The organism is Asticcacaulis aquaticus (genome assembly GCF_028550415.1).
Taxonomy (GTDB): domain Bacteria; phylum Pseudomonadota; class Alphaproteobacteria; order Caulobacterales; family Caulobacteraceae; genus Asticcacaulis; species Asticcacaulis aquaticus.
Genome location: NZ_JAQQKX010000004.1, coordinates 1 through 57,671, shown reverse-complemented (window position 1 = coordinate 57,671; position 57,671 = coordinate 1). Strand labels below are relative to the sequence as shown.

Sequence of the window (57,671 nt, the reverse complement as noted above, 5' to 3'; positions counted from 1 at the left end):
CTGTTGAAAGGCGGAGGTCTGGTCGCCACGGTCATGTCGAACCTCGGCCTTGAGCGTCTGATGACGTCGAAGGGGCTGCGGCTTGAGCGCGCCAAGGTCGGCGACCGCTACGTGATGGAAAAGATGCGCGACGGCGGTTTCAATATTGGCGGTGAGCAGTCGGGCCACGTCATTCTGCTCGATCACGCCACGACCGGCGACGGCCTGATGGCGGCCTTGCAGGTGCTGGCGGTACTGGTGGAATCCGAACGCCCGATGAGCGAGCTGGCGCGTCAGTTCGAGCCGGTGCCGCAACTGCTTAAAAACGTGCGTTTTACGGGTGACAGCCCGCTGAACCGCGCCGACGTCAAGCAGGCCATCGCCGACGGCGAGGCTGCGCTGAAAGGCTCGGGCCGGGTATTGGTGCGGCCTTCCGGCACTGAGCCGCTGATCCGCGTCATGGCCGAAGGTGACGATGCGGCTCAGGTCAAGGCGGTGGTCGAGCAGATCGCCGGGGCAATGACGGCCTAGGCTGAAAGGGCCGCGGCTCTGGCTTCAAAGGCGCCGATCAGGCGAAAGATCAGGCGTTCCTGATTGGCCTGATAAAGCCCACGCAGGATCGGATTTTTAAAATCGATCTCGACATCGGCGGTGATGATCGTCTGACCGTCGCCCTGTGGTATAAATTGCCAGTCGGCGCTCAAGGCGCGGCAAGGGCCCTTAACCTGCGCCATGCGGATCGTTTGCGCCTCAGGATCGCGCGTCAACCGCAGTTGTACGCGCTCGGTCAGCATCCGCCAGCCGACTTTCACATCGACATCGAAGCTATCGGCGTCCCCGGCGAGCGGAGTCACATCAAGGGCGGCGATGCCGGGCAGGAAGGCCGGGTACTGTTCCATATCGCCGACCAGCCGATAGACTGTATCGATCGGGTAGGGCAGGGTGCGTTCGATACGAAAGCTGGCCATTACAGAATCGATTGCCCCGTCTTGGCCCAGTCGGCGAGGAAGGTCTCTAAGCCCTTGTCGGTCAGGTCGTGCTGGAACATGGCCTGAATGACAGCGGGCGGCAGGGTGGCGCAGTCCGAACCGGCGATGGCGGCCTGCGCGACGTGGGTGGTGTTACGAAGCGATGCCGCCAGAATGGCCGTTTCGAAGTCGTAGTTGTTGAACACCTGACGGATATCGCGGATCAACTGCATCCCATCCTCGCCGCGGTCGTCGAGACGCCCGACGAACGGCGAGACGAAGGTCGCTCCGGCCTTGGCCGCCAGAAGCGCCTGCGTCACCGAGAAACACAGGGTGACATTGGTCATCAGGCCCTGTTCGGAAAAGACCTTGGTGGCCTTGAGGCCGTCGACGGTCAGCGGCACCTTGATGACCACATTGTCGGCGATCTGAGCCAGCTTTTCACCCTCGGCGACCATCTGACGGAATTCGGTGGCGGCGACCTCGGCGGAGATCGGGCCGTCGACGATATCGCAGATTTCCCTGATCACCTCGGCCATGTTGCGCCCCGATTTGGCGATGATGGTCGGGTTGGTCGTCACCCCGTCGATCAGGCCCGTCTCATTGAGTTCGGCCAGCAACTGGGTGTCGGCGGTGTCGGCAAAAATAAGCATGGAAATCTCCGGAATGTCCTTGCGTCTATATCGGTCAGTAAGGTCTTTTCCAAGTTTTTTGTCTATTTGGCTTGTCCAATGCCGGTCCAAACGCATAGATAGGGCGCGTTGGTTCAAATATTTCAAGGCACATTCAAAGTGGCCAGCACCGGCCATGGCGCAGGTGACAAGAAATCCCGGGAAGCCGCTTTTCAAATGTCGGGACAGGAGACCTTTATGACCGCTAAACTCGATCCTGTCACTGGCCTTGTCGTTACCCTGTTTGGATCGCCGGGGGTTGCCCTCGTCATGGCGGGTGGTATCCTTTTATTCGGCATTGGGTTGATCGTCTATTCGGGGTTTACCGAATACCGGCCTCTGCTGACGGAGATTCGCGATCGGTGGAATCTCCTGGCGGGGTTTCAGGGTAGCCAGGCTCGCAAAGCTTTTCACGACCAGTTTGCCAAACTGGATATTCGCTTTTCCGGTACCGCCTACAATGGCAAGGCGCCGGCGGCGCTCGTGTTAGGTTGGGCTAATTATCGCAGTTTACTGGTCGACAACGAGGGCACAGGATTCCTGACCTCGATTCGCGCAGCCGAGGCGTTTGATCGTCTTGATGAACCTGCCCGCGCATTGGAATGGTGGGCCAATATTCTGGTTGCTGTAGGCCTTGTGGTCACGTTTCTCGGTATTGTTGCGGCCCTATCGGAAGCCACGGCCGCCATGGCTTCGGGTAAGGGTGGAGGTGATGCCATGCAGTCGGCCCTGATGGGGCTTCTGGCTATCGCCGCAACCAAGTTCTGGACCTCGATTGCCGGGGTTCTGGCATCCATCATCCTGCGTGTAGTCGCGCGCTTCCGCCGTAAGTCCATCGAGTCAGTCGAAGCCAGCCTGTTCGTAACACTGGATGGCTGCGTCACCTTCATGCCGCCGGAAAAGGTTTCGCTTGAGCAACTCAAAAGCCTGAAGCGCCTCGAAATCGCGCTTGCCTCCTCGAAGGCGGCCTGATCATGCGTTTCAGGCACCGTCGCGCTGACGAACTGGAAGAGGGCGAAAGCTATTATGTGTCGATGACCGACTTGATGGTTGGTGTTCTATTCATCTTTATCATCATGCTGGCCTATTTCGCTCTGCATTTTCAGGCGACCACGACTGAACTGACGTCGGCGAAGGATGCGCAGACGACGGCGCTTCTGCGCACGGCGACGGCGCTTCAGTCTAAGACGGTCATGCTGGAGGTCGACTATAAGAATCGTGTTGTCTGCGTACCCGGGCAGGCCCTGACCGAGGACGGAAGCGGCGCTGACAAGCGGTGCTTCGCTTATTCCGCAACCGAACCGGTCGATCCGGCCGATGAAAAGCAACAGAAGATCGCCGCAACGCAGGCCAGATTCAGTGCTGGATTTAGCGGCGACCTGCAATCAAAACAGGTCGAGGCGACCGTCAGCCTGAGCGATGGCAGCACGGCGTTCGACGCCGACAAGCTTTTCACGCCGGGTACAGCTAATTTGAGCCCCGTTGGTCAGACTATGATCGCGCAGACCGCTAAGGCTCTGGCGGCACGACTACCGTGTTTCGCCTATGGTGCCCCGGCCAATAATTGCGAGAGTGATCAGAAAATGTCGGGGGTCATTATTGTGGCCACTGCAAACATCAACGCCTTCACCGCCGAAGGTCGTGCGGCGCAGGCCCTATCGCTGGAAAGATCGGTCGCGCTGCACCGGGCCCTGACGACAGCGCAACCGGTACTGGGGCAGTTGCGTAATGCGCCGAACGGTGGCGAGCCTTTGTTGCGAGTCGCCTCAATCGGCAATTCGCGTGATAACGCTCCGGCGTCGGGTACAGACAAGATGCTCGTCATTCAGTTCAATATGGCGCAGTAGGGCTGGTTTTTCTGGTCAAGCTGGGGATTTGCGTGTATGACGCCGCGCTTCTCCCCCACCCGGCTGTAAACGAGTTCCGTCTTGTCTCAATCTTCCGCTACGTCCGATGCCCCCAAGGTCGGCTTTGTCTCGCTCGGCTGCCCCAAGGCGCTGGTCGATTCCGAGCGCATCCTGACCAAGCTCAAGGGCGAAGGCTATGCGACGGCGGCGGAATATGCCGGGGCCGATGTGGTGGTGGTCAATACCTGCGGCTTTCTCGACTCCGCCCGTGACGAGAGCCTGAACGCCATCGGCGAGGCGCTGGCCGAAAACGGCAAGGTGGTGGTCACCGGCTGTCTGGGGGCTGAGGCCGATCTGATCCGCGAACGCTTCCCCAATGTCGCGGCGGTCACCGGCGCGCATCAGTACGACGAGGTCATGGACGCCGTGCGTCGCATCGTCCCGGCCAAGCCCGATCCGTTCCGGCCTTTAGTACCCGAAAACGATCCGGGCGTAAGGTTGACGCCGAAACACTACGCCTATCTGAAGATTTCCGAAGGCTGCGATCACCGCTGCTCCTTCTGCATCATTCCGTCCCTGCGCGGCGATCTGGCCTCGCGTCCGGTGGCCGACGTCCTGCGCGAAGCCGAGATTCTGGCCGCGAACGGCGTCAAGGAGCTGTTGGTCGTGTCGCAGGATACCTCGGCCTACGGGCTCGATATCCGCTATGCCGAAGGGCAGTGGCGTGGTGACTATTACAAGGCCTCATTCGAGGACCTGTCACGGGGTTTGGGTGAACTCGGCATCTGGGTGCGGATGCACTATGTCTATCCCTATCCGCACGTGAACAGCGTCATTCCGCTGATGGCAGAAGGCAAGATTCTGCCCTATCTCGACATCCCGTTCCAGCACGCCTCGCCCAAGGTGCTCAAGGCCATGCGCCGTCCCGGCAATCAGGACAAGACGCTGGACCGTATTCTGAGCTGGCGCGAAATCTGCCCGGACCTGACCCTGCGATCGACCTTCGTGGTGGGCTTCCCGGGCGAGACCGAAGCCGATTTCAACCTGCTGCTTGACTGGCTGGAAGTGGCGCAGATCGACCGCGTCGGGGCCTTTGCCTACGAGAACGTCGAGGGCGCTGCGGCGCGTGATCTGCCTGACCACGTGCCGGAAGAGGTCAAGCAGGATCGCCTGGCCCGCTTCATGGCGGTGGCCTCGCGTATCTCGGCGCAAAAGCTGCAGGCCAAGGTGGGCAAGACGGTGGATGTGCTGGTCGACGATATCCGCGCCGACGGCGTGGCTGTGGCGCGTACCAAGGGTGATGCGCCCGAAATCGACGGCCACATCTACCTCAAGGGCTTTAGCGGCCTGAAAAGCGGTGATTTCGCTAAGGCCCGCGTGACGCGCGCCGACGCCTACGACCTGTGGGGCGAGCCGGAAGGGCTGATGAAGCTCAACCGTGTCCCGACCGCGCGTCCGGCAGGCCGCACGCACCGGATCATTTCGCGGTTTTAATTAAGCTCCGGCCGCCTTTTCACCGCGGATCACCGCCGAAATGGCATTGACGGTGGCGGCGATGCGCAGAGCGGCCTGCACCTGAACATTGGTCACGTCGTGGGCGCGCAGGACCTTTTCATGGCTGTCGAGGCACAGGCCACAGCCGTTCACCGCCGACACCGCCAGCGACCACAGCTCGAAATCGACCTTAGGAGCGCCCGGATTGGCGAGGATGTTCATGCGCAGCTTGGCCGGCAGGGTGGCGTATTCCTGATTGTGCATCAGGTGCAGCGCCCGGTAATAGACATTGTTCATGCCCATGATGGCGGCGGCGGCCTTGGCGGCATTGAGCGCTTCCGGCGTCAGGCTGGCGGACGCGGCGGCTTCGAGGTTTTGCACCACTTCCGGCACACCGACGGCGTAGGCGGTGGCGACGAAGGTGCCCCACTTCTGCTGATCGGTCAGGACGGTCTCGGAAGCGAGCGAGGACAGGTTCAGCGACAGGTCCTTGGCATAGGCCGGAATCAGGTCGCGCAGGGCGTCGATAGACATTGGGGTATCCTTGTAGCAAAGCGCATCCCAAAAAGTGTGCAGCGGTTTTTGGAGTCAGATGCGCGACTAAAAACTAGACGCAAAAAGGGCGGCATACGCCGAAACACACGCCGCCCCATTCACAATCGGAACCGAAGTTCTTTACTTAGAGCGTAGCGCCGCCAACCGCACGGTTGCACGGGCACAGTTCGTCGGTTTGCAGACCGTCGAGGACGCGCAGGGTTTCTTCCGGCGAACGGCCGACGTTCAGGCCGTTGACGGTGACGTGCTGAACCGTGTTGTCCGGATCGACGACGAAGGTGGCGCGCAGGGCGACGTGGGCGTTCTTATCGAGGACACCCAGCGCCGAGGCGAAGACGCCGCCGTTGTCGGCGAACTGATAGATCGGCAGCTTGTTGAGGTCGGCGTGGTCACGACGCCAGGCCAGCTTGCAGAACTCGTTGTCGGTCGAACCGCCGAGGACGACGGTGTCGCGGTCTTCGAATTCACGGGCCAGACGGGCGAAGGCGGCGATTTCGGTCGGGCAGACGAAGGTGAAGTCCTTCGGGTAGAAGAAGATCACTTTCCACTTGCCGGGGAACGATTCCTTGGTGACCTCTTCGAAGGCCGAGGCACCGTTTTCTTCGTGGTTGTTGAAGCCGGGCTTTACGCCGACGATCTTGAAGTCAGGCAGGGTTTCGCCAACACCGATCATATGAAATTCTCCGTTTTGAAAAAGGGTTTCGGTCATCTCGAAAGCGCCGATGGCAAGCTCATAGCCGGGACTGGAGAAGAAATCTAATTAATTGTTTTTGAATTTTATATAAATTTAGATTATATGACTGTCATGCTCCCGACCCTCCGTCAGTTACAGTATCTGAAGCTTTTGAATGAACACAAAAGTTTCGTCGCCGCCGCCGAAGCCGCCTTCGTCTCGCAACCCGCCCTGTCGTCGGGCATCAGCGAACTGGAAAAGGTTCTGGGGGTGCGGCTGATCGACCGGGCGCGTGGTCAGGTGATTCTGACTGCCATCGGTGAAGAGACGCTCAAACGCGCCGAGGATATTCTGGCGCGCGCCGAAGACCTCGTCGAAGCCGCACAAGGGGCGACGCGGCCCCTGAGCGGGCGGTTCCGGCTGGGGGTCATCCCGACCGTCGCACCGTTCCTGCTGCCCAAGGCGCTGCTGAAACTGCGCGAGGCGTTTCCGCAACTGCGCCTGTTCCTGCGCGAGGACCAGACGGCCCGCCTGATCGCCAGCCTGAAAAGCGGCGCGCTCGACGCCGCCGTCATCGCCCTGCCCTACGATCTGACCGGCCTCGATCACGTTTTCATCTGCAAGGACGAGATTCTGGCGGCGACGCCTGCCGGTCATCCGCTGGCGCAACAGGCCACCATCACACCCGAAGCGTTGAAATCCGAGGAACTGATCCTGCTCGAAGACGGGCATTGTCTGCGCGAACACGCGCTGGCGGCCTGTCAGTGGAACGCGCCTGGCGCGTCGGACGTCAATCAGTCGCTCAGTGGCGGCTTCGCGGCGACCTCGCTCAATACGCTGGTCCAGATGGTGGGGTCCGGCCTCGGCGTCTCCTTGCTTCCGGCCATGGCGGCGCAATCGGGCCTGCTCAGCGACAATACGGTGATCGTGCGCCCGCTGACGGGGGATCAGGCCTATCGCGACATCGTGGTCATCTGGCGCGCCGGTTCGTCGCGCGCCCCAGAGGCAAAGCTACTGGCAGAAACGCTAAAGGCTTAAACTTCTGCCGCTATGGTCGAAGCGGTTTTTTGGAATAAAACGCGTAATAAAACTAAAGATCATGATCCAATAGGATTATGGTCTTAAGGCACGATCCAGCAACCGAAGCGCACCACCGGATTGGTAATGTCCTTGAGCGGCCAGCCATAGGTTTCGGCATGCGCCCTGAGGACGCGTCGGGGGCTCAGGACCCAGCAGCGCTGCGACAGATGCCAGCCTTCATGGGTGTGGGACTTTGGAATGAAGTAGATGTCGCGGGCGTCCATCTCGATGGTGTCGATCTGATCCAGCGGCAGGGTCTGGTTGTCCGGCGCGATAAACAGGCGTTTGTCCGGATCGTAGCGGAACAGGGGTTTGGCGACCAGCGACAGACCGATCATGCCCGCCAGCAACACCACCAGGACCAGAAGAGTCAGGCCCTGACCATCCAGCAGCATGAACGCGCCCCAGAACGGGCTGATCAGCAGCAGGCCAATAGTATGGATATTGAGTATCGTACCGCTCCACTGCACATCGATCAGTGAGGCTTCGGTCGTGTCGTTCAGGTTCATGCGGCGAACCTAGCTTTTTATGACGAGGCGATCCACTGCCAATTTACGGGATATCTCTTGAACCGTGCCGTTGCAGACCGCATATCCACGACAGGTGCGGTGCGGATGGTCCATATGTCCCGGTTTGTAGTGTTCGACAGTCCGTTTCTGCTCGGGTTCGACGAGACCCGGGTGCTGATCGAGCGCGTGAGCCGCACGGCGGACAACTATCCGCCCTATAATGTCGAGGCCCTTGGTCCGTCGCATCTGCGTCTGTCGATCGCGGTGGCCGGCTTTACGCGCGATCAACTGCAATTGTCATTGCAGGGCTCGCATCTGACCCTGCAGGTGATGAAAGACAAGGACGACGGTGCGCCCCGCGACTTCATTCATCGCGGCATAGCCCAGCGCGGTTTTTCGCGCAGTTTTGTGGTGGCGCAGGGATTCGAAGTGTCGGGCGCACGGCTTGAGCATGGTCTGCTGCATATCGACCTGAACCGGCCGGAGCCGTCGGACGAGGTGCGCATCATTCCGATTAGTCATTAAGCCGCGCTGGTGCTTTGCGCGTGATCCTGATTGAGCAACGCATAGAGGGCGTCGGCATTGTCGACCTGACGCAGAGCGTCGCGCAGGGATTTCTGACGCAGGACGCGTGAGACCTTGGCCAGGGCGCGCAGGTGCTCGGACCCGGCGTCTTCGGGGGCGAATAGCGCGAAGATCAGGTCCACCGGCACGTCGTCGATGGATTCGAAATCGACCGGGGTATCCAGACGCACGAAGACTCCGTGCATCCGCGTCAGGCCCTTGAGCGCCGCGTGCGGCACGGCTACACCCAAACCGACGCCGGTCGAGCTGAGCTTCTCGCGGTCCATAAGGCCTTGAAAAATGATATCGGAATCTATCCCGAGGCCCCGTTCGGCCAGTTCGGCAACGGTTTGCAGGGCGTGGCGCTTGGAGTTGGCGCTGACCGGTCCGGCGACGCCGTTCCGTTCCAGCACGTCAGTAAGGAACATTACACATCCATAGGTTACAAGCGGACGCAGACGCGCTGCGCGGTCAGTGGCCGACGGGCGCACCCGTACCGGCGATACGCGACCGCGCAAGCCCTTACAGGCACGGTTAACCCAAGTCAACCGTGCCCGAAGTCCGCTTTCATCGGTTTCTTATCTTATATAGGCGCGCACTAAGCGCTTTTCGCCAGCTTGGCGCTGGTCCGCTCGGGGTCGATCCAGCCGATATTACCGTCGGGGCGGCGATAGATGACCGACAGGCCGCCATGCTTGGCATTGCGGAACATGATCACGGGATAGTTGGACAGATCCAGTTCCGCCACCGCCTGAGACACGCTTAAGGTGCGGATCGGGGCTTCGGTTTCGGCGATGACCATCGGTTGCGGGTCGCTGGCGTGATCCATGCCGTCGTCGATATCGTCTTCGTCCTCGACATCGTAACCCTGAATGACCGTCAGGGGTGCCATTTCGTGTTTGGTCGGCAGGTTGGTGGGGTGATGGTCCTTGAGGCGGCGCTTATAGCGGCGGATGCGCTTTTCCATATTGTCGAGCGTGCCGTCGAAGGCCGCGTGGGCATCGCCGCCGAAGGCGTGCGAGACCAGGGTCTGACCCGAGGCCAGCCGCACCCAGCAGTCGGCCTTGAACAGATGGCCCTGCTTGGAGATGGTCACCTCGGCATTGCCGCCTTCGCGGTCGAAATACTTGGTGACGCCGGCATTGAGTTCCGTTTCGATGCGCTCCTTGAGGGCAGCACCGACTTCGACCTGTTTTCCGTTGACTTGGATTTGCATAGCGATATGTCGCTCCGTTCTTACCAAAAAAGAACCAGGCCGCCGATCTGGAGGGGTCGGCGGCAACGGCACCCGTCGATCCGGCATTGGACCGGATACGGCGGGGACACCTGACTGTACGCCTATGAGCCCAGATGCCCAATCAAGATATTGTGTAGGGACTGCGCCTAAAAAGCGCACCATTCACCTTGATTATTATAGGAAAAATCACGCATCGCGATGCAATCGATATTTGATGTGGTATGAGCTCGGATTAACGGCTCTGGCGCTTGCGTTCGACCGATGAGGGGATGCGCAGGGCTTCGCGATACTTGGCAACCGTGCGGCGGGCGATATCGACCCCGGCCTCGTTGAGGATTTCGACAATCCGGTCGTCGGACAGGATTTCGCCGGAGACCTTTTCGCCGTCGATCAGTGACTTGATCTTGTGACGGACGGACTCGGCCGAATGGGCCGAAGTGCCGTCCGAGGAATTGATCGACGAGGTGAAGAAGAATTTCAACTCGAACACGCCGCGTGGGGTGGCGATATATTTATTGGTCGTGACGCGCGAAATGGTCGATTCGTGCATGCCGACGGCCTCGGCGACCGTCTTGAGGTTCAGGGGGCGCAGATATTCGACGCCATAGACGAAGAAGCCGTCCTGTTGACGCACGATTTCCGACGACACCTTGAGGATGGTCCGGGCGCGCTGATCGAGGCTCTTGATCAGCCAGTTGGCCTGGTTCAGGCATTCGGTCAGATAGGTCTTTTCGTCGGCGGAACGGGCCGAACCCGACACCTTGGCGTGGTATTTCTGATCGATCAGGACGCGGGGCAGGGTGTCGCTGTTGAGGTCGACGCGCCAGCCGCCGGACGGGTCCTGACGCACGAAGACGTCGGGTACGACGCCTGACGACGGTTCGGCCCCGAAGGCGGCGCCGGGGCGCGGCGTCAGGGCTTTCAGTTCACGGATCATCTCCGTCAGGTCTTCGTCGTCGACACCGCACACCTTGCGCAGCGCGCTGAGGTCGCGACGGGCCAGAAGCTCCAGATTCTCGATCAGGGCTTCCATCGCCGGATCGAAGCGGTTGCGTTCGATCAGTTGCAGTTTCAGGCATTCCGGCACCGACCGGGCCATGACGCCGGTCGGTTCGAACCCCTGACAGACGCCGAGCACACGCTCGATCAGGGCCATGTCGCAGCCGAGGCGCTCGGCGATCTCGCTGAGGTCGGCGCGCAGATAACCGCCTTCGTCGACGCCATCGATCAGGATCTGCGCCACGGCCATTTCCGGTGGCGTGAAGCCGGCGATCAGGGCCTGATCGGTCAGGTGTTCACCGAGGGATTTTTCGCGTTTCAGGGCGCGCTCAAGCGTCTCATCGTCGCCGTCGAAGCCGCCGCTCTTGCCGGCGCGGCTCCAGTCGACCATCGGGCCATCGCCCATATCGGCGCTCGAAGGCTCGCGTTCGCGCACGGTGGGTTCGTCGTCGCCATAGATGTCGCCGGACGAGGCGTCCATGTCGGAATTGGCCTGCGCCGTATCGCGGTCGGTCAGTTCCAGCTCACCCCTATCTTCGCGAGGGGTTTCCGGGGCGTCGGCCTCGTGCGAATCGCCGACCGGATCACCGTCTTCACGCTGGAGCAGAGGGTTGCGCTCAAGCTCGGCCTCGACGACCGCTTCCAGCTCAAGGTTCGACAATTGCAGAAGCTTGATCGCCTGCTGCAACTGGGGCGTGATGACCAGCCCCTGCCCCTGTCTGATTTCTAAGCGTTGCCCTAATGACATGGAAGCGACGCTAAACGTTAACACCTTAAATAAGGTTAACCGCTGAAAGAACGATATTATTCGTCGCGCATCTGGCCCAAAAACCGCTGAACACTTTTTGGGATGCGCTTAGGCGAAGCTTTCGCCCAGATAGACCCGACGGACTTCGGGGTTATGGCGGATTTCGTCCGGCGTACCTTCGAACAGCACTTCGCCCGAATGGATGATCGAAGCGCGGTCGATGATATCGAGGGTTTCACGGACATTGTGGTCGGTGATCAGGATGCCGATGCCGCGCGCCTTGAGGTAGCCGATCACGTCGCGAATATCGGCGATGGCCAGCGGATCGATCCCGGCGAAGGGTTCGTCCAGCAGGATGAAAGAAGGATTACCGGCCAGGGCGCGGGCGATTTCCACCCGGCGGCGTTCCCCGCCGGACAGGGCCGTCGCGGGCGATTTGCGGATATGGGTGATATGCAGTTCTTCGAGCAGGCGCGACACCTCGGCATCGACCTTGGCCTTGCTCTTTTCGCGCAGTTCCAGAACCGCCAGAAGATTCTGCTCGACCGTCATGCCGCGGAAGATGGACGATTCCTGCGGCAGGTAGCCCAGGCCCATGCGCGCGCGCTGGTACATGGGCTGGTTGGTGATATCGTGGCCATCGAGGCTGATCCGGCCGTAGTCGGGCTCGACCAGACCGGTGATCATATAGAAGCACGTGGTCTTGCCCGCGCCGTTGGGGCCGAGCAGGCCCACCGCTTCGCCGCGGCGCAGGGACAGGGAGGCGGTCTTGACGACGGCGCGGTCCTTGTAGGACTTGCCGATGCCCTCGACGCGCAGGCCGTTGGCGGCGTCGGGAAGCGAGTCGAACGGCGCGCCGTTCACGGCCGGGGCCGCCGATAGGTTAAGCGTGGCCATTGGATCAGGGCTTCTTCTTCGCGGGCTGGGATTCGGGATAGAAGACGCCGCGCACACGGCCCTTGCTGCCGCCGGTGGGTGCGCCGTCCATGCTCGATTTGCCGGCGCCGACATTATAGACGAGGCGGTTGCCCTGCATGACGTTCTGCCCCTGTTTGAGGACCACGTCGCCGCTCAGGACCAGAGTGTCGGTGCTCTTGGTATAGACCGCCTTGCCGCCGGTCATCACCTGATCGCCGACAACGTAATAGACGTTGCCGGTCGCCTCGACGGTGGAGACTTCGTCCCATTTGCCGGTGGCCGGGTTCTGAGCATAGTTGACGCGGACGCCGTCGGCGTTGAGACGGCTGTCGTCCTGAAGGAACTGGACGCGGCCCGAAAAGGTCACCACGTGCCGGCTATTGTCGGCGTCCATGGTGTCCGCCACATAGGAAATGGGCTTGTCCGCCGTTGCCACGAACTGCGCATGGGCCGCACCGCCGAGGACTGCGGTCAGTCCAAGGCTGGCGGTGATGGCGGCAATCATCCTGATCTTAAACGTCATAGCCACAATCCTCAAAAACATATCTGGCCTCAAAAAATATCGGGTTAATCCGCCGTTTGGCCGGACAGGGTGCCGGCGACCTGTAGGTTGCCCTTGCCCTTGAATATTACGCGGTTACCATTGTCTTCGACGCGGAACGACTGACCGGTCACGCGACCACTGGCCCATTCGCCTTCGACCGGCGCATTGCCGATGACGACGGAGCGTTGCAGGTCGACACTGGCGGCCTGCGTTTTCAGCGTGAACCCGCCACCGGACCGCAGACGGACGTCCTTGTTGATCTGGAAGGTGCGTTTCTGATCGTCATAGACGCCGGAGGCCGCTTCGAGATAGGACGGACGGTTGTTTTCGGAACGGATTTCCAGCCGCGGCGCGGTGAGCAGGACGGTCGAGGAATTGCGGCCCTTGCGCACCGCCTCCAGCCCGCGCAGCTCGAAGCGGTTACCGTTGTCGTTACGGTCCATATAAAGCGGGTTGGTCATGCGGATGTCGTCGCCCGTCGCATTATAGACGTTCATCGAATTGATGATGCTCTGGACGATGATCCACACGACCATCACCACAACCAGGCCGATGATGAGCGCCGGGAACAACAGACGCAGGCGGGCGATCTTGCGCGACCGCTTTTTCCACGCCACAGCCTGCTGGCTCAGGCGGTGCATGGACGCGCTCTGATCGAAGTCGGCGGGCAGAAGAGGGTCGGTGGCCTGCGGCATATGGGGGCTCTCTTAGCTCCAGGAATGCGCGAAGATATCAGTATCTTCCCAACCTGCCAAATCCAGTTTGACGCGCTGCGGCAAAAAGTCGAAACAGGCTTGCGCCAGAGCGGCCCGGCCTTCGCGTTCCAGCATGTAATCCAGCCGGTTTTTCAAGGCGTGCAGGTGCAGGACGTCCGAGGCCGCATAGGCCAGCTGCTCGGGCGTCAGCGTCGCGGCCCCCCAGTCCGAGCTTTGCTGGGCCTTGGAAATGTCGACGCTGATCAGTTCGCGCACCAGATCCTTGAGCCCGTGGCGGTCAGTATAGGTGCGCGCCAGTTTCGAGGCGATCTTGGTGCAATAGACCGGCGCGGTGGTGACGCCCAGGTGCAGTTCGAACATGCCGATGTCGAAACGGCCGAAATGAAACAGCTTGAGGACGGCAGGATCGGTCAGCAGCGCCTTGAGATGGGGGCAGTCATAGGCCGGACGGTTCAGCCGCACCACGTGCGCGTCGCCGTCGCCGGCGGACAGTTGCACGACGCACAGGTCGTCGCGGCGGAAGCGCAGGCCCATGGTCTCGGAATCGATGGCGACGACGGCGCCCAGATCGAGATCGGCGGGCAGGTCGCCCTCGTGGTAGTGGATGGTCACGCCGGTGGTCCTCCGGAAAATCGGTACAGGGTAAAAACAGCGTGGTCAGATCACGCGAAACAATAACTTATGGCCTAAGCCAAGACATGCGGCGCGTCAATCGCCACCGCCGTCAGGGACCATAAACCTGTCGTCGCTGGCGGGCGAATCCGTGTTGCGTCGGCGCGGCGCGTGTGCTTGACGTGAGGGGGAGGGAGATCCGTCATGTCCGATCGTTACGACCTGTTGCTGGTCATAGGCCGTTTCCAGCCATTCTGCGACGCACATCGTCACGCCATTGCCTCAGTGGCCTCTCTGGCCGACCGGGTTCGGGTGGTTGTGGTCGGCGACGACATGCCGCGCTCGGCGCGCTACCCCTTTACGATGACGGAGCGTCTGGCCATTATCCGCGCCGAGGGCTTCGACGCCGTGGCCGTGCCCGAGGTTCTGACCGCCGGGGAACGAATGGCGCAGCTGGAGGGCCTGAGTGACGGTCGTCTGACGGCGCTGTTTGTCTTCGATGGCGACTATCGCGACGTGTCGGTCTCAAAGCTGTACCCGGTGCCTGACATCGAGGTTGCAAGCGACGCGATCCGCACGGCGTGGCTGGAAGGGCAGGCGTTCGGGGAGGTTTCGGACACCACGCGCGGGATCATGGCCGACGTGGCTGCCGATCCGGCCTTTCCCGCCTTGCGTGAAGAACACGCCTATATTCGCCAATATAAACAGGAGTGGGCCGCCGCGCCCTATCCGCCGGTGATGGTGACCGTCGATACCTTCATCCGGCATGATGGCAAGGTTCTGCTTGTCAAGCGCGGCGGCCTGCCGGGGCGCGGTCAATGGGCCTTGCCGGGTGGGTTCCTCGATCAGGATGAAACTCTGTTCGAGGCGGCCTTGCGGGAGTTGCATGAAGAAACCGGGCTTCGCCTGACGCCGGAGGAGGGCCGCACGTACCTCACGGGGCAGCGCGTCTTCGATCAGCCACAGCGCAGTGCCAGAGGGCGGACGATTACCCATGCCTTCGCGTTCGACCTGAGCGGTCTCGACCTGCCGGAACTGATAGCGGGCGACGACGCGGCGGCGGCCAAATGGACGGGGATCGACTGCGCCCGCAATATGCGCAAACATATGTTCGAGGACCACTATCTGATCCTCGACTATTTCCTTAATAAGGCCTGACAGATGACCGATGTAGTGCCGCAAGACATTGTCGACGCGCAAGGGCGCATCGCCGGACGGGTGCACCGCACGCCGCTATTGTCGTCGGCGACCCTGGATCGGGCGTTGGGACACCGCATCGTTTTCAAGGCGGAAAATTTGCAAAGGATCGGCGCGTTCAAGCTGCGTGGCGCGATGAATACGCTGTTGCGCCTGCGCGAAGAGGGGAGTCTGCCCGCCGAGGTCTGTGCCTTTTCCTCGGGCAATCACGCTCAGGCCGTGGCCTATGCGGCGCGCGAACTGGGCGTTAAGGCGACGATCTTCATCCCGAAGCAGGCCTCAGCCATCAAGATCGCCGCTACCCGGGCCTGCGGCGCCGAGGTGGTGGTCACCGAGACGCGGCAGATCGCCGAGGCTTCTGTCGCCGGGCTGATCGATACAGGGGCGGCTTTCATCCACCCCTACGACAATCCTTACGTTATCGCCGGTCAGGGGACGGCGTGCCTCGAAGCCCTGCAGGCCGGCGTTGAGGCCGACGCGGTCTTTGCGCCCTGCGGCGGCGGCGGCCTGATGTCGGGAACGTTTCTTGCCACGCGGCTGGCGCGGCCCGAGGCGAAGGTGTTTGCCACCGAGCCGCTGATCGCCAACGACGCGGCGCAGACCCTGCGTACAGGCGAAATCGTCAGGCTGAGCGACACGCCGATGACGGTTGCCGACGGGGTGCGTACCCTGTCGGTATCGCCGCGTACCCTGCATTATCTGAAACAGCTCGACGGACTCTATGAAATTGCCGAAGACGAGATTCTCTACTGGACGCAATGGCTGACGCATCTGCTCAAGTCGGTCATCGAGCCGACCTCGGCGATGAACATGGCGGGGGTGGTACGCTGGCTGAAGACTCAGGACCAGCCGCGCACCGTGCTGGTGATTTTGTCAGGCGGCAATATTGCGCCTGAGACCCAAATGCAGATATGGACGAGAGATTATTTACAGCGTTTTCCGTCTCTCTGATTTTTTAAGGATAGGCTTTGATGACTGATTTGAGCACCCGCCTGGCGGCTAAGCAGGCTGACTTGAAAACCTGGCTCTTCGACAGCGCTCTGCCGGTGTGGCGCGATGTCGGCCTCGATACGGCAAAAGGTGGGGTGTACGAGACCCTGAACCTTGACGGTACGCCCGCCGACGTCAATCGCCGTACCCGGGTCGCCGCCCGTCAGGTCTATTCCTACGCGCTGGCACAGAAGATGGGGTATCAGGGTGAGACGGATTCGGTCATCGATGCGGGCCTGAACTGGCTGTCGGGTCCGGCAGCCGCGCCGGGCGGACTGGTCTATGCCGTGCTGGCGCCGAATGGCGACGTGGTGCGCGGTGAGTTCGACTTCTACGACCATGCCTTTGCCCTGCTGGGCTACGCCTCGGCCTTCAAGGTGCGCCCGGACGATAAATCTCTTGAAGCCAAGGCGCTCAAAATTCGCGACACGCTGCTGACCACCTATAAGCACCCTGTGCGTGGCTTCGAAGAGGCCAATCCGCGCACCCTGCCGCTGAAGACCAACCCGCACATGCACATGTTCGAGGCGTCGCTGGCCTGGATCGAAGCCGGGGGCGACAGCGTCTGGAAGGATATCGCCGCCGAGATCGCCGCCCTGTGCCTCGACAAGTTCCTTCACCCGGAAAACGGCAGCCTGCGCGAATATTTCGACGGCGACTGGAACCCGCTGGAAGGCGAGATGGGCCGTATCATCGAACCGGGCCATCAGTTCGAATGGGCGTGGCTGCTGGTGCGCTGGGCGCAGATTTCGGGCGACGATAAGTTCATCGCCCCGGCCAAGCGTCTGGTCGAGATCGCCGAGGACTTCGGTACCGACCACGATCGCAACGTCACGGTGTTTGAGCTGTGGGACGACTTTTCGCCCAAGGATAAAAAGGCCCGCCTGTGGGCTCAGACCGAGCGTATGAAGGCCTATGTCGCCCTGCAATCCATCGCCGCTACGCCGGAAGATAAGGTGGGCTATGTCGAGACCCTGATCAAGGGCGCCGAAGGGCTTGAGCTTTATCTATCGACTGACATTAAAGGACTTTATCTCGATAAGATGAATCCCGACGGGTCGTTCGTCGTGGAGCCGGCCCCGGCGTCGAGCCTCTATCATATTATCTGCGGTATCGATGAGATGCTGAGCGTCGCGATATAAGCCCTATAGTTCTAACGCCGGGTCGTCATGAGCGATCCGGCGTAACTATTTGGGGCGTCTGACCGGTGTGAAACAGTTTGTAGGCCTGAGTGTCTTGTTTTGGTTACAAATTGATTTTACACCGACCCCTCTGTTTGCTGAGGAAGTGTTATGAAGATTACGATGATCGGCTCGGGCTATGTCGGGCTCGTATCCGGGGTGTGTTTCGCCGAATTCGGTCATGATGTCATCTGCATGGATAAGGACGAGGCCAAGATCGCCGCACTCAAGAACGGTCAAATTCCGATCTTCGAGCCCGGTCTGGCCGAACTGGTCGCCGCCAATGTCAAGGCGGGCCGCCTCAGCTTCACCACCGACATTACATCTGCCGTGGCGCAGTCCGAGGTCGTCTTCATCGGTGTCGGTACGCCGTCGCGCCGCGGGGATGGCCACGCCGACCTGAGCTACGTCTATGCCGCCGCCCGCGATATCGCCGCGGCGGTGGAGGGTTTTACCGTCGTGGTCACGAAATCGACCGTGCCGGTCGGTACCGGCGACGAGGTGGAGCGCATCATCCGCGAAGCCAATCCGGACGCCGATGTGGCGGTGGTCTCCAACCCCGAATTCCTGCGCGAAGGGGCCGCCATCGACGACTTCATGCGCCCCGACCGCGTGGTCATCGGTATCGAGGACGAACGCGCCCGTCAGGTAATGTCCGAAGTCTATCGCCCGTTGTCGCTTAATGCGGCGCCGCTGATGTTCACCAAGCGACGCACCTCGGAGCTGATCAAATACGCCGCCAACGCCTTTCTGGCGATGAAGATCACCTTTATCAACGAGATTGCCGACCTCAGCGAGGCCGTGGGGGCCAATGTGCAGGAAGTGGCGCGCGGCATTGGCCTCGATAACCGCATCGGGACCAAGTTCCTCAATGCCGGTCCCGGTTACGGCGGGTCGTGCTTCCCCAAGGATACGCTGGCGCTCGTCAAGACGGCGCAGGATTTCGAAAGCCCCGTGCGGCTGATCGAGACGACGGTCGCCATCAATGACGATCGCAAGCGGGCCATGGCGCGCAAGGTTATCAAGGCGCTGGGCGGCGATGCGCGCGGCAAGACGGTCGCTGTGCTGGGCCTGACCTTCAAGCCGGAAACCGACGACATGCGCGATTCCCCGGCCATCACCATCGTGCAGGCGCTTCAGGACGCCGGTGCCATCGTGCGAGGCTTCGATCCGGAAGGCATGGACAACGCCAGAAAGATCATGCCGGACATAACCTATTGCGAGGACGCCTACGACGCCGCGACGGGGGCCGATGTCGCCGTCATCGTCACCGAATGGAACGAGTTCCGTGCCCTCAATCTGGGCCGCCTGAAGACGCTTCTGACCCAGCCGCTGCTGGTCGATCTGCGTAATATCTATCGCAAGGATGAGGTCAGCCGCCATGGCTTCACCTATTACTGCATCGGCCGCCCGAATGAGGAGGTCCGCGCGTGACAACCTATCCGCCGGTTCCTTCGCTTGTGCTGAATACCATCGCCCTGTGCGCCGGCAAGGAGATCCTGCGCATCTACGCCACCGATTTCGATGTCGTGACCAAGGGCGATGCCTCGCCGGTAACACTGGCCGATCAGGCCGCCGAAGCCATCATTCTGCAAAAGCTGGCCCTGAACGCACCGGGCATTGCGGTGGTGGCCGAAGAGGAAATGGCCGCCGGTCGTGCGCCGGAAGCTTCGGAGGTGTTTTTTCTGGTCGATCCGCTCGACGGCACCAAGGAGTTTGTGTCGAGAAACGGCGAATTCACCGTCAATATCGCCCTGATCGACAAGGGTGTGCCGGTGCAGGGCGTCGTCTATGCCCCGGCGCTGGGCGAGATTTACTGGGGTGAGATCGGCAAGGGCGCGTTCAGGGCGACGGTGCGTGACGGGGCTATCGGTCTGTCCGAACCGATCGCCGTGGCCCGCGCAACGGACGGCGGCGTGGTCGCCATCGGCAGCCGTTCGCATTCCGGCCCCGAAACCGAAGCCTTCCTGGAGGCCTTTACGGTCAGTACCTTTGTCGCGGCGGGGTCGTCGCTGAAATTCTGCCGGGTTGCGGCGGGCGCAGCGGACCTCTATCCGCGCATGGGGCGCACCATGGAATGGGACACCGCCGCCGGTGACGCCATCCTGCGCGCGGCGGGCGGGCGTGTCGAAACCCTCGATGGCCAGCCGCTGCGCTATGGCAAGCGCGATCAGGGTGATGATGCCGATTTCGCCAATCCGCATTTCGTGGCCTATGGCGACCCGGCGTTGGGACGCACAGATTAGAAGTCCTGAACTGTCGGGCCATGCTTTTACGTTTGTGAGGCGCGGGTCCAAATCGTAAAAGCCGCTGACATAACAAGGCGGATGCACCACTCCGTCGTGACGGAGACTGTGTACGAGGCATGTCCATTACCCCGGATCGTTTGACGCACCTGCGCCGGCTTGAGGCCGAGTCGATCTTCATCATGCGCGAAGTGGCGGCGGAGTTCAAAAACCCCGTCATGCTCTATTCGATCGGCAAGGATTCGTCGGTCATGCTGCATCTGGCACTGAAGGCGTTCCACCCGTCGACCCTGCCGTTCCCGCTGCTGCACGTCGACACGACGTGGAAGTTCCGCGAAATGACGCGCTTCCGCGACGAGACCGCCGAACGTCTGGGGCTTAAGCTGCTCAAGCACACCAATCCGGACGGGGTGCGCGATAATATCAATCCGTTCGACCACGGCTCGAACACCTATACCAATATCATGAAGACCGATGCGCTCAAGCAGGCTCTGACCGAGCATGGCTTTGACGCGGCCTTCGGCGGGGCGCGCCGCGACGAGGAAAAGTCGCGCGCCAAGGAGCGTATCTTCTCGTTCCGCACGCAGAACCACGGCTGGGACCCCAAGAACCAGCGTCCGGAGCTGTGGAACCTGTACAATGCCCGCATCAAGTCGGGCGAGTCGATCCGCGTCTTCCCGCTGTCGAACTGGACCGAACTGGATATCTGGCAATATATCCTGCTGGAAAACATCCCCATCGTGCCGCTGTACTTCGCGGCGCCGCGCCCGGTCGTCCATCGCGGCGGGCAGTGGATCATGGTCGATGACGAACGCCTGCCGCTCAATGGCGAGACGCCGCAGATCAAGAATGTCCGCTTCCGGACGCTGGGCTGCTATCCGCTGACGGCGGCGATCGAATCCGAGGCGACGACTCTGGAAGAGATCGTCGCGGAAATGCTGGTGGCGCGGACCTCGGAACGGTCGGGCCGCCTGATCGATCACGACGAAGCCGGATCGATGGAAAAGAAAAAGCGTGAGGGATACTTCTGATGGGCGCGCCTGAGAAAATCGATACGAGCGTTTTCACCGAATATCTGGCGACGCACGAAAAGAAATCCCTGTTGCGCTTTCTGACCTGCGGCAGCGTCGATGACGGCAAATCGACCCTGATCGGGCGGTTGCTCTACGACACCAAGCTGATCTTCGAGGATCAGCTGGCGGGCCTTGAGAAGGACTCCAAGCGCTTCGGTACGGTCGGCGAAGAGATCGATCTGGCGCTGCTGGTCGATGGCCTGCAGGCCGAGCGCGAGCAAGGCATCACCATCGACGTCGCCTACCGCTTCTTCACGACCGAAAAGCGCAAGTTCATCGTCGCCGATACGCCAGGCCACGAACAATATACGCGCAACATGGCGACGGGGGCATCGAACTCCGACCTCGCCGTCATCCTGATCGATGCACGCAAGGGCATCCTGCCGCAGACGCGCCGCCACTCTTTCATCGTCTCCCTGCTGGGGATCAAGCACGTCATTCTGGCGGTCAACAAGATCGATCTGATGGACTATTCACAGGCGGTCTACGACCAGATCACCGCGGATTATCGCGCCTTCGCTGCCGATTTCGGGTTTGAGACTCTGGTGTCGATCCCCCTGTCGGCGCGTTTCGGCGACAATGTTCTGGACCGCAGCGAAAACCTCAACTGGTACGACGGCCCGACCCTGGTCGAGCATCTGGAAACCGTCGAGATCGACCGCGACGAGACGCAGAAGCCGTTCCGCCTGCCGGTGCAGTGGGTCAATCGTCCGAACCTCAATTTCCGCGGCTTCTCGGGTACCATTGCGTCCGGGACCGTGCGTCCGGGCGATGAGATCGTCGTCGCCAATTCCGGCAAGTCGTCGCGCGTCAAATCCATCGTCACCTATGATGGCGACCTGCCCGTCGCCGGAGCCGATCAGGCCGTGACCCTGACGCTGGAAGACGAGATCGACATTTCGCGCGGCGATATCCTGACCGCACCAGATGCGCGTCCGGAGGTGTGCGAGCAGTTTCAAGCCAGCCTGATCTGGATGAACGAGGAGGAACTGCTGCCGGGTCGTCCCTATCTCCTCAAGATCGGCGCCAAGACGGTCTCGGCGACCATCACCGAAATCCGTTACAAGACCGACGTCAACTCGTTCGAAAAGCTGGCGGCCAAGACGCTGAAGTTGAACGAAGTGGCCACCGTCCTGATCGCGACACAGGCGCCGATCGCTTTCGATCCGTATGCGGATAATAAGGCAACGGGCGCCTTTATCCTCATCGACCGCATCTCGAACCTGACGCTGGGCGCGGGTATGGTCGATCACGCGCTGCGCCGGGCGACCAATGTCCACTGGCAGGCGCTGGAGGTCTCCAAGGCCGCCCGCGCAGGCATCAAGCGTCAGAAACCGGCGGTCCTGTGGTTTACCGGCCTGTCGGGTGCGGGTAAGTCGACCATCGCCAATCTGGTCGAAAAGAAGCTGCTCAGCCTCGGCTATCACACGACCCTGCTCGATGGCGATAATGTTCGCCATGGACTGAACAAGGATCTGGGCTTCTCCGACGCCGACCGCGTGGAAAATATCCGCCGCGTCGCCGAGGTGTCGAAGCTGATGACCGAAGCCGGTCTGATCACGCTGGTCTCGTTCATCTCGCCGTTCCGCGCCGAGCGCCGTCTGGCGCGCGAGCTGCTGGAAGCCGGTGAATTCGTCGAAATCCACGTAGCGACGCCGCTTGAGGTGGCCGAGGCACGGGACGTCAAGGGTCTGTACAAAAAGGCGCGGGCGGGGGAAATCCCGAACTTCACCGGCATCGACAGCCCGTATGAGGCTCCGGAAAACCCGGAAATCGTCGTGGCCGCGAACGGTGAGGCACCGGACGTGGCGGCGGAGCGTATTTTTGCCTGGCTGTACGAAGAAGGTTACCTGCCGGCCGAGCCGACCTACGTCATTTAAGGGTTGCAATTCGGTGGCGGCAGGACCACTTCACAGCAGATGTGAGCGGCTTGAAGTGCCAGGCATAATGGACTAGACCCGGTTTGATCCGGAGTATCTGCCATGCAAGCCAATTCTGTTGTTGAACTGAAATCCGCCAAGTTCGGTAATCACCTGCCGATCTCGGTCATCGCCGGTCCGTGCCAGCTGGAAAGCCGCGATCATGCGCTCGAGGTTGCCTCGGCGCTCAAGGAGATTTCCGAACGTCTCGGCTTCGGCTTGATCTTCAAGACTTCGTTCGACAAGGCTAACCGCACTTCGGTCAATGCCCAGCGCGGTATCGGCCTGAAGGACGCCCTGCCGATCTTCAGTGAAATCCGTGAAACGCTCGGCCTTGCCGTCCTGACCGACGTGCACGATGCCCATCAGTGTGCCCCGGTCGCCGAAGCGGTCGATGTGCTGCAAATCCCGGCCTTCCTCTGCCGTCAGACTGACCTGCTGCTGGCCGCCGCCGCGACGGGCCGCGCCATCAATGTCAAGAAGGGGCAGTTCCTCGCGCCCTGGGACATGAAGAACGTGCTCGACAAGATCGTCAACGGTGGCGAAAATCCCAATGTCCTGCTCTGCGACCGTGGCACCAGCTTTGGCTACAACACGCTGGTTTCCGACTTCCGCGGTCTGCCGATCATGGCCTCGACCGGTGCGCCGGTGATCTTCGACGCCACCCATTCGGTGCAGCAACCCGGCGGTCTGGGCGGGTCTTCGGGCGGGCAACGCGAATTCGTGCCGGTGCTGTCGCGGGCGGCTGTCGCTGTGGGGGTGGCGGGTCTGTTCATCGAGACCCATCCTGACCCTGATCATGCGCCGTCCGATGGCCCGAACATGGTCCCGCTGGCCTCGTTCGAAGGTCTGATGCGCGACCTGATGGCGCTCGATCAGGTCGCCAAGGCCATTACGGCGCGCGCCTGATGAAGCCGATCATCCTCATTCCGGCGCGCATGGCCTCGACCCGGCTGCCGAACAAGCCGGTGGCGGATATCAATGGTGAACCGATGATCGTCGCCGTCTGGCGGCGGGCGGTCGAGGCCGAGGTCGCGCCGGTATGGGTCGCGACCGACACGGCGGAAATCGCCGAAGCCATTCGCGCGGTCGGCGGCAATGCGGTGATGACCCGCGCCGATCACCCGTCGGGTTCGGACCGGATTTACGAAGCCATCACGCTGATCGATCCGGATGCGGAATATGATGCGCTGCTCAACGTGCAGGGCGACCTGCCGACGGTGACGCCGGAGACGATCCGCGCGATTCTGTCCCCGCTGGAAACGCCGGAAGTCGATGTGTCGACCGCCGTGGCCCTGATCCATTCCGAAGAGGAGCGCAACGCCTCGTCGGTGGTCAAGATGGTCGGCACGCCGCTGGGGGAGCGCCGTTTCCGGGCGCTTTATTTCACGCGCGCCACCGCGCCGTGGGGCGAAGGGCCGCTCTATCATCATATCGGACTTTACGGCTGGCGGCGGTCGGCGCTGGAGCGCTTCGTCAAGCTGCCGCCGTCACCGTTGGAACTACGTGAAAAGCTGGAACAACTACGGGCCCTCGAAGCGGGTATGCGTATCGACGCCATGCAGGTCGATGAGGTGCCGCTGGGGGTTGATACGGCCGCCGATCTCGATCGGGCGCGCCAGATGCTGGCGCGAGGATAGGTCCCCATGCCGCTTGAAACCGCTTTGGATGCCACCTCGGCCCTGCAGGCCGCCCAGCAGACCATCGAAATCGAAACCCAGGGCCTGATGGCGTTGCGCGAGGCGCTGGATGGTGAACTGGGCCGGGTGTTCGAGCGCACGGTAGATGCGATTCTCAACGCTCAGACCAATCGCGGTCGGGTCATTGTCACGGGCATGGGCAAGTCGGGCCATATCGGTCGCAAGATCGCGGCCACCCTGGCCTCGACCGGTGTCACCTCGCACTTCGTGCATCCGGCCGAAGCCAGTCATGGCGATCTGGGCATGGTCGGCGAAGACGATGTGGTGCTGGCCCTGTCATGGTCGGGCGAGGCCCCGGAACTGGCCGATATCATCGCCTATACGCGTCGGTTTAATGTGCCGCTGATCGCCATTACGGCGGGCGCTAAAAGCGCACTGGGATCCGCTGCCGATATGCCGCTGGTCCTGCCGAAGATGCCCGAGGCCTGTCCGAACGGTCTGGCGCCGACGACCTCGACGACGATGCAACTGGCCATGGGCGATGCGCTGGCCGTGGCGTTGCTCTCGTTGCGTGGGTTTACGGCGCAGGATTTCCGCCAGTATCACCCCGGTGGCAAGCTGGGCGCGCGCCTGCTCAAGGTGCGCGACCTGATGCACGGCGGCGAGGCCATGCCGCTGGTGGCCGAAACGGTTTTGCTGTCGCAGGCCATTGTTGAAATGTCCTCCAAACGCTACGGCATGACGGGTGTTCAGGATGCCGCCGGGCGGTTAATTGGTATACTGACGGACGGCGATCTGCGCCGGGCGTTCCGCGAAGGCTTTGCTGACCGGCCGGTTGCCGAAGTGATGACGCGGTCGCCGCGTGTGACCACGCCCGACACGCTGGCGTCGCAACTGCTGGCGGAAATGAACGCCCGAAGCATTACCGGTATGTTCGTCGTTGAGGCGGAGCGCCCTGTCGGGGTCGTGCACCTGCACGAAATCCTGCGGGCCGGGGTGGCCTAGAACAGATTTTCTCGCGTCCATGCGTTGTGAAGTGAGGCAATAGCTGCGCGTCCGCGCGCGCCCAGCGCCTGTCGTTCCCCGGCATTTTCGCACAGTTGTTTCAACGCCTGAGCGGCGGCAGCGATGTCCGGCTCGGCCCATTGCGCATGCGAGCCATTATAGCGCGCATTGGCCGGAATGAGGTGAAAGGGGATCAGCCACGCGCTCTTCTCATCCATAAATTCCATATTTCCCGACCAGCCGGTGGCGACGACTGGTATGCCGACGGCCATCGCTTCAGCCAGAGGCAGGCCAAATCCTTCACCTCGATGAAGGGAGATCAGAATATTTGTACGTGCGATAAGAGCGGCAGTGTCAGCATCACTCAGGGTTTCGCACTGGAATATAATATCGCGGCGTCCTTGCGCCAGATTGTGCAGCGTCTGAAAGCCAGGGTGTCCTTCGGCCCCGCTATAGGTCTTGACCCGAAGTCGGGCGGAGGTCAGCTCCGGAAAGGCCATTCGCCACGCCCTGATGACGGCTTCCGGGTTTTTACGCTCGGTATCACTGCGGGGATCGAAAAGCGTCAGAACGGTTACGGCAGTATTTTCGGAGCGCATCGGCTCCGCTACCGGTACGGGAGGGGGCATGACCCTGAGTTTCGAGATTTGATTGTGCATTCCGGCTCGCTCGAAAGCTCTGACGAAAGCGTTTTGCACAAACCCACTCAGTACCCAGATTTCATGAAACCATTGCGCGGCGTCAAGCCAGTTCGCCGGGGCGAGATCGCTTTCCCACGCCCAGTAGGCGATGCGGTACATCTGCGACCATTGCGCAGGGTCGTGGGCCATCAGGGCGATACGAGCTTCCGGCGGGTTTGCCTGGATGATCCATACTGACGCACTGTCCGCAAACGCCTCTGGTGACCTTGTTAGGAGCCGGCGATGTAGGGGCCGGAGGTCTTCGCGGACGACGCCGTAACCGGCGCCTTCAAGCGCTCCGACGGTCAGATGCGCGGCGCGCCCGAGGCCCAGAGCTTCTCCGAAAAAGCCGGTCACGCGGATGGTATGAGCGTCCGGGCGGACACGTGCTTCGGCTTTCGTCCATTGCTGTGCGGCGTGTTTGAGTCGCGCCTTCAGCAGCGTGCGATGAATAGGGGTAAGTAATGCGGAGACGAAGGGTTGCATGATGCCTCAGCATACAGAGCCCGCCCGGCGGCTGCAAACGCCATTCTAACCACAGGCGGCAGGCCTGAATTTCTTACATTTTGGCTTGCGCCGACGGAATTAAGCGTTAGATCAGAATGGCTTGAGAAGGAATCGTCGTTCCGATCAGACTTTTTGTCGCGATAGTGTTGCCAAAAACCGCTTACACTTTTTGGCATATCGCTCTAACGTCGCCGCGCAATAGTTCAGGAGGCGCTTTGTGTCACATCCGAAGGTTCGTAAGGCTGTAATTCCGGTGGCCGGTTTCGGCACCCGCGTACTTCCGGGAACCAAAGTCATACCCAAAGAACTGCTCAATATCGTCGACCGCCCGATCCTGTCCTATATCGTTTCCGAAGCCCGCGCGGCGGGCATCGAACATTTCGTCTTCGTGACGGGGCGGCAAAAAGGGGCGATCGAAGACTATTTCGACCATCAGTTCGAACTGGAGGCACAACTGGCGGCCAAAGGCAAGCATGCCCTTCTCGAACAACTGCTCGATGAATTGCCGAAGTCCGGGGAAATGAGCTTTGTCCGTCAGATGCAGCCTTTGGGGTTGGGCCACGCTGTAAACTGCGCCCGCGACATCATCGGCAATGAGCCGTTCGCCGTGCTCCTGCCCGATATGGTGATGGACGCGCCGTCGCCCGCCCTGTCTCAGGCCATCGAAGCCTATGACCGTGTCGGCGGCAATATCATTCTGGTCGAGGCGGTGCCCGAATCGGAAACCCACAAATACGGAGTTGTGGCCATCGATGGCGGCGCAGGTAATCTGAACCGCATGACAGGTATGGTGGAGAAACCAGCTCCCGGCACAGCTCCGTCCAACCTGATCGTCTCGGGCCGTTATATCCTTCAGCCGGAGGTGTTTACCCTGCTATCGACTCAGACGCCCGGTGCCGGCGGCGAGATACAACTGACCGATTCCATGGCCAAGCTGATGGAAACCCAGAGCTTCCACGCCCTGCGTTACGAAGGCGAGACCTATGATTGCGGTGACAAGATTGGTCTGTTAAAAGCCAATGTCGCCATGGCCCTTAAACGGCCCGACCTCAATCACGCCGCGCGTGCGGCATTGAGTCCTTATTTTGCTTGATAGATACCCCATTATTTTACGGATAGATTTTCATGACCGTGCTTTTGCCCCGTACCGATCTGGTGCCTAATACGTTCGAATTTGAAACCGAAGCCTTCGTCAAGACGACGGGGTTCCGCGAATACGACGCCCGCTGGATTTTCGGTAAGGAAATCAACCTCCTCGGCATTCAGGCCCTGGGTCTCGGCCTCGGCAGCTATATCCACGAACGCGGTGTCAAGCCGCGTATCGTTGTCGGTCACGACTATCGTTCCTATTCGATCAATATCAAGAATGCTCTGATCATCGGTCTAATTCAGGCTGGTTGCGAAGTGCTCGATATCGGCCTGTGTCTGTCGCCGATCGCCTATTTCGCGCAGTTCGACCTCGATGCGCCGTGCGTGGCTATGGTCACGGCCTCGCACAACGAGAATGGCTGGACTGGCGTCAAGATGGGCTGTCAGGCCCCGCTGACCTTCGGACCGGACGAAATCGGCCGCATGAAGGAAATCATCATGGCGGGCGCGGGTGTCGAGCGTCCCGGCGGCTCGTTGAAGCTGGTACAGGGCGTGCAGGACCGCTATCAGGCCGACGTCGCTTCGAAAGCGCAGCTCAAGCGCAAGCTCAAGGTCATCTGCGCCTGCGGCAACGGTACGGCAGGGGCCTTTGCCCCGCAAGCCCTGCGCGCCATGGGCGCGGAAGTGATCGAGATGGATACCGTTCTCGACAGCACCTTCCCGAAATATAATCCGAACCCGGAAGACCATCACATGCTGATGGAAATGGCCAAGGCCGTGAAGGAATATGGTGCTGATCTGGCGCTCGGTTTCGATGGCGACGGTGATCGCTGTGGCGTGGTCGACAACACCGGCGAGGAAATCTTCGCCGACAAGATCGGCCTGATGCTGGCGCGCGACCTGTCGGCCTTGCACAAGGACGCGACCTTCGTCGTCGACGTGAAATCGACTGGCCTGTACAAGACCGACGAGGTGCTCAAGGCCAATGGTGCACAGACCGTCTACTGGAAGACCGGCCACTCCTATATCAAGCGGAAGACATCGGAACTGAAGGCTCTGGCCGGGTTCGAAAAGTCGGGCCACTTCTTCTTCAATAGCCCGATTGGCCTCGGCTACGACGACGGCATCGTCGCCGCGGCTGCGGTTCTGGCGATGCTCGACCGCAACCCGGATAAATCGCTCAGCGAATTGAAAGAAGCCCTGCCGGTCGCCTATACCTCGCTGACCATGTCGCCGCATTGTGGCGACGAGGTGAAGTATCAGGTGCTGGAAAAGATCGTCCAGGAATATGTCGATCTGTACGCCGCCGGTGGCGAAATCCTCGGTCGCAAGATCGTCGAGGTCATCACGGTCAATGGCGCGCGCGTCCACCTCGAGGATGGGTCGTGGGTGCTGGTCCGCGCCTCGTCGAATAAGCCTGAGCTTGTCGTCGTGGTTGAAAGTCTCAACTCTGCCGACGACATGCGCGACCTCTTCCGCAAAGAAGTGAAACCGCGTCTGGCCGCCCATCCGGAAGTCGGCAGTTATAATCAGGAAATCTGAGGCGACACCGCAGCAACGGCGTGAGGCGGCAAGAGTTTGATTGTCGAGGGAAGAATGCGGCCTGACGTTGTCGTATTCATCCCGTCGCAGGCCAGATTGCGCCTGACCTGCTCCCCGAAAATCTAGGCCATTCAAAGCTGGAATTTTCCATTTAAAGTCCCTTGAGCGGGACGAGGAGAATTTCATGAAGAAGTCGAAGTTCACGGAATCGCAGATCGCTTTCGTGCTGAAGCAAGCCGACAATGGCGTAGCGGTGGCAGAAGTCTGCCGGAAGGCAGGCATTTCGGATGCAACGTTTTACAACTAGCGGAAAAAGTACGCCGGTTTGATGCCGTCGGAGATGAAGCGGTTACGCCAGCTTGAGGAGGAGAACGCCAAGCTCAAGCGGATCGTTGCCGATCTCTCGCTCGACAAGGCAATGCTTCAGGACGTCCTGTCAAAAAAAGCTCTGAAGCCTGCCGCGCGGCGTGAGTTGGTCGATAAGCTGATCCGGGCGTGGGAGGTGTCGGTGCGCCGGGCCTGCCGGGTTCTACGGGTTGATCGACCGCTGATCCAATACAAGCCTCGTCGTGTCGAGCAGGCAGACCTCAAACAACGCATCAAGCAGATCGTCGAAACGCGGGTGCGATACGGTTACCGTCGCATCCACGTCCTCCTCGTTCGTGAAGGCTGGGCGGTGAACCCGAAACGGATATACCGTCTTTACAAAGAGTTAGGCCTTCAGTTGCGGCTAAAGACGCCACGCCGGCGGGTCAAGGCCAAGCCGCGGGACGACCGTTGCGAGGCTGTGGCCCACAACGAAACCTGGGCGATGGACTTCGTACACGACCAGCTCTGCACCGGCAGAAAGCTGCGCATTCTTACGGTCGTGGACACCTTCTCCCGGTTCTCGCCGGCGATTGATCCGCGCTACAGCTATCGCGGCGTGGACGTCGTCCAGACGCTGGAACGGGTCTGTAAGACGGTCGGCTATCCCAGGACCATCCGCGTCGACCAGGGCTCGGAGTTCATCTCCCGTGATCTCGATCTATGGGCTTATCAGAAGGGCGTGACCCTCGACTTCTCGCGGCCTGGAAAGCCGACCGACAATGCCTTCATCGAAAGCTTTAACGGCAAGTTCCGGGCGGAGTGTCTGAACGCACACTGGTTCATGAGTCTTGACGACGCGAGAGAAAAGATGGAGGCTTGGCGTAGAGACTACAATGAGGTTCGCCCTCACAGCGCCATCGGCAACAAACCCCCGATATCGCTCATATCCGGCTCAGCCGTCCCCGCGGCGCCATGAGCCTTAACCCGGCAAAATTCGAGCACCGGGTGGCCAAGAAACGGGGAGCACGTCAAAAGGCGAACGGACTCTGCAAATTGCTGGCCGGAATTCAGGGGGCTGGGTCAAACCGACCAAGTCAGACCGGTTGTCATGCACGATTGCATTGACCACCCGACGACACCGCGCGAAAGGTCGATGATCGTAGAGTAATCAGCGGGATCTATTGTGCCTTGGGGCAGACTCAGCGTGGCGAATTAACCACCAAAATCCATATCGCGGCGATGCCAATGGCATACCCATACGACCAAAATGACGAGGCGTCCGTCAAGCTCGCCTCAACCAAAATCTGGATGCCCTTTATGAGCCGGCGACCTAAAGGTCATCCCTTCTTAGCTCTTGTAACTTCTTGGCTGCCGCAGCGGCCAATTTGACGTCCTGCGCCCGCGAAATCGGGGCGACCACAATACCTGACGGCGTAGACACGACCATAATATCGTCAAGCCCGATGATCGCCACCGGAGGCCCTTCGGCACGCACCAGACAATTGTGGGCATCAATGAGAATTGCATTGCCCTGCGCATGATTACCGACGCCGTCCTTAGCCCCAAGCCGCCAAAGTTCCGCAAACCCGCCCACATCAGCCCAGCCAATATCGCACGGAGAGGTGGCGGCGCGGTTGGTGCGCTCCATGATTGCATAGTCAACTGAAATCGAAGGACATTCAGCAAAGCTTTCTGGGTCCAGCAGTCGTGTCACTTCATTTACGGCCGCATGTTTTAGCGCTTTGCGCGAGGCATCCAGAACCTTGGGTTCATGCGCCGCAAGCTCTTCAAGCATAACCTTGGGGGAAAACAGGAAGATACCCGCATTCCAGTCATACCCCCCTTGAGCCAGATAGGCTGTAGCCGTCTCCAAATCAGGCTTCTCAAGGAAGCGTTTGACCGCATAGACGCCGTCTCCGATTGGCTCACCCCGCTGAATATATCCGAAGCCGGTTTCAGGTCCGGTAGGGGTAATACCAAAGGTAATAATGTTGTCGAGGCCAGCCTCTGATGCGCCTTGAAGTGCCGCTTTAAAAGCGTCGGGCTTTGAAATGACATGGTCCGCAGGAACCAAAAGCACGAGAGCGTCGGGCGCCAGTTCATCTCCGAGAAGAGCGGCGACGGCAGCTACGGCCGCCGTATTTTTAGCGAACGGCTCCAGCACCACGGCCTGGGGCGACAAGCCCACGGCATCCAACTGAGCCTTGGCCAGAGGTTGATGTGTCAAGCCACAGATCACAACCGGTTTGAGAAACTCATTGCCGGACAGCCGGATGGCGGTTTCCTGAATCATTGTGTGTTGAGTAGCCAGGGCATGAAATTGCTTTGGTTGCTCCGGTGTCGACAGGGGCCAAAGACGTGTACCCGACCCTCCAGACATTATAACCGGTAGAATTTTCATCTAATAAATCCTCGAAAACACCCGACCGAAATCGAGAAGTTTTAAATTTTTGAAACAATTATGTTAGGCTTAACTCCGGTGCGGTTCCGATCGCCCGATGAAAGCGCAACATCTTGACCATAAGATCAACTCGTTTGTTCTTAATATATATTCGCACTATGACACGCCCGGCAATTCAATTCACCGTCGAGTTCAGGTAAGCATCCATTCCAATGTTCTTTCGAAAGGGTAATCGTCAAATTGACCGATCTCTTTCCTGAACTTTTCAGGATTGCCCGCCAGCAGCTTGATCTCATTTTGACGAACGAAAGCCGGGTTCACTTTGACCTCCATGCGGTGGCCGGTGATCTGCGCACACGTGTCAATGATATATTCAAGGCTATAAGGCCGCCCGGAACAGATATTATATATTTGCCCGGCGGCTGCCGACGTCTCGATCAATGCTCGGAGGGCTTGTGTCACCATGCGAACGTCCGAAAAATCGCGCGCCACATCCGTGTTACCTAGTTCAATGAAGGACGAGCGCGCACGGAAATGCTCGACGATCTTAGGTACGAGGAACCTCGTTGACTGCCCCACGCCAGTATAGTTGAACGGTCGGGCGATCACGATGTTCAATATGTCCTGAAACTGCCTAGCCATATATTCCATGGCGACTTTGCTTACTGCATAGTCATTGGCTGGATTCACCGCGTCAGTTTCAGACAGAAACCCCATGTCGGAATTGCCATATATATTTGCGGAACTCGTCAGCAGAACCGACTGGGGTTTATCCGGCAGTGCAGCTAAAGCACTCAGCAGGTTACGCGTGCCCATAATGTTCGTGTCATAGATTTCGCCGACATTGCCATGACCTACAAACGATATAGCGGCCAAGTGGATGACGTGTGTCGGGCGTATCTGCTCCGTCAGACGTTTCAATCCGTCGGCGTCCAGCAGATTGATCTGAAAGACCTTCGTTACACCGGCCAGTTCGATAGGCGTCGATGATGTCAGGCCGACAATTTCGTAGCCGTGTGCCGCTAAATCCGCCGACACGTACGAGCCTGCAAATCCACCGATGCCCGTGACCAGAACGCGTTTTGACAAGAAAGTACCCTCTCGCAAATCGGAGCACGTCTCGATCTGATGGATCGAAACGCGCCCCAATTTCAATTAAGATCATTGCTCGCCAAATATTATGCGTTTGGCGCTTATTTTCGAATCTTGCGTCTTAGTAAGACGTGCCCTTTTCGTTGCGGCGCAGGTCAGCCTGCACCATCATGGCACACAAGTCTTCGAGGCTTGTTTTCGGTTCCCAGCCAAGCTTCGCCTTGGCCTTAGCCGGATCGCCGATCAAAAGATCGACTTCGGCCGGACGGTAAAATTTGGGATTAACGCGCACCAAAACTTTTCCGGTGTTTGGGTCAATTCCAACTTCGTTTTCGTCCTTCCCCTTGTATTCGATCTCAAAACCGGCTGCCTTGGCCGCCAGAGTAACAAAGTCACGTACCGTTTCGGTACGGTTCGTTGCCAGAACATAGGTATCCGGCTCATCGACCTGCAGCATACGCCACATGCCTTCAACATACTCTTTGGCGAAACCCCAATCGCGTTTAGCGTCGAGATTGCCAAGTTCGAGCACATCGAGGAGACCCAGCTTGATCTTAGCGAAGCTGTCGGTGATCTTACGCGTCACGAATTCACGGCCCCGCAACGGCGACTCGTGGTTGAACAGAATGCCGCTCGAGGCGAAAATGTCGTAGCTTTCACGATAATTGACAGTCATCCAGTGGGCGTACAACTTGGCGACACCATAGGGGCTGCGCGGATAGAACGGCGTGCTTTCGGACTGTGGGACCGCCTGAACAAGCCCGAACATTTCAGACGTCGACGCCTGATAATACCGTATCTTGGGGTTGACGATACGGATTGCCTCAAGAAGGTTGACCGGGCCAACCCCTGTAATTTCTGCCGTTGTGATGGGTTGATCGAACGACACACCGACGAAGCTTTGAGCCGCGAGGTTATAGATTTCACTGACACCGACATTCTGCATCAGGCGAATGCTGGACGACATATCCGTCAGATCGTGCTCGACGAGATGTAAATTGGGATGCTTGTCGATACCCAGCTCTTCGATCCGCCAGAAATTAACGGAACTGGTCCGGCGATAGGTTCCGTAAACCCTGTATCCCTTTTCAAGCAAAAGTTGCGCCAAATAGGCACCGTCTTGCCCACCAACACCTGTAATAATGGCTGTCTTCACAAACCCCTCCAATTTAGGATCAAAATTTAAATCTTACGGAAAATTCTGTCGCAATAGGTCAAAATCTAACAAACCGCTGAACTGATGACTTTGGTATACACCTTGCTCAGAACAGTCAACTCGTTCCGAACCTAGCTATCGCTAGGCATTTAGCACGTGCCGAAAATACTGCACGGTTTCCTTCAGGCCGTCATCCAGAAGCACTTTCGGCCTCCAGTCCAGTTCCGAATTAGCAAGCGAAATATCCGGCTTCCGCTGCTTCGGGTCGTCCTGCGGCAGCGGCATATAGACGATTTTCGATGCGCCTCCGACCTGTTTGAGTACTTTCTCTGCCAATTCCAACATCGTAAATTCGCCCGGATTTCCAATATTAACCGGGCCTGTAAACCCTTCGCGACTATTCATCAGACGCTCCATGCCATCGAGCAAATCGTCGTAATAACAGAAACTGCGGGTCTGGCTGCCATCTCCGTAGATAGTGATATCTTCACCCTTGAGGGCCTGGACGATGAAATTACTAACCACGCGGCCATCGTTGGGATTCATACGAGGACCATAGGTATTGAATATGCGCATAACCTTGATGTCCAGGCCATGCTGACGCTTGTAGTCGAAGAATAGGGTTTCCGCACAACGCTTACCCTCGTCATAGCAACTGCGTATCCCAATCGGATTGACGCGACCCCAATATTCTTCGGGTTGGGGGTGGACCTCCGGATCGCCATAAACTTCCGATGTTGATGCCTGAAGGATGCGGGCCTTCACGCGTTTGGCAAGCCCCAGCATGTTGATGGCGCCAATGACGCTGGTCTTGGTCGTCTGGACCGGATCGAATTGATAATGCACCGGTGAAGCGGGGCACGCCAGATTATATATCTGATCAACTTCCACATAAAGCGGGAAGGTGACATCATGCCGCATCATCTCAAAACGTTTGTGACCGATCAGATGCTCGATATTCGCCCGGGCACCCGTGAAATAATTGTCAACACAGAGAATCTCATTCCCGCTGGCAAGCAGACGATCGCACAGATGCGACCCCAAAAAACCGGCACCGCCCGTAATTAAAATTCTCTTCATGGCATTCCACGCGAACCAAACCGCCAGAACCGGCAATTTGGGTTGTTACTAGGAGGCCCGGCGAACGCCGTCAACGAAATTGATCATCCACATTTTCGAGGTCGAAAATTTTTGACGGACTTTTTGTTGCCCGTGCCGTAGTTGCATGATATCCGGAACGCCATCCTCGCAACGTTGGCGTGAATTGCAATTTGTTTCGAACCGTAGAACGCCCAATTGAGGACACTTTATAAATCCAACATAATAGACATTTGAATGTCAAACTCATCGCGCCACTGGCCGAAGGGTATCAATCAACCTCTTATGCTTCAGATGATAGCATCGCTTAAACAGCACGATGCCATGGTAAATTCTCAATGAACACGAAACAAGCTTCTGCGCATAAATTTGTTACAGTTTATGAATCCAGTCCGTCACCAGCGCCGGCTCAGATTGTAGATTTTCCAGGTATGTTTAATCTGGCTCATATCGCTAGTGTAAATGGCGCGCAGGAACTTATTGGCCCGCTGGGCTGCACCTTCTATGAAAACGCGAGTGTTTTAGGCTTTAATCTAACCAGCTTTGAGGGTGAATTTGTAACCGACGGCACTCATATCTCGGATGTGGGTATCGAATGGGGGCAGCGCGCTAACATTACCCCGGACTCGTTTCGTGACAATACACGTACATTCACACGCGGCGCTTTGAATTTTGTCGGCCCCGGTCATGGCGTTTACGGACATTGGCTGGTTGACTTTCTACCTCGGCTGGAACTTGCCCGACAAGCCCTAGGTCCCAATTACGATAACCGGCTCATTCCGATGCCTTATGATACGCCCAAGTGGTACATCGCCCTTGCGGTAAAATACTTCGGCCTGCCGGAGGAAAACGTCGTTCTTTTCGACCCGCATACGGAACGCCTTACGTTTCCGGACGTGGCCTATCCAAACCATATGCACTCGGCCGATTATCATTTTAACAAGGCAGCCTACGCGTCTTTCGTAGAAAAGTTCCTAGACGCTCACGACATCGTTCCGACCATTGCCAGCGGTCGAAAAATCTGCATTTCGCGGAAACATTTCGAAGGCCTGGCCAGTGGCGTGCCACGCCTGTTTGTTGGAAGGCAAACCTTTGAGGCCCTTGCCATTGAAAAAGGGTTTGAGGTCATTTATCCGGAGACGCTCGATTTTGCGGAACAAATTGCTCTGTTTGCCTCCGCTAAATGTATCGTCGGGGAGTATGGATCAGGCTTGCACAATTCGATATTTTCGGCGCCCGGAGCGACCGTCGGCTGTATCAGTATGTCCAATTCGATCCAGTGTCGCCTAGCTGCGGTCAGAGATCAGAAAATTTCGGTACTGATGCCTGAAGTGCAATCAACCAACGAAAAAGGCGTTTTCGTGTACGATTGCAAACCTGAGAGCATTGCCTCGTTCCTTGACGCTGTAGCGGTTTGATAGCAAAATCCACCAACCTTTATTCGTTTCAATGCAATTCAGATTAAGAAATTAATATGTTTACCAAAGCAATAAATGATTTTCGCGGCGGAATTAAACTTTCTCATGTCTGGTCATATCAGGCCTATCATGAAGTTTCCGCAAAATATAAGCGAACTATATTCGGTTCATTGTGGATTGTGGGATCGATGGTTTTCCTGTCGGTAGCGTTCGCAATTGTTTCAAGCGCCATTTTTCATCAGGATGTCAAACAAATTCTACCGTACATAATGGGCGGCCTAACCGCTTTTACGCTGATAAGTTTTATCCTGACTGAAGCGCCTGAACTTTTTATGTCAAATAGCGGCATAATTAGCAATCACGCCTATCCTTTTAGCTATTATATATTAGAAGCTGTGCTGAAGTGCTTTATTGTTTTTGCTCACAATATAATTGTTTTTGAAATTATCCAAGCTCTATGCACAGGGCTCCCTGTGCCTCATTGGTCAATACTGATTGCCCTGCCCCTTGTTTATGTCAATATGCTTACCTGGGGCACTTTGGTTGCTATGATATCAGCCCGATATCGTGACATGCGCTATTTGCTGCCCTATCTGAACACGGTGGTCATGTTCATGACGCCTTTGATGTTCCGTGCCGACAGCATCTCCCCTTCAAAAAGATTATTGATTGATCTAAATCCCTTTTATCCGTTTATCGAAATGCTTCGCTCTCCCCTCATGGGGCAGCCGATGGCGTTACAATACTGGTACTCTGCCGCAGGGATAACGGTCCTCGGCATCTTGGTATGGCTTATTTTCTTTAATGCTTTCCGCAATCGTATCGCATTCTGGATTTAGTGTTTAGGATCTAATTTCAATGACAAATATTGTTGAGCTAAACGGTGTAGGTTTAGAATATCCGATATATTCCATTAAGGCGCAGTCCTTACGTAATGCAGTCGTCAACATGGCCGTTGGCGGTAAACTGTTGAAAAACGGACAGGATCTTATCTTTATTAAGGCACTGGATAACATCAATTTCACGCTGCAGGAAGGCGACCGCCTTGGCATACTGGGCCACAATGGTGCCGGAAAGACGACGTTGCTAAAAGTCCTTGCTGGCGTTTATGAGCCCACACGTGGCCGGATATCCGTTAACGGACGGATATCCTCCATGATCGACATCCATCTTGGCGTCGATCCGAATATAACCGGGACTGAAAATATCATAAACATGGCGCGGCGTCGCGGTTTTACGACGCGTCAAATTCAGGCCCGGATCCCGGAAATTGTCGAGTTTTCCGAATTGGGCAGCTTCATAGATCTGCCATTCAAGACCTATTCCGCGGGCATGTGTGCACGACTGGTTTTTGCTGTGGCGACCTGTTTTGAGCCTGACATTCTGTTGTTGGACGAGTGGGTCGGCGCGGGCGACGCCGGCTTCTTCGAAAAAGCCGAAGCCAAGATGAACGACATCCTATCGAAATCACGCGTTATGATTCTGGCAACCCACAGCCGCGATCTGGTTCAGCGCGTTTGCAATAAGGTATTGGTGCTCAATTCTTCCAACCAAATCTACTTTGGTGATTGCAGTGGCTGGGATTTCGCAAACCAACGCATTATCGAAAACGTCTGATCATGGCAGCTTGGTTGGCTGTCCTTCAGGATGCCCAGAAACTTCAAGATTCAGGCCTCCCGGGCGAAGCGAGTTCACTTTACCGTACCGGCCTTGAAACCTATGCAGACGATCCGATTGCGGTACAGTGGCTGACCTTCAATCTGATGATGAGTGAAAGCGCATTTTCCGGTGCCAAATCAGCTCAGGTTTATCTTCCGTCTATTCTGGAATCCAGCCTGTCCTGGAAGGCCAAGCTGTACGCAATAGAATTGGCGCTGGCATCCGCGGACATATCGGATGATAATTCTGGTCTTTATGCCGCTGTCTGCAAGGCTGCGGAGGCCTATTCACGGGCCCAACTGACGCCCGACGATTTCAATCTGATGTCATGTCAGGCCATAGTGAGGCAGCTCACCCGCCTTTATGGCCAGGATGGCCTGCATCAGCTTTTTCTAAGCATTGACAATGAAGATCGTTTCGACTGTATCGGCAGCCATCCCTCGCGCCCGGCATCGCTGAAGCCCCCGACGCAATCCAATCGCTTGCCTCAGGTCCTGCAACGCAGCCTTGAAAACCAGCCGCCGCCGGAACGCGCTTTAGGCCTTCGTCATGTCGGCCCAGCGTTTGTCCTGAAGCTAGGTGACAATACGGTTTTATTTGACAAGAAGGGGCAGGTACTCGACACGCCCTACGGCAGCTTGCCCGCTTTTTTGAAAATAGCACTTACCGGCGTATTTAAAACATTGGTGCCAGGCCCCTCCTCCGTCTCCGGAACGACCCTGTTCATCGGTGATTACTTTTCCCAAGCTCTGAATTATTGCCATTGGGTTTCGGACGGCCTGCCCCGCATCATTGTCGCCCATACTCAGGGCCTTAATCCCGACAATATACTGGGGGCGTTCGAAATCACCGAAAACTTCCAGGTTGAGACAATAGATCGGCTGCTTCAGCCGCATCAAACCTACATTAGCGTGCAAGCGACTGATGGCCTTATGGCTATAGACGACCTGTTTTATGCCGACAATCACAGCCTGAAGCATGTTCACCACCCGCTCTATGGGGGAGATCTGATTCTGGTGCAGGCGCTGCGTCAGGCATTGACCAAAGATCTCCCCGCCCCCAAGATACGCCGTCGCCTGTATGTCCCGCGCCGTCATACTCGCGTGGTATTGAATGATGACGCTGTGAGGGCCTGCCTGACGCCTTATGGTTTCGAAATCGTCGATACAGATCAATTGTCTTTTGCCGAACAGGTAGAAATTTTTTCTGCTGCGGAGGCTGTCGTCGCGCCTCATGGCGCTGCCTTGACCAACCTCATTTTCGCAAGGCCAAATTGCAAGGTACTGGAGTTTTTCCCGCCCTTCGGAGGGTCGGCCAGCTTCTACTACATCGCCCACGCCCTGGGGTTCGACTACGCCTGCACCATTGACGACACAAGTCAAGGCCCCCACCGAGACGTTGGCGAAGGCATTATCAGCAACACTGCCGGCATTGAGGTTGATGTTGATTTTGTTCGCCGTTGGCTTGATATATTACCAGACATATCCGCAAGCCATTAGGGGTGGTATTGAGGAACGTCTGATTGCGGCATATTTGTTATATGAAATTCTTGCCTATGGATTTATATGGTCGTGTGTTCATATTATCTTTCGGCCTCGTAAAATGGGAAAGTGATGAAATTTCAGAATTTTAAAGTCATCGGCCCCGCCCTCATTCAACCCAAATTGATCGGCGATGACCGCGGCTATTTCATGGAAGCCTTTAAGGACGGATGGTTTCGTGAAAATATAGATGATGTAACCTTCGTTCAGGACAATCAGTCCATGTCAGCTCAGGTTGGCACCATCCGCGGCCTGCACTATCAGACGGCACCTTTCGGACAGGGCAAACTGGTTCGGTGCCTGAAGGGCGCCATCTTCGATGTAGCTGTTGATATCCGGAAGGGATCGGCGACGTTCGGACAGTGGATCGGCGCAACACTTACCGCCACTGGCGCCGAACAACTTTGGGTGCCGGATGGATTCGCTCACGGCTTTTGTACCCTTGAACCGAACACCGAGGTTTTCTATAAGGTAACCAATCCTTATAGCCGTGACCATGACGCCGGCCTGGCGTTCGATGATCCGGCGATCGGTATCGAGTGGCCCGTAGATCTTGCAAAGGCGATTCTGTCTGACAAAGACCGTGTTCAGCCCAAGCTTGAAACCTTGGCCTGAATTACAGCGCCGCGCTCCGGGGCAATAATCTAAATTTATTTTAAGGGATTTTTGATGCGTATTTTAGTCACCGGCGGTGCCGGTTTCATTGGTTCGGCGCTAGTGCGGTATCTGGTGTCGGAAGTAGGGGCAACGGTTCTCAACCTTGATAAGCTGACTTATGCGGGTAATCTCGCTTCGCTAGCGCCCATCGACGGCGCGAACAATTACGAATTCGTCCAAGCCGACATCTGCGATTACGCAAAGGTCGCCGAGATCATCGCCGTATTCAAACCCGATCACATCATGCACCTGGCCGCTGAAAGCCACGTCGATCGTTCGATTACCGGCGCCAAGGACTTCGTCGAAACCAACGTGATGGGTACCTTCTCGATGCTCGAAGGCGCGCGCCACTACTGGCTGTCGCTCGAAGGCGAGGCCAAGGCGAATTTCCGCTTCCTGCACGTTTCGACCGACGAGGTTTACGGTTCGCTTGGCGAAACCGGCCTGTTCGAAGAGGTCACGCCCTACGATCCGTCCTCGCCTTATTCGGCATCGAAGGCCGCTTCGGACCATTTGGCCAAAGCCTGGCATCGTACCTACGGCATGCCGGTGGTGGTATCGAACTGCTCGAACAACTACGGTCCATACCATTTCCCGGAAAAGCTGATCCCGCTGAACATCATCAATGCGATGCAAGGTAAGCCGTTGACGGTTTATGGCGACGGCTCCAACATCCGTGACTGGCTCTATGTTGAAGACCATGCCCGCGCTCTGCACCTGATCTGCTCAGAAGGCCGCCTCGGCGAGACCTACAATGTCGGTGGCCGTAACGAGCGCAAGAATATCGACGTCGTTAACCGCATCTGCGCCATCCTCGACGAACTACGTCCCGAGAACGCCCCGCATTCCAAGCTGATCACCTACGTCACCGACCGTCCGGGTCACGATCACCGCTACGCCATCGACGCGACGAAGCTGGAAACCGAACTGGGCTGGAAGGCGCGTGAAAACTTCGATACCGGTATCCGCAAGACGGTCGAGTGGTATCTGGAGAACGAGCACTGGTGGGGTCCGCTGCGCGGCGAATATACCGGTGAACGTCTCGGCGTCCTGAAGGCCTGATCCATGCGCATCCTTGTCACAGGCACCGAAGGTCAGGTCGATACCTCCCTGAAGGCGCTGGGCGAGCGGATGGGGATCGAAGTGATCCGCATAGGCCTGCCCGATATAGACCTGTCGAAGCCTAAAACCCTGGCTGAACCTGTTCGGGCAGCTAAGCCCGACGTCATCATTTCTTCGGCCGCCTATACGGCGGTCGATAAGGCCGAATCCGAAACTGCTCTGGCGCAGGCTATCAACGGTGACGGACCGGGCGCGCTGGCCAAACTGGCGGCGGAACTGAATGTCCCGATCCTGCACCTGTCGACGGACTACGTCTTCGCGGGCGACAAGGATGGCATCTATGACGAAAGCGACGTCCCGGCCCCGGTCAGTGTCTATGGTGCGACCAAGCTGTCGGGCGAAACACAGATCGCGGCGGCGACCGATAATCATGTTATCCTGCGGACAGCGTGGGTTTACTCACCGTACGGCAACAATTTCGTCAAGACCATGCTGAGGTTGGGCGAGACGCGTGACGAACTTAACGTCGTCGCCGATCAGCATGGCTGCCCGACCTATGCGCCGGAAATCGCCAGGGCCCTGATCGCGGTAGCGCAACGCGTCGTCGCCGATCCCGATCCGACCCTGCGCGGCGTCTTCCACCTGACGGGACAAGGCGAAACGACCTGGGCGGGCTTCGCCGAAGGCATTTTTGCGGGTTCTGCCGCGCGCGGTGGCAAGGCGGTCAAGGTCAATCCGATTCCGACCGAAGCCTATCCGACCCCGGCCAAGCGCCCGGCCAATTCACGCCTCAGCGGCGAAAAACTAAATCAAAGCTACGGTCTCCGTCTGGACCCGTGGGAAACATCACTGGATGAATGCCTGACCGCCCTGACCGGTACGGTGGCAAAAGAGGGATAACAGTATGAAGGGCATTATTCTCGCGGGCGGCAGCGGTACGCGCCTCCATCCCATGACGATCGGCGTCTCCAAGCAGATGATGCCCGTCTATGACAAACCGATGATCTATTACCCACTGTCGACACTGATGATGGCCGGCATTCGCGACGTTCTGATCATCTCGACACCGCATGACCTGCCGCTGTTCAAAAAACTGCTTGGCGACGGTAGCCAGTGGGGCATCAATCTCGAATATAAAGAACAGCCGTCTCCGGACGGTCTGGCCCAGGCCTATATTATCGGTGCAGAGTTTGTCGGTTCGGAGCCCTCGTGCCTGATCCTTGGCGATAATATCTATTACGGTCCGTCGCTACCGATCTTCCTCGAAGAGGCCGCCAAGATCCAGGCCGGCGCCAGCGTCTTCGCCTACCAGGTCTCCGATCCGGAACGTTATGGCGTGGTGGAATTCGACGAGAATTTCAAAGCCTTGTCGGTCGAGGAAAAGCCGATCCGTCCGCGCTCCAACTGGGCGATCACAGGGCTTTACTTCTACGACCATCAGGTGGTCGATATTGCCGCCAATCTCAAACCCTCGGCACGTGGCGAATACGAAATCACCGACGTCAACCGCGTCTATCTGGAACGCGGTGAACTGAGCGTTCAGGCCATCGGCCGTGGTTATGCATGGCTGGACACGGGTACACCGGATAGCCTACTCGACGCTGCGGAATTTGTGCGCGTCCTTGAAAAACGTCAGGGCTTCAAGATCGCCTGCCCGGAAGAAATCGCCTGGCGTAAAGGCTTTATCGACGATACCCAGTTGGAAGCTCTGTCGCGCGTCCTGGGCAAGAGCGACTACGGCAAGTATCTCCAGAAATGCCTGAGCAACGGCTAAGACCATGCCGTTCGGGTTGCGTTCCCTCTGCCATAAGGGCTAAAGGATGAGCGCGTGAATGACTATGAGTGATGAGGATTCGGTGACCGAGCCAGTCGACAATAAGGTTACCGATCCACATAGCTTGCTAGCAGCTGCTGGATTTACTGCATGCGGGCTTTTATGGTTCGCGAAAGATATTCTCAGCTATGGGCCAAAATCAGCGTTCCTGCAGTATCGATCCTATATCGATATTGCTCGCAGCGGACGTTTCGATCCGGCATTTTATAATGCGCAATTAGGTGACAACCGATTTGGCCCTGCGCGACTGCTTCGGCACTATATTCTCCACGGGCATCGGGAGGGTCTGGACCCGGCTGCGGATTTCAGTACTCAGAAATATCTGGATTTCTATCCCGACATTCGCCATAGCGGCAGCAATCCCCTGTCCCACTATATCAGATATGGAGAGAGGGAATACCGGATCGCCCTGCCGTCGTCTCTCGCCGTAAATGGCGCAGATCCGAACACAATCAGCCTCGAAGAACGCCATGCCAATGATTGGCCTGTGGCGAAAAACCCGAAACTGAATCGCGCCTCTCTTGGACGATTCGACGTTCGCCCGGATGACGACGTTCCAGTTGAAGGGCTGAGAGGTGAACAGTTTCTCTCACGATTTCGTCTAACCGAAGCCACGCCTGACTTTGCCGGCGCCATCGCGGAGCTTCAGCGTATGCGCGGTTCTTCTGCACTGAGTCAGGCAGGAACCATCGTCGATGTATCCATCGTCATTCCCGTGTTCGGGCAACTGGGTTACACGCTCAACTGCCTGCACAGCCTGTTGTCGCTGACTACACGATACAGATTCGAAATCATCATAGGTGACGACCGGTCGCTGGATGCTACTGAACGGTGGCTGCCCAAACTGGAATTTCTGACCTATATTCGTCACGACGAGAATGCAGGCTTCATCGCCAACTGCAATCGGGCCGCAAAGGCGGCGCAGGGCCGCTTTCTGGTACTGCTCAACAACGATATCCGCGTCGTCGATGGCTGGCTGGATCAACTGCTCGATACGTTTGCCCGCTTTCCCAAGGCCGGTCTGGTGGGATCTAAGCTTTTTTATCCCGACGGCAAACTTCAGGAAGCGGGCGGCATCGTGTGGCAGGACGCCTCGGCCTGGAACTACGGCCGTGACGACGATCCCAATCGACCGCGCTACAGTTATGCGCGCCAGATAGACTATGTCTCCGGATGCTCTATAGCCCTTCCGACGGACCTATGGCAGGAAATGGAGGGTTTCGACCCTCATTTCTCACCCGCCTATTACGAAGACGTCGATCTTTGTTTCCGTCTCAGAAAGGCCGGATACCAAACCTGGTTACAGCCGCGCTCGCGCGTCATTCACTATGAAGGCAAGACCTCTGGTACGGACACCACACAAGGGGCCAAGGCGTATCAGATTGCCAATACGAGCAAGTTTCTCAAAAGGTGGCAACCGGTGTTGGCTAGCCACCGCCCTAACGGTCAGGAGCCATGGCTGGAGCGTGAGCGGCACATCAGACGTCGCGTCCTGATCGTCGATGCTGTCAACCCGACTCCGTGGCAGGACGCGGGTTCTCTGGCGATTATAAACCTGTTTCGCTACTATCAGGCGCTCGATTATCAGGTCACCTTCGTCCCGGTCAACTTCCTGTACGAAGCCCGTGCGGTGTCGGAAATGCAGGCAATGGGCGTGCAAGCGCTTTATGCTCCATTTGAACAGTCTCTGGCCAGCGTTCTAAAAAAATACAGCGACCTGTTGGATGTCGTCCACGTCATCCGCCCTGAAGAGGCGGAGAAATGTTTCGAGCTCATTCGAACACTGACACCTCGGGCACAGGCCATATATCAGAATTGCGATCTTCACTATCTTCGTATGGAACGTCAGGCGGAAGTCGAGCAACGGCCGGATCTGTTCGAAGCCGCGCGAACCATGAAGGCGCGGGAATTGCGCCTGTCGCGGGAATACGATCTTACGATCACCCACTCCGAGGCCGAAAAACAAATATTGGATCATGAACTGGCCGACGAGAACATTCTCGTTATGCCCCTGATTGAAAACGTCGTAGAGGTTAATTCTCCGTTCAATAAACGGCGCGATGTCATGTTTCTGGGAGGCTACAGCCATCCGCCCAATGTCGATGCGGCGCAATGGATACTGGATGAAATCTGGCCACCCATCGCTGAACGTTTTCCGCAGGCACGCTTGCTTCTGGTCGGAGCCAATCCCACCGAATCGATCAAATCGCGCGCCAGCGACCGCATTATTGTTACCGGCATGGTTGACGATCTGGCGCCATGGTTCGCCCGCACCCGCCTTTTCCTGGCCGCGCTGAGATACGGGGCAGGCGCCAAAGGCAAGGTACTGGCTTCACTGGCGCACGGCGTTCCCGTCGTGGCCACAGACATCGCCGCCGAAGGCCTCCCACTGGAAAACGGAAAATCTGTTTTTCTGGCTAATGACGCGCCTCAGATTGTAACCGAAGCTCTGCGCTTATATACGCAGAAACCTACGGCATGGCAGAAACACTCAAAAGCCGCTCAGGCCTACATTACACGTCACCATAGTTTTGCCACCGGGGTGGAATTGTTGACGGAGGGTCTGAAGTTAAGCCGCGCCAAGCAAGCGCGCCTGCCTAATGTGTAAAGCGACCAAATAGATGAGATTTTGCGATTTTATATTCGATGTCAGGGACACGTCGGCACGGATTGCCGAACGCGACGCCCATATGGAAACCGGGCATTGTGTTAACTTGACGCTGAAAACCCTGTTCAGACCGGATATGGTGGCCTATTTCAAACAGGAAATGTCCCTTCAGGGCACCGACCTGACGCCCCCCCGGTTATTGATCGCGTATCTGGTGCTTTTTGCATATATCGTGAATGTGCGTTGGCGACCGGTATCCGGTGACGTCAGTCATTTTGCCGGCAAACTATACCGCGTACTCAAGACTCTCGACCTTGACAGCCCCAAAAAAACGGTCTTTTGCGTAACACGTCACCTTCGCCTGCCAGAGTTCGTTAATCAGCGTATCGGGCGCGGCCGACGTCCACGCATGGGCTTGTATTCTTATTACTCGGCCGAAGCGCCAACGCCCGCGTCGCTATTGCGACTCTGCGACGACACCAATCGTGATGCGGCATTTGTAATGTGGTGTGGAACGGATACACCTGCAGTCGCTCACCCCCGACTGGTTTATTCGGGCCCCATATTCATCTCCAGAAATCTGAAGCTGAATGGCGCCTATATCAGCTATCACTCCGCCTAGTTTTTCTACCGTACCAACCACGACTTTGGAACCGTTATGTCCCACACCATAAGAGTGGAAACTATCGAGCACGCCGTAGATAACGGGTTGCGACCCGAAGACTATGCCACGCTGGCGGTTCTGGAGGAATCGCAGGCCTTTGAGGGCGTGCCGCCGATACCCTGTGATATCCTGCCCCGCCAGTTCGGCTACTGGTTTCATACAGGGCCTGGATTTGCAGAAGGCCTGACAACCTACGGTCACAAGATACTTTCGGCTGAGAAGGCGTACGTCCTCGGCACGGACGGCGTCGTCGTCTATAATGGCAAATCAGGGCGCTGGGTTGATACAACCTCTCTCAACTATGCGCGGCCCGACCGCCCGGGATGTCAGTTTATCCGTGCCACGGACCATTTGCTGATCCCCCCTCCCCAAAGAGCCCTTAGCGGCGTCTATTTTCTCGGCTATAATGCTGGACATAGCAACTACGCACACTGGGTGACTGATGCCTTGCCGTTGTTGCAATATTACCTGGAACATTTTGCACCTTTGGGTGTGAAGGTACTCCTGCCGGCGCAACGTACAACCTTTGTGGAATTTTACGTACAACTCCTGAAAATTCCTGCGCATCTCATCGAATATATCGATGACGAGATCGTCGAGGTCGAAACCCTCTATTACCCCAGCTTTTTTTCTTTCGACCGCATTCCGTTTTCCGCCGTCAACATGCTGAAGGCCATTAAACGAGATTACCTGCCTGCACGTGTAGCAAAAGCACGACGTATTTTCGTATCGCGCCGCGAGACCCCATTGCGTGCTCTGCTAAATGAGCCGCGGATCATCGAGGTTTTGACCGATGCTGGATTCGATATCATCGTACCGGGCGAAATGCCGGTATATGAACAAATTGAAATGTTCCGCTCAGCCGAAATCGTTGTAGCGGTTCATGGCGCAGGCTTGGCCAATATCGTATTCTGTGATCCAGGCACCCGTATCATCGAACTTTTTCCAGAATATACGGTGTCATCTCTTTTCTGGATATTGGCGACGCACTTCGATCTGAAATACGGCGCACTTTTTGGCACGTCATTCGATCAGGATGGCGCTCTAAGCGATCAAAATGGCAGCTGGAACGCGCCGTTTATTATAAACGAGGACAAGTTGCGCACATGCTTGATCGGTTAAAACAGTCCCTAGGCCTTCAGACGGCCGCCGTTGCGCGCGAAGAAGAGCCGCCGGCGCGGCAAAACATTCTGATCATAAGTAACTGTCAGGTACAGCTTCTGAAACACTGCCTGTCGGCGGTGTGCGAGAATGCGGACTTTGACACCATCCCCGTGCATGTCTACACACCAGATGAGCGCGAAAAGGTTTTTTCAGAAGTCATAGCCAGCCGCGACCATTACGATCTCGTCCTGTCCATAGCGTTATCGGACGACTTCGGCGCACTCTCCAGGGATGCGATCGCCGCCACCTTTCACCCTGTACCGGTTATTACGATATCCAATCTGGTCTTCACAGGCCTCCATCCCGACATCACCTATATTGGAGGCCTTAGCGCCAGAACGCCAGGACCACTCGGCGACTACCACAGCCGCCTCGCTCTTCTGGGCTATCTGATGGGCCTAGAACCTGCCCAGACTGAAAAGCTCTACAGAGCAGAAGTTTACCATCAGTTGGGCTATTTCAACGCATTTCAGGAGAGCCTGGAGGAAATGCGGCGCCGGGACGAAACGACCGATATCCCTATCGGTAGTCTTCTCGAGGAGCGCTTGCGGCTGGGCGTATGTTTCTTTTCGCATAACCATCCGACCAGTTTTTTGATGGCGCCCTACGTCGGTAAGATCGCCCGCACGCTACACGAACGCGGACTGATCAGATATACGGGCTTCGAACCTCGCCCCGAAGAAGTACTAAATTTTCTGGCGGCCTCATGGATATTCCCGGTGTATCCCGAACTGACTCAGGAGCACAGCTTGCCTTATAAGGGAAGTTATATTTACCGCACTGAAACGGTGGGCGACCACCCCTCCAGTGTCATTACCCTTTCGGACTTTGTCCGCGCCGAATACGACGCCTTCGCCCAAGGAGATCAGGCGCAACTCAGGACGACCTATCCCGGAGTTCTGTTGCTGCTGCAACATGGAGAACGGGAAGAATTTCGCCGGTTGATTTCTCGCTTGCTGAAGTGACACCAAATGAGCTTAATAGAATTAATTTAGGTACTAGTTCATTATGAAAAAAATCATGAACTTGCGATTGTATTTCCGAGGATAAAATTATGCTGTCCGTATTGAAAGTAGATGAGACCTGGTATTTAAAAAAATATCCGGAAGCCGTTCAATCCATGCTTTCCGGAATTTACAAGAGCGCGGAAGAGCACTTCCAGAAGGAAGGGCATCAACTTGACCTTGATCCAAATCCCGCCTTTTCGACACGGCTTTATAAGCAGACGTCCGGTTGGCATCAACGTATCCATCGAACCGATCCTCTCTCTGACTACCTTTATAATGCCGGGGAGTTTAAAGGTTCTATAAATTGGATCTTCGATGAAGCGGCGTTTCAGCATGGAAATCCCGCTGCTTTTGATGCTATTTACAAAAAGAACCTGATTTCAGGGTTATATTTCTATTGTAAAAATGAAGCTATACTAAAAACCACACGGCCTCACGCGCTTTTTAATGCGGAATATTATCGTGAGGTTGCAAATGTACCACGCGACGAGTCTGCACTGGTGCATTACTTAACTATCGGACAAAAGGAAGGTCTGGCGCCCTCTGTGCTTTTTGACCGTGACTTCTTCCGTGCCGGGTATGGTGATATCGATAAGGTCGCCGCCCCCTATAACTCGCTTGAACACTATTTTATTTCGGAAGGCATAAGGCACGGACAGCAGTCCATACCGGATTTCGACCCCGATTTTTATCTTGAGACCTACCCAGAGATCAAGGCAGGCATTACGGGCGTTATGACAGCGTTCCAGCACTTCCTCCTCTATGGTATCGCCGAGGGACGTCGGCCAAACCCCTTTTTCGACACAACCTATTACCTTGAAAATAACCCGACGGCCGCCCAGGCTATGACCACTGGGCGTTATCTGGGCGCGTTTGAACACTTTCTCGAAGTCGGTTCAAAACGAGGGTTGAAGGCGCATCCACCGCTTCGGTCCCGATCTGTCGCCGATGTAGATGCCAAGACGATTTTTGAAAAACATGCGGCGATCAATGCCAATCTACTGGTGGCGACAAAGGGCGTCAGGTTTAAGCCCTCGTCATCGCCAAAAATATCGCTGATCATACCTGTGTATAATCACTTCAACTTCACCATGCAGTTGCTGGGTCGCCTGAGTGAAACGCTCGCTTCGACCGAAAAAGGTGAGGCCGAAGTCATTGTCGTGGACAACGGCTCGACTGATCGTACGACGGAGCTCGAAACCCTGGCCCCCGGCATCCGTTATTTGCGCTTATCAAAGCCCCTGGGGTATACGCTTGCCTGCAACGAAGGCGCCAAGATCGCAACAGGCGAAGTGGTGTTATTCCTTAACAACGACATCGAGCTAGGTGCCGGTGCCATATGGAGCGCATTAGAGGTTTTGAGTGATGAGTCGGTCGGCGCTACGGGCGGGCGTATCGTTCAACTGAGCGGCGCGCTTCAGGAAGCTGGCGGACTCGTATGGAAGGACGGCTCCACCTTAGGGTTTGGTCGAGGGGAAAATCCGGATTCCGGTCAGTTCCTTATAGCACGTGACGTCGACTACGTGTCGGGGTGTTTCTTGGCCATGCGTCGAGCCCTTTTTGAGGACCTGGGTGGTTTCTCAGAGGACTACGCACCCGGTTATTACGAAGAAGTCGATCTATGCGCCCGTATATGGGATAAGGGCCTTCGGGTCGTATTCGATCCACGTATCCTGCTTTATCATTATGAATATGCCAGCTATTCGGCGGGACGGCCCCCTTCGGCCTCAACAGCGCGCATCGCCAGCAAGCGGAAGATATTCAAGGAAAAAAACCAAGATTTTATCAAGCGCAGGGCTGTACCCGTTTTTGGTAAAGTGACGGCGACAGCGTTCGCTCGTGGTTCACAGCGCCAAAAGCATATTCTGGTCATTGAGGATCAGGAACCGCATCCGCGCAAGGGAGCCGGCTTTAATCGCAGCGGCGACATTGTACGCGGGCTTCGTGAAAACGGTTGGTCCGTGACCATCTTAGCCCGCTATGAGGAGGTCAGCCCCGATCCCAATTGGTCAGACGGCGGCTTCACGCAGGTTATTCGTGAAGCTCATTTACCCAATGGATTGGATGGCTGGCTTAAAGATAATGACCAGTTCATTGATGCGATCTGGATCTGCCGGACGCACAACTTCCTGTCCCTGGCCGCACCCCTTCAGGCCTGGAAAGAAAAGAAGGCCGGTCGGCGTGTGATTGCCGACACGGAAGCCGTTGCCTCGACACGCATCATGGAATTGCGTCGCATCGCGGGGATGGATGTAGAGTCCGGGGAACTGGACAAGATGGTCGCCGATGAAATCGGTGGCGCGACCTTTGCCGACGTTATTGTCGCGGTTAACGAGCTGGATCGGGACGTTCTTGATGGTAAGCTTTGTGACGTGGCGATTCTGGGGCAATCCTTTGTCAGCACGCCGACGCCCAAAAGCTTTGCCGAACGTAACGGTTTCTTGTTCGTCGGCGCGGTGAATCGCGCGTCGGAGCCGAACTATGACTCCCTCATGTGGTTTGCCCAGAATGTGTGGCCCATGGTGCGCAGTCGCCTGCCGGACGCGACCCTGACCGTGATCGCCAACTGGAATGCGGGGATCGAGGTGCCTGATTTCCTGCGTGAAAATGGGGTCACCCTACTGCAAAACGTCGCCGACCTGGTGCCGTATTTTGACGACGCCCGTGTTTTCGTAGCTCCCACTCGATTCGCCGGCGGCATTCCGCATAAGGTGCAAAACGCCTTGGCCTATGGTCTGCCGACTGTGTGCAGCGAGCTTTTGGCACGGCAGTTGGGTTTGAATAAGCCTGGCAGTCCCTTGCTTTACAGTGATGTCAGCCATCCGCAGAAGATGGCCGATAATTGCGTAGAAATGCACAGCTCCGAGTCGCTATGGGTCAAGTGCCGTGCCGCCGCCATTGACTATATCGTTGAAAATTGCAACTGGAGCCGCTATCGCGCGACGATTGCCGACATTTTGAGCCCGCCACTGACAAGTACCGCCCGCGATGAGGAGAACGACCAATGACGACGAAGTTCGAAGGCCTGGAAAACGTGGTTGTGGTAGAAGGTGACCTCCATCCTGATGGGTGGATGTCACGCAAGATAAAGCTCATTTTCGAAACAAAAGTCGCTGCATCGAGCATCAAAATCGTCGTTTACAATCCGGATATGTCTACAAAATTTATAGACAATCGACTCAATGTAATATTGAACGACTCTGCCGTGGCTAGCCTGGTGATGTCACCTGCCACCTGTAACCAGGTTATATTAAAGGGTAAATTGCTAACAAACGGCGTCAACAATCTTACAATAGAGGTGTCGGGTTATCTTGAATCTGACCTGCTTGACCCACGTGAGAGAGGTACACTTTTAATTAGCGCCGAACCGATACTGCCGCCCAAAGGAATGAGTGATAAAATCAAGCGGAGTATTAACGTTTAATTTTCATACTATTATATAATGAAGCAATCGAATAGCGAAATATGTACACAATATTCTGAATATATACATGATTACTAATTAAAAACAAAACTGCCATTTTCTCTTGATTGGCAACTTGTAAGCGCAGTGCAGCCTTATTTCATTGGCTGAAGCGCTGCCGATATAGATTATGAAAAGTTATTACGCCCCCTTGCTCATTGTGGAAAAGGGTCGCATTATATGCAAATTGATATACAAATTTTGCAAAAAGACTAAATTATTTGGGAATAAATTGAAATATGCGAAATGATTTTTCTCATATTTTTCTGAGTAAAATCAGAAAGATAAAAGCGAGTGCGCTGTTCATGAATCAAGGTGCTATCACAAATTATTTTGATTTGGCCTTTTACAACTCTCAACTTGAAACTCCTTTTCCCACTGTGCGGCAGGCCTATGAGCACTATTCAGAAACTGGATGGCGTTTATTATTAGATCCAAGTGAAGCGTTCTGCACAGCTGACTATTTGCGAATGTATGAGGATGTAGCGGCTACGAATGTAAATCCTCTTCTACATTATATAGCTTATGGCAAGTCGGAAGGACGACTGCCTTTAGCTCCCATCGAGCCAAGGCAGATGAATGAAACTTCTGACGCCGCCCCTTCCCCCAATCAATTAATTGACGAAACGGATCTAGATATGGAATCTGTTGATATAATAATTTCATTTATCGACCTTGATTTTTACAACAGTCAGCTCGACCAGAAATTCTCGAGCGTTAACGAAGCCGCCAGTCACTATCTAAAATTTGGCGCTGATTCAAATTTAGATCCGTCACGTGAATTTTCGACGGAACTGTATCTTGATGTAAACAGCGATGTTGCTAAAGAAAAAATGAACCCACTTTTGCACTATATTAGCTACGGAAAGAGCGAAGGGCGCGTGGCTTTTACATCAACTAAAACTTTTAACCCTGATGTTACAGTCATTACTGATCTTTATATTGTGAAGATTTATCTGGATGTAAATTTCTATAACAAGCAATTATCAGGAGCGCATTTGACCCAAGATGATGCGGCTGCGCATTATCTAAGTCAGGGCTGGAAAGAAGGTTTAGATCCTTCACCTACTTTCTCTACCTCGGGGTATTTAGGATTGTACGCTGACGTCCTAGAGGCGGGGATGAATCCAGTATTGCATTTTTATATGTATGGGCGTTCAGAGGGGCGTCAGATGTTGCCCTCTGCCGTAAGCTTCGGAACCGAACCGGAGTTATCGACAGACCTTTTCCGCTTAGCCGGAAAGTTTGATGTCGAATTCTACAATAGGCAGTTAGGAAAAACACTCGATATAGACGAAGCTATTGAACACTATTTAAACCGTGGATGGAGGGATTTGCTTGATCCTTCCGAAAATTTTTCAACATCAATTTATCTGGACCTTCATCCCGACGTTCGTGAGAGCGGGATGAACCCTTTAGTTCATTACATCGACTATGGTATTAGCGAAGGCCGGGCAACTGGCAGTTCTAAGACAATGGCATTCAATAAAATGCCCGACAGCCAATCAGATGTTACGACGACGGATGCCGCAGCCGCCATCCCTTCATGGGAAGTTGAGTTAATCCTTGATCATATAGATGCCGAGTTTTATGGCGCTCAATTGAATGACGCTAACCTTTCTAATGAAATGGCGGCACGTCATTACTTAGCCATTGGCTGGGCTGACGGATTAGACCCAAACCAGGAATTCTGTACAGATGACTATCTGTACATGTATCCTGATATTGCCGCGACAGGCGTCAATCCGTTTTTACATTATACTGCAAACGGAAAGAGTGAAGGCCGCAAGCCTAAAAGCACCATACCCACTAAACGGCGCGAAAAACCTCAGGAAATTCTTGATTATATAAAATCAAAAGGTACGAATGGTAAATCGGAATGGATGGATTACGGATATACAAAAGAAAAAGCCGGATATACTCTTGAAGATAGAAAACCTGATCCAGAGTCCATAGAATTTACCGTAAATTTCTCTGGCATTAATCCGGTAGAAGCATTGGAGACTTTAGACCTCTCCAAATGCGCAACACGAACTACAAGTCGTGTGGACATTTCAATAATAATTCCAACTATTAATGAATCCTTAGCTTTAGTTGAGTGCCTCGCTTCAATTGGCAAGGCGTCGACAGAGCAATTGGTTATTGAAATTATTGTCGTCGATAATGCATCCACAGACGCATTGTATGAAAAGATAAAATCGCATCCGCATTTGCAGTATATACGCTTTGATGAAAATGTAGGATTTGGCAATGCCTGCAATGCTGGCGCAGAGGCGGCTCGTGGTCACTACGTCTTCTTTTTGAATAACGATGCTCAGATTTCCCCAGGATGTCTGGAAAGTTTAGTTCGCGCCAAGGAAGCAACCCTGGCGGGTATTGTTGGGCCTAAAATACTATCCTTTGACGGCACGCTGCAAGAGGCTGGGTGCTTTCTAAACATGGATGGTACCGGGAGCTTAATAGGATATGGTTACAATCCCAGCGTTCCGCGCTTCAATTACACCCGAAAGGTTGAACACGTCTCCGGTGCGGCAATTCTTCTTGAGCGTAGCTTATTCCTTGAACTTCAAGGCTTTGATCCAATTTATGCGCCTGCGTATTGCGAAGATGCGGACCTAAGCCTCAAAGTACGGGCAGCAGGATACGATATAGTCTACGAACCTAATGCCGTCGTAGCTCACCATTTGAGTAAGACATCTGACGCGTTGGGCGATAAAGCCAGGAGTAAGCGTCAGCGTATTTCGAAAAATCGGCAAACATTTGTTTCCCGCTGGTCAAAATCCCTCGCAAAAAACGATCTTCGTACAATTGCGTTTTATCTTCCTCAGTATCACACGACACCGGAGAATAATCTTTGGTGGGGAAATGGATTCACTGAGTGGACGAACTCCACGAGGGCGCGCCCAAATTTTGAAGGGCATCTACAGCCAAGGAGTCCAGCCGACCTGGGTTATTACGACCTGCGCGTGGCTGAGGTCATGGAACAACAGGCAAATCTCGCGAAGCGTTATGGCCTGTCTGGATTTTGTTACTACTATTATTCATTCGACGGCAAGAGGATGCTCGAGACGCCGATTGAGAATATGTTGCAAACCGGCCGCCCGGACTTTCCGTTCTGTCTTTGCTGGGCGAACGAAAATTGGACAAAACGGTGGGACGGGCACGGAAAAGACGTTCTTTTGAAGCAGTCCTACTCCGAAGAAAGCACTGTAATCATAGCAAAAGACTTGATGCGCTACTGTCGTTCTAAGAATTATATAACGATCGATGGAAAGCCCCTCATTCTCATTTATCGAGTGAAAGAACTTCCTAACCCCATTAAAACAATAGCGACCTGGCGCAGTGTCGCTCGAAGCGAGGGCATTGGCGAGGTCATTATAGCAAGTGTCGAGTCCTTCGAGCTCTCATCTACACCTGAAGATCCTAAGATTTACGGCTGTGATATTTCGGTCGAATTTCCACCACACGATATGGTTCAAAGCCCCCCGTTGGATGTGACTCGAATTAATCCGGACTGGACAGGCACGGTGCACGATTATCGCGAACTGGTCGCCAACTACATGACTCGTGTTGAGCCAAGCTTCAAGCGCATTAGATCCGTGCTGGTGGGCTGGGATAATACGCCTCGATATGCTGAACGCAGCATGATCTTGGAGAAGGCCACCCCCGGAGCATTTCAGGCTTGGCTTGAATGGAGTCTAAAGCGAACCTTGGAACAAAATTACGGCGACGAACGTATCGTATTTATTAATGCATGGAATGAGTGGTGCGAAGGCAGTTACTTAGAGCCGGACCAATATAATGGTCACGGTCATTTACAAGCGTTAAAAAATGCGATCAGCAATGTCGAAGCTGGAGGATACAACTTTGTCTAAATCGATATCCAACCGTGTTCAGGATCAACGCTTGCGAATCGTTGGCCATCCTCACGCCGCAATCGGTATGGGGGAGTTCTGCCGTTCTCTTTGGCGCTCAGTTAAGGAAGTCGGTTTAGACGCTTCATTAGTCGATGTTTATGGCCCCTTTGGCCCGGTCGATCCTGAGATTACGGCCCTTATAGGCGATGATGGCGTCTCAGACCTTGGCGATGGAATAAACATATTTGTTATGAATGGTGATGAAGTAGATCCCATATTCAAACATCTAAAGAATAGAAATCTGAACTCGCCAGGAAGCTATAATATTATTTATCCGGCATGGGAGCTTGAACGTTACCCATCAGAGTGGGCTAAGGAACTTAGTCGTTTCGATGAAGTATGGGGTCTGTCTAAATTCACGACGGATGCTCTTGCTCGAGCAGTGACAAAGCCTACTCGACATATGTCGTTGGCAAGTGAGGTTCGACAAAAATCACTACTGTCACGTAAGCATTTCGGAATTCGTGAAAGCGCATACACTTTCTTTTTTGCATTTGATTTTCTCTCATATATTGAACGCAAAAACCCTTTGGCCGTTATATCCGCTTTTTCGGAAATGCTGCGTAAGCATCCGTATGCTGATGTTTCATTGGTTATTAAAACCAATAACGCAGACCGCAAACCGGAAATGAAAGCCCAATTTGACGCTGCAATCGAACCTATCCGCCAACGGGTTACACTCATAGATGGCACATTGGATGGGCCGGATATGAAGAGTTTGATTTGGTTAAATGATTGTTTTGTTTCCCTTCATAGGTCTGAAGGTTACGGGTTTGGTATAGCGGAGGCCATGTCTTTAGGGAAGCCGGTTATTGCTACTGAATACTCGGGAAATATGGATTTCTGCGATCATGAGACGGCGATACTAATACCCTACACTTTGAAATCATTATCCAGGGGTGATTACCCGCATTGGGAAGGGCAGAAATGGGCTCAGGCCGACATAAGTATGGCCGCTGCTGCCATGTCGCGTCTTGTGGATTCACCCCAATGGGGCAGGGAGTTAGGTCGTCGAGCACAAATCCACATGCAAACTAACTTTAGCTATCTTGCGAGAGGGTTGAAAGTAATGGAAGCTGTAGAGCAAATTCAGAAGCGTATTTTAGATACTACTAAAACGGGTGCATAGAGCGTTTTTCGCATTAACTGAATCTGTGGTCATTCCCAAATCGGCCTCGATCTGAGTGAAACTGTCTGTCGGCATGAGGCCGACAGACAGGTCAAAAGCTCTAGACGTTGCCTATGACCCGCCCCCCCGGTTGGCGCCCTCACGATAATCTAGAATCTGCCCCATTGAAGGAGCAGACAGAATGACCTGCTTGAACCGCCCCGGCTTTGCCGGAGGCTCATTGGTTTAAGTTACGCGGCCAATTCTAAAGTGTCGAGGGCAGCGTAGTAGAGTTGTTCGGCCTCGGCTGGTGGGATGTTGCCAATGGGT

Annotated in this window: 51 protein-coding genes and 1 pseudogene (1 of these 52 running past the window's edge); 35 read left to right on the top strand and 17 right to left on the bottom strand. The window is 56.3% G+C overall.

Annotated elements, in window-relative coordinates:
- Positions 1-510 carry the 3' end of a phosphoglucosamine mutase gene (gene glmM, locus PQU92_RS06470; RefSeq protein WP_368407097.1) on the top strand. The gene continues 1,116 nt to the left of window position 1, outside the view, so only the last 510 of its 1,626 coding nucleotides appear in the window; its start codon lies beyond the left edge, outside the window; its stop codon occupies positions 508-510.
- Here glmM and PQU92_RS06465 read toward each other — a convergent pair.
- Together PQU92_RS06465 and fsa are read right to left on the bottom strand one after the other, a co-directional pair.
- Entirely contained in the window at positions 507-947 is a 441-nt protein-coding gene (locus PQU92_RS06465; protein ID WP_272747398.1) for a type II toxin-antitoxin system RatA family toxin, read from the bottom strand. The two genes, glmM and PQU92_RS06465, sit on opposite strands and share 4 nt — an antisense overlap.
- A complete protein-coding gene (gene fsa, locus PQU92_RS06460; RefSeq protein ID WP_272747397.1) occupies positions 947-1,600 on the bottom strand; it encodes a fructose-6-phosphate aldolase in 654 nt (217 codons plus the stop codon). The genes PQU92_RS06465 and fsa overlap by 1 nt, the downstream gene beginning before the upstream one ends.
- A gap of 216 nt (positions 1,601-1,816) precedes the next feature.
- On the opposite strand from fsa, the gene PQU92_RS06455 reads away from it, so the two are divergent.
- The 3 genes from PQU92_RS06455 to rimO all read left to right on the top strand — a co-directional run bounded on the left by PQU92_RS06455 (position 1,817) and on the right by rimO (position 4,959).
- Entirely contained in the window at positions 1,817-2,590 is a 774-nt protein-coding gene (locus PQU92_RS06455; protein ID WP_272747396.1) for a hypothetical protein, read from the top strand.
- Between the two features lie 2 nt (positions 2,591-2,592).
- Positions 2,593-3,465 carry a hypothetical protein gene (locus tag PQU92_RS06450; RefSeq protein ID WP_272747395.1) on the top strand — a complete coding sequence of 291 codons (873 nt, stop codon included), beginning with the start codon at positions 2,593-2,595 and terminating at the stop codon, positions 3,463-3,465.
- Positions 3,466-3,546: 81 nt separating this feature from the next.
- Positions 3,547-4,959: a 30S ribosomal protein S12 methylthiotransferase RimO gene (gene rimO, locus PQU92_RS06445; protein WP_272747394.1), complete on the top strand. Its 1,413-nt coding sequence runs from the start codon at positions 3,547-3,549 to the stop codon at positions 4,957-4,959.
- Here the strand turns inward: rimO and ahpD are convergent, their stop codons facing one another.
- Both ahpD and PQU92_RS06435 read right to left on the bottom strand, forming a co-directional pair.
- Complete coding sequence (gene ahpD, locus PQU92_RS06440) at positions 4,960-5,493, bottom strand: alkylhydroperoxidase, AhpD family (protein ID WP_272747393.1); 534 nt, start codon at positions 5,491-5,493, stop codon at positions 4,960-4,962.
- Between the two features lie 145 nt (positions 5,494-5,638).
- On the bottom strand, positions 5,639-6,187 hold the full coding sequence (locus PQU92_RS06435) for a peroxiredoxin (protein ID WP_272747392.1): 549 nt from the start codon (positions 6,185-6,187) through the stop codon (positions 5,639-5,641).
- A gap of 132 nt (positions 6,188-6,319) precedes the next feature.
- On the opposite strand from PQU92_RS06435, the gene PQU92_RS06430 reads away from it, so the two are divergent.
- Entirely contained in the window at positions 6,320-7,225 is a 906-nt protein-coding gene (locus PQU92_RS06430) for a hydrogen peroxide-inducible genes activator (RefSeq protein ID WP_272747391.1), read from the top strand.
- Between the two features lie 83 nt (positions 7,226-7,308).
- Here PQU92_RS06430 and PQU92_RS06425 read toward each other — a convergent pair whose 3' ends face one another.
- Positions 7,309-7,776, bottom strand: coding sequence for a hypothetical protein (locus PQU92_RS06425; protein WP_272747390.1), 468 nt, complete (start codon positions 7,774-7,776; stop codon positions 7,309-7,311).
- A gap of 114 nt (positions 7,777-7,890) precedes the next feature.
- Between PQU92_RS06425 and PQU92_RS06420 the strand changes: the two genes are divergently transcribed.
- Entirely contained in the window at positions 7,891-8,301 is a 411-nt protein-coding gene (locus PQU92_RS06420) for an Hsp20 family protein (protein ID WP_272747389.1), read from the top strand.
- On the opposite strand, the gene ptsN is transcribed toward PQU92_RS06420, so the two are convergent.
- From ptsN to PQU92_RS06385, 7 genes are all read right to left on the bottom strand, one after another.
- The gene (gene ptsN, locus PQU92_RS06415) at positions 8,298-8,768 is read right to left on the bottom strand and encodes a PTS IIA-like nitrogen regulatory protein PtsN (protein ID WP_272747388.1); all 471 of its coding nucleotides are present in this window, start codon (positions 8,766-8,768) and stop codon (positions 8,298-8,300) included. The two genes, PQU92_RS06420 and ptsN, sit on opposite strands and share 4 nt — an antisense overlap.
- Before the next feature lie 170 nt (positions 8,769-8,938).
- A complete protein-coding gene (gene hpf, locus PQU92_RS06410; RefSeq protein WP_272747387.1) occupies positions 8,939-9,556 on the bottom strand; it encodes a ribosome hibernation-promoting factor, HPF/YfiA family in 618 nt (205 codons plus the stop codon).
- A 253-nt stretch (positions 9,557-9,809) separates the two neighbouring features.
- Entirely contained in the window at positions 9,810-11,324 is a 1,515-nt protein-coding gene (gene rpoN, locus PQU92_RS06405) for an RNA polymerase factor sigma-54 (protein ID WP_272747386.1), read from the bottom strand.
- A 108-nt stretch (positions 11,325-11,432) separates the two neighbouring features.
- Entirely contained in the window at positions 11,433-12,221 is a 789-nt protein-coding gene (gene lptB, locus PQU92_RS06400; RefSeq protein ID WP_272747385.1) for an LPS export ABC transporter ATP-binding protein, read from the bottom strand.
- A 4-nt stretch (positions 12,222-12,225) separates the two neighbouring features.
- Entirely contained in the window at positions 12,226-12,765 is a 540-nt protein-coding gene (lptA, locus tag PQU92_RS06395) for a lipopolysaccharide transport periplasmic protein LptA (protein ID WP_272747384.1), read from the bottom strand.
- A 44-nt stretch (positions 12,766-12,809) separates the two neighbouring features.
- Positions 12,810-13,481 carry an LPS export ABC transporter periplasmic protein LptC gene (lptC, locus tag PQU92_RS06390; protein WP_272747383.1) on the bottom strand — a complete coding sequence of 224 codons (672 nt, stop codon included), beginning with the start codon at positions 13,479-13,481 and terminating at the stop codon, positions 12,810-12,812.
- Positions 13,482-13,493: 12 nt separating this feature from the next.
- The gene (locus tag PQU92_RS06385; protein WP_272747382.1) at positions 13,494-14,114 is read right to left on the bottom strand and encodes a ribonuclease D; all 621 of its coding nucleotides are present in this window, start codon (positions 14,112-14,114) and stop codon (positions 13,494-13,496) included.
- A gap of 204 nt (positions 14,115-14,318) precedes the next feature.
- Between PQU92_RS06385 and PQU92_RS06380 the strand changes: the two genes are divergently transcribed.
- The 10 genes from PQU92_RS06380 (at position 14,319) to PQU92_RS06335 (ending at position 25,365) form a co-directional block, all read left to right on the top strand.
- Positions 14,319-15,272 carry an NUDIX domain-containing protein gene (locus PQU92_RS06380; protein WP_272747381.1) on the top strand — a complete coding sequence of 318 codons (954 nt, stop codon included), beginning with the start codon at positions 14,319-14,321 and terminating at the stop codon, positions 15,270-15,272.
- Between the two features lie 3 nt (positions 15,273-15,275).
- Entirely contained in the window at positions 15,276-16,262 is a 987-nt protein-coding gene (locus PQU92_RS06375) for a serine/threonine dehydratase (protein WP_272747380.1), read from the top strand.
- A gap of 62 nt (positions 16,263-16,324) precedes the next feature.
- Positions 16,325-17,443 (top strand): AGE family epimerase/isomerase, encoded by a 1,119-nt coding sequence (locus PQU92_RS06370; RefSeq protein WP_272747379.1) that lies wholly within the window; start codon positions 16,325-16,327, stop codon positions 17,441-17,443.
- Between the two features lie 150 nt (positions 17,444-17,593).
- A complete protein-coding gene (locus PQU92_RS06365; protein WP_272747378.1) occupies positions 17,594-18,916 on the top strand; it encodes a UDP-glucose dehydrogenase family protein in 1,323 nt (440 codons plus the stop codon).
- Positions 18,913-19,728 carry a 3'(2'),5'-bisphosphate nucleotidase CysQ gene (gene cysQ / locus PQU92_RS06360; RefSeq protein ID WP_272747377.1) on the top strand — a complete coding sequence of 272 codons (816 nt, stop codon included), beginning with the start codon at positions 18,913-18,915 and terminating at the stop codon, positions 19,726-19,728. The genes PQU92_RS06365 and cysQ overlap by 4 nt, the downstream gene beginning before the upstream one ends.
- A 119-nt stretch (positions 19,729-19,847) precedes the next feature.
- Positions 19,848-20,759, top strand: a complete 912-nt coding sequence (gene cysD, locus PQU92_RS06355) for a sulfate adenylyltransferase subunit CysD (RefSeq protein ID WP_272747376.1) — start codon at positions 19,848-19,850, stop codon at positions 20,757-20,759.
- A complete protein-coding gene (cysN, locus tag PQU92_RS06350) occupies positions 20,759-22,681 on the top strand; it encodes a sulfate adenylyltransferase subunit CysN (protein WP_272747375.1) in 1,923 nt (640 codons plus the stop codon). The genes cysD and cysN overlap by 1 nt, the downstream gene beginning before the upstream one ends.
- A 102-nt stretch (positions 22,682-22,783) precedes the next feature.
- A complete protein-coding gene (gene kdsA, locus PQU92_RS06345; RefSeq protein ID WP_272747374.1) occupies positions 22,784-23,629 on the top strand; it encodes a 3-deoxy-8-phosphooctulonate synthase in 846 nt (281 codons plus the stop codon).
- Positions 23,629-24,360 carry a 3-deoxy-manno-octulosonate cytidylyltransferase gene (locus PQU92_RS06340; RefSeq protein WP_272747373.1) on the top strand — a complete coding sequence of 244 codons (732 nt, stop codon included), beginning with the start codon at positions 23,629-23,631 and terminating at the stop codon, positions 24,358-24,360. Before kdsA ends, PQU92_RS06340 begins: the two co-directional genes overlap by 1 nt.
- A 6-nt stretch (positions 24,361-24,366) precedes the next feature.
- Entirely contained in the window at positions 24,367-25,365 is a 999-nt protein-coding gene (locus PQU92_RS06335) for a KpsF/GutQ family sugar-phosphate isomerase (protein ID WP_272747372.1), read from the top strand.
- Here PQU92_RS06335 and PQU92_RS06330 read toward each other — a convergent pair.
- Positions 25,362-26,531, bottom strand: coding sequence for a glycosyltransferase family 4 protein (locus tag PQU92_RS06330; RefSeq protein WP_272747371.1), 1,170 nt, complete (start codon positions 26,529-26,531; stop codon positions 25,362-25,364). The genes PQU92_RS06335 and PQU92_RS06330 overlap by 4 nt on opposite strands.
- Positions 26,532-26,769: 238 nt before the next feature.
- Between PQU92_RS06330 and PQU92_RS06325 the strand changes: the two genes are divergently transcribed.
- The 3 genes and pseudogenes from PQU92_RS06325 (at position 26,770) to PQU92_RS06315 (ending at position 30,468) form a co-directional block, all read left to right on the top strand.
- Positions 26,770-27,645, top strand: a complete 876-nt coding sequence (locus PQU92_RS06325; RefSeq protein ID WP_272747370.1) for a UTP--glucose-1-phosphate uridylyltransferase — start codon at positions 26,770-26,772, stop codon at positions 27,643-27,645.
- A gap of 32 nt (positions 27,646-27,677) precedes the next feature.
- A complete protein-coding gene (locus tag PQU92_RS06320; protein WP_272747369.1) occupies positions 27,678-29,183 on the top strand; it encodes a phosphomannomutase/phosphoglucomutase in 1,506 nt (501 codons plus the stop codon).
- A gap of 184 nt (positions 29,184-29,367) precedes the next feature.
- Positions 29,368-30,468: pseudogene (locus PQU92_RS06315) on the top strand (IS3 family transposase).
- A gap of 354 nt (positions 30,469-30,822) precedes the next feature.
- Here the strand turns inward: PQU92_RS06315 and PQU92_RS06310 are convergent.
- From PQU92_RS06310 to PQU92_RS06295, 4 genes are all read right to left on the bottom strand, one after another.
- Positions 30,823-31,893 carry a mannose-1-phosphate guanylyltransferase/mannose-6-phosphate isomerase gene (locus tag PQU92_RS06310; protein WP_272747368.1) on the bottom strand — a complete coding sequence of 357 codons (1,071 nt, stop codon included), beginning with the start codon at positions 31,891-31,893 and terminating at the stop codon, positions 30,823-30,825.
- Between the two features lie 192 nt (positions 31,894-32,085).
- Complete coding sequence (locus PQU92_RS06305) at positions 32,086-32,982, bottom strand: GDP-mannose 4,6-dehydratase (protein WP_272747367.1); 897 nt, start codon at positions 32,980-32,982, stop codon at positions 32,086-32,088.
- 124 nt (positions 32,983-33,106) lie between these two features.
- Positions 33,107-34,141, bottom strand: coding sequence for a GDP-mannose 4,6-dehydratase (gene gmd / locus PQU92_RS06300; protein ID WP_272747366.1), 1,035 nt, complete (start codon positions 34,139-34,141; stop codon positions 33,107-33,109).
- A 141-nt stretch (positions 34,142-34,282) separates the two neighbouring features.
- Positions 34,283-35,221, bottom strand: a complete 939-nt coding sequence (locus PQU92_RS06295; RefSeq protein WP_272747365.1) for a UDP-glucuronic acid decarboxylase family protein — start codon at positions 35,219-35,221, stop codon at positions 34,283-34,285.
- A 356-nt stretch (positions 35,222-35,577) separates the two neighbouring features.
- On the opposite strand from PQU92_RS06295, the gene PQU92_RS06290 reads away from it, so the two are divergent.
- The 16 genes from PQU92_RS06290 to PQU92_RS06215 all read left to right on the top strand — a co-directional run bounded on the left by PQU92_RS06290 (position 35,578) and on the right by PQU92_RS06215 (position 57,362).
- Positions 35,578-36,657 (top strand): glycosyltransferase family 61 protein, encoded by a 1,080-nt coding sequence (locus tag PQU92_RS06290; protein ID WP_272747364.1) that lies wholly within the window; start codon positions 35,578-35,580, stop codon positions 36,655-36,657.
- Positions 36,658-36,713: 56 nt separating this feature from the next.
- Positions 36,714-37,496, top strand: a complete 783-nt coding sequence (locus PQU92_RS06285) for an ABC transporter permease (RefSeq protein ID WP_272747363.1) — start codon at positions 36,714-36,716, stop codon at positions 37,494-37,496.
- A 19-nt stretch (positions 37,497-37,515) separates the two neighbouring features.
- A complete protein-coding gene (locus tag PQU92_RS06280) occupies positions 37,516-38,274 on the top strand; it encodes an ABC transporter ATP-binding protein (RefSeq protein ID WP_272747362.1) in 759 nt (252 codons plus the stop codon).
- A 2-nt stretch (positions 38,275-38,276) separates the two neighbouring features.
- Positions 38,277-39,815 carry a glycosyltransferase family 61 protein gene (locus tag PQU92_RS06275; RefSeq protein WP_272747361.1) on the top strand — a complete coding sequence of 513 codons (1,539 nt, stop codon included), beginning with the start codon at positions 38,277-38,279 and terminating at the stop codon, positions 39,813-39,815.
- Between the two features lie 114 nt (positions 39,816-39,929).
- Complete coding sequence (gene rfbC / locus PQU92_RS06270) at positions 39,930-40,472, top strand: dTDP-4-dehydrorhamnose 3,5-epimerase (protein ID WP_272747360.1); 543 nt, start codon at positions 39,930-39,932, stop codon at positions 40,470-40,472.
- Positions 40,473-40,526: 54 nt separating this feature from the next.
- Entirely contained in the window at positions 40,527-41,576 is a 1,050-nt protein-coding gene (gene rfbB, locus PQU92_RS06265; protein ID WP_272747359.1) for a dTDP-glucose 4,6-dehydratase, read from the top strand.
- A 3-nt stretch (positions 41,577-41,579) separates the two neighbouring features.
- A complete protein-coding gene (gene rfbD, locus PQU92_RS06260) occupies positions 41,580-42,476 on the top strand; it encodes a dTDP-4-dehydrorhamnose reductase (RefSeq protein WP_272747358.1) in 897 nt (298 codons plus the stop codon).
- Positions 42,477-42,480: 4 nt separating this feature from the next.
- Positions 42,481-43,350 (top strand): glucose-1-phosphate thymidylyltransferase RfbA, encoded by an 870-nt coding sequence (gene rfbA, locus PQU92_RS06255; RefSeq protein ID WP_272747357.1) that lies wholly within the window; start codon positions 42,481-42,483, stop codon positions 43,348-43,350.
- A gap of 58 nt (positions 43,351-43,408) precedes the next feature.
- A complete protein-coding gene (locus PQU92_RS06250) occupies positions 43,409-46,018 on the top strand; it encodes a glycosyltransferase (protein WP_272747356.1) in 2,610 nt (869 codons plus the stop codon).
- Between the two features lie 106 nt (positions 46,019-46,124).
- Complete coding sequence (locus tag PQU92_RS06245) at positions 46,125-46,640, top strand: hypothetical protein (RefSeq protein ID WP_272747355.1); 516 nt, start codon at positions 46,125-46,127, stop codon at positions 46,638-46,640.
- A gap of 36 nt (positions 46,641-46,676) precedes the next feature.
- On the top strand, positions 46,677-47,804 hold the full coding sequence (locus tag PQU92_RS06240) for a glycosyltransferase family 61 protein (RefSeq protein WP_272747354.1): 1,128 nt from the start codon (positions 46,677-46,679) through the stop codon (positions 47,802-47,804).
- Positions 47,789-48,811 (top strand): WcbI family polysaccharide biosynthesis putative acetyltransferase, encoded by a 1,023-nt coding sequence (locus PQU92_RS06235; RefSeq protein ID WP_272747353.1) that lies wholly within the window; start codon positions 47,789-47,791, stop codon positions 48,809-48,811. The genes PQU92_RS06240 and PQU92_RS06235 overlap by 16 nt, the downstream gene beginning before the upstream one ends.
- Positions 48,812-48,900: 89 nt before the next feature.
- Positions 48,901-51,861 carry a glycosyltransferase gene (locus PQU92_RS06230; RefSeq protein WP_272747352.1) on the top strand — a complete coding sequence of 987 codons (2,961 nt, stop codon included), beginning with the start codon at positions 48,901-48,903 and terminating at the stop codon, positions 51,859-51,861.
- The gene (locus tag PQU92_RS06225) at positions 51,858-52,277 is read left to right on the top strand and encodes a hypothetical protein (RefSeq protein ID WP_272747351.1); all 420 of its coding nucleotides are present in this window, start codon (positions 51,858-51,860) and stop codon (positions 52,275-52,277) included. Before PQU92_RS06230 ends, PQU92_RS06225 begins: the two co-directional genes overlap by 4 nt.
- 278 nt (positions 52,278-52,555) lie before the next feature.
- Positions 52,556-56,191 carry a glycoside hydrolase family 99-like domain-containing protein gene (locus tag PQU92_RS06220; RefSeq protein WP_272747350.1) on the top strand — a complete coding sequence of 1,212 codons (3,636 nt, stop codon included), beginning with the start codon at positions 52,556-52,558 and terminating at the stop codon, positions 56,189-56,191.
- The gene (locus PQU92_RS06215) at positions 56,160-57,362 is read left to right on the top strand and encodes a glycosyltransferase family 4 protein (protein WP_272747349.1); all 1,203 of its coding nucleotides are present in this window, start codon (positions 56,160-56,162) and stop codon (positions 57,360-57,362) included. Before PQU92_RS06220 ends, PQU92_RS06215 begins: the two co-directional genes overlap by 32 nt.
- Positions 57,363-57,671 lie beyond the last annotated feature (309 nt).

Excerpts from the sequence above, each read along its gene's own strand:
- PQU92_RS06465 (WP_272747398.1), bottom strand. The coding sequence starts at position 947 with ATGGCCAGCTTTCGTATCGAACGCACCCTGCCCTACCCGATCGATACA.
- fsa (WP_272747397.1), bottom strand. The coding sequence starts at position 1,600 with ATGCTTATTTTTGCCGACACCGCCGACACCCAGTTGCTGGCCGAACTC.
- PQU92_RS06455 (WP_272747396.1), top strand. The coding sequence starts at position 1,817 with ATGACCGCTAAACTCGATCCTGTCACTGGCCTTGTCGTTACCCTGTTT.
- PQU92_RS06450 (WP_272747395.1), top strand. The coding sequence starts at position 2,593 with ATGCGTTTCAGGCACCGTCGCGCTGACGAACTGGAAGAGGGCGAAAGC.
- ahpD (WP_272747393.1), bottom strand. The coding sequence starts at position 5,493 with ATGTCTATCGACGCCCTGCGCGACCTGATTCCGGCCTATGCCAAGGAC.
- PQU92_RS06435 (WP_272747392.1), bottom strand. The coding sequence starts at position 6,187 with ATGATCGGTGTTGGCGAAACCCTGCCTGACTTCAAGATCGTCGGCGTA.
- PQU92_RS06430 (WP_272747391.1), top strand. The coding sequence starts at position 6,320 with ATGCTCCCGACCCTCCGTCAGTTACAGTATCTGAAGCTTTTGAATGAA.
- PQU92_RS06425 (WP_272747390.1), bottom strand. The coding sequence starts at position 7,776 with ATGAACCTGAACGACACGACCGAAGCCTCACTGATCGATGTGCAGTGG.
- PQU92_RS06420 (WP_272747389.1), top strand. The coding sequence starts at position 7,891 with ATGTCCCGGTTTGTAGTGTTCGACAGTCCGTTTCTGCTCGGGTTCGAC.
- ptsN (WP_272747388.1), bottom strand. The coding sequence starts at position 8,768 with ATGTTCCTTACTGACGTGCTGGAACGGAACGGCGTCGCCGGACCGGTC.
- hpf (WP_272747387.1), bottom strand. The coding sequence starts at position 9,556 with ATGCAAATCCAAGTCAACGGAAAACAGGTCGAAGTCGGTGCTGCCCTC.
- rpoN (WP_272747386.1), bottom strand. The coding sequence starts at position 11,324 with ATGTCATTAGGGCAACGCTTAGAAATCAGACAGGGGCAGGGGCTGGTC.
- lptB (WP_272747385.1), bottom strand. The coding sequence starts at position 12,221 with ATGGCCACGCTTAACCTATCGGCGGCCCCGGCCGTGAACGGCGCGCCG.
- lptA (WP_272747384.1), bottom strand. The coding sequence starts at position 12,765 with ATGACGTTTAAGATCAGGATGATTGCCGCCATCACCGCCAGCCTTGGA.
- lptC (WP_272747383.1), bottom strand. The coding sequence starts at position 13,481 with ATGCCGCAGGCCACCGACCCTCTTCTGCCCGCCGACTTCGATCAGAGC.
- PQU92_RS06380 (WP_272747381.1), top strand. The coding sequence starts at position 14,319 with ATGTCCGATCGTTACGACCTGTTGCTGGTCATAGGCCGTTTCCAGCCA.
- PQU92_RS06375 (WP_272747380.1), top strand. The coding sequence starts at position 15,276 with ATGACCGATGTAGTGCCGCAAGACATTGTCGACGCGCAAGGGCGCATC.
- PQU92_RS06365 (WP_272747378.1), top strand. The coding sequence starts at position 17,594 with ATGAAGATTACGATGATCGGCTCGGGCTATGTCGGGCTCGTATCCGGG.
- cysD (WP_272747376.1), top strand. The coding sequence starts at position 19,848 with ATGTCCATTACCCCGGATCGTTTGACGCACCTGCGCCGGCTTGAGGCC.
- cysN (WP_272747375.1), top strand. The coding sequence starts at position 20,759 with ATGGGCGCGCCTGAGAAAATCGATACGAGCGTTTTCACCGAATATCTG.
- kdsA (WP_272747374.1), top strand. The coding sequence starts at position 22,784 with ATGCAAGCCAATTCTGTTGTTGAACTGAAATCCGCCAAGTTCGGTAAT.
- PQU92_RS06340 (WP_272747373.1), top strand. The coding sequence starts at position 23,629 with ATGAAGCCGATCATCCTCATTCCGGCGCGCATGGCCTCGACCCGGCTG.
- PQU92_RS06335 (WP_272747372.1), top strand. The coding sequence starts at position 24,367 with ATGCCGCTTGAAACCGCTTTGGATGCCACCTCGGCCCTGCAGGCCGCC.
- PQU92_RS06330 (WP_272747371.1), bottom strand. The coding sequence starts at position 26,531 with ATGCAACCCTTCGTCTCCGCATTACTTACCCCTATTCATCGCACGCTG.
- PQU92_RS06320 (WP_272747369.1), top strand. The coding sequence starts at position 27,678 with ATGACCGTGCTTTTGCCCCGTACCGATCTGGTGCCTAATACGTTCGAA.
- PQU92_RS06310 (WP_272747368.1), bottom strand. The coding sequence starts at position 31,893 with ATGAAAATTCTACCGGTTATAATGTCTGGAGGGTCGGGTACACGTCTT.
- PQU92_RS06295 (WP_272747365.1), bottom strand. The coding sequence starts at position 35,221 with ATGAAGAGAATTTTAATTACGGGCGGTGCCGGTTTTTTGGGGTCGCAT.
- PQU92_RS06290 (WP_272747364.1), top strand. The coding sequence starts at position 35,578 with ATGAACACGAAACAAGCTTCTGCGCATAAATTTGTTACAGTTTATGAA.
- PQU92_RS06285 (WP_272747363.1), top strand. The coding sequence starts at position 36,714 with ATGTTTACCAAAGCAATAAATGATTTTCGCGGCGGAATTAAACTTTCT.
- PQU92_RS06280 (WP_272747362.1), top strand. The coding sequence starts at position 37,516 with ATGACAAATATTGTTGAGCTAAACGGTGTAGGTTTAGAATATCCGATA.
- PQU92_RS06275 (WP_272747361.1), top strand. The coding sequence starts at position 38,277 with ATGGCAGCTTGGTTGGCTGTCCTTCAGGATGCCCAGAAACTTCAAGAT.
- rfbC (WP_272747360.1), top strand. The coding sequence starts at position 39,930 with ATGAAATTTCAGAATTTTAAAGTCATCGGCCCCGCCCTCATTCAACCC.
- rfbB (WP_272747359.1), top strand. The coding sequence starts at position 40,527 with ATGCGTATTTTAGTCACCGGCGGTGCCGGTTTCATTGGTTCGGCGCTA.
- rfbD (WP_272747358.1), top strand. The coding sequence starts at position 41,580 with ATGCGCATCCTTGTCACAGGCACCGAAGGTCAGGTCGATACCTCCCTG.
- rfbA (WP_272747357.1), top strand. The coding sequence starts at position 42,481 with ATGAAGGGCATTATTCTCGCGGGCGGCAGCGGTACGCGCCTCCATCCC.
- PQU92_RS06250 (WP_272747356.1), top strand. The coding sequence starts at position 43,409 with ATGACTATGAGTGATGAGGATTCGGTGACCGAGCCAGTCGACAATAAG.
- PQU92_RS06240 (WP_272747354.1), top strand. The coding sequence starts at position 46,677 with ATGTCCCACACCATAAGAGTGGAAACTATCGAGCACGCCGTAGATAAC.
- PQU92_RS06235 (WP_272747353.1), top strand. The coding sequence starts at position 47,789 with ATGCTTGATCGGTTAAAACAGTCCCTAGGCCTTCAGACGGCCGCCGTT.
- PQU92_RS06230 (WP_272747352.1), top strand. The coding sequence starts at position 48,901 with ATGCTGTCCGTATTGAAAGTAGATGAGACCTGGTATTTAAAAAAATAT.
- PQU92_RS06225 (WP_272747351.1), top strand. The coding sequence starts at position 51,858 with ATGACGACGAAGTTCGAAGGCCTGGAAAACGTGGTTGTGGTAGAAGGT.
- PQU92_RS06220 (WP_272747350.1), top strand. The coding sequence starts at position 52,556 with ATGCGAAATGATTTTTCTCATATTTTTCTGAGTAAAATCAGAAAGATA.
- PQU92_RS06215 (WP_272747349.1), top strand. The coding sequence starts at position 56,160 with ATGTCGAAGCTGGAGGATACAACTTTGTCTAAATCGATATCCAACCGT.